Below are 46,901 nucleotides of genomic sequence, written 5' to 3'. Positions count from 1 at the left end.
GGATAAAACGCTCAATCTTTCCGAAGAGCAGAAAAAGGAAAACAAAAAAGCATTGAAAAAGGCGGAGGAAAGAATTTCTGAGTACATCAGGCGTCTCTATCGTATTGTTGCGGTTCCAGCGAAAGAAGGGTTCCGAGAGATAGACTTGGGCATTCCTACTTACGGGGAGTATAAGACTCTCTGTGAAGAAATTTACGGGAAACTCGTCTCCAACGGCGAGATACTCGAACGTATAGCTCCACTTGTCATAAAGGAAAAATATCTGGTGAACCGCGAGTACGTTTTCACGGAGCAACTATATCAATCCCTTTTCAGGACACCGGGAGAGCTGCGACCTGCGTCTAAGGATGTAATCGAAAGGAGCATCACCGAGGGGGTGAAACAGGGACTTTTCGGGTTGGGGGAACTCGCGGATGAGAAACCAGTGTGTCGTTTTTTCAAAGAGGTTGCAACGGTGGCCTTTACGGGCAAAGAAATTCTGATCCCCGAGAATCTGTGTAAACTGGAAAAGCCGAAAGATGAAGCAGAGGAACCCGAAGTGCGGGATGACCGCAAAAGTGAAGATACGTCAATAACGCCGGGAGAGTTAGGCACTCAAAAGGGTCGAGAGGAAATGAAAGAAATTCGCCTCAAATTTGAGGTTCCAAAGGGTAAGGTGTCTAACATCATGGGCATCATGAACTTACTCCAGAGTAAGTTCAACGCTCTGAGTTTGGAACTGCGGGCGAGTGATGGTAGTCTGAGTAAACAGGAATACGAGGATAAGGTTTTAGAGGCATTGAGACAATTGGGGATTAAAATAAAAGAGTGATGATGGAGAGAACTTTTTATTCACTCTAATTGGTGTATAGGAGAGCGTGTTTAAACAACGGCCGTTCCACATAAAGCGCTCAAGATGAGATTCCATAACTATGGTTCTGCGAGCATCGCTACTCCCGCATCGTGAAAATGCAATCCTTCCGTAAAAAACACAAAACGAAACTATCGGGCGTAGTGTTCGATCCCCCAAAGTTTGAGTGTTATGCCCCTCTTTGAGGGCCGATTGCCATCCCGTTAAGTTTGCTTCCCGGAGATTTGTATACTCATTGGGCAATACTTACATATCGGGGATCTCCATCTCAAGGAGGGCAGAACTCAACGATTTGCCGTGTAGGTCCAGGGATAGTGTACGGGTCACACCCCCACCCAGGGCGTTGTGCAGTACAAAATTAAGCACACCCAGATGCGGGATTGTGTAACGTATGACATCTCCCTTTACGATATCGGATAAAAATTCCTTAACCCTTTCAGCTGTTACATACTTTTCCAGAAGAGGATACATCGCCAGGTCATAGACAATTAAAGCTACATTGGCTGTGTCACCTTTGTCTCCCGTACGGGCGTGCGCAATTTGGCGTAGCTTCATAAAACCTCCTCGTAATTTATTGAGTAGTTCACCAGAGATCGAGGTATAAAGGTGGAAACGATAGCTAGCACTTCCCTTACATTTTTCCACGCTCCAGCCCCACCTGCGGGACCGTTTGTGTAGAGAGTCTCTACTTCATTGCCGATACGCACAGCGTCTTTGAAGGTCTTTGTCCTTGCGGCAACACGGACCCTCACTTCATAAGGATTATAACCGCTGGATATTTTGTTTCCGTGGAGCGAGTTTAAACCTATCAGTTCACTTTTTATTTCCTCGTACTGCACCCCTGTGATCTTTAGTCTTTCCAATACTATCTCTAATGCCAGCTGACCACGGGCCACTGCGCCGGGTCCACCGTAGCTTATCTGACCTTCACCGATATATCCATCAAGGTATCCAATAGAAACCTTAAGCATTTCTGGTCTTGGTTTCCCTTTACCTCCTGTAACCCGCACACAATCTTTCCCTATTTCCTCCAACTGAACTTCTGAGAAATCAGCTATAACATCAGGGGTAACGTATGCTGTGGGGTCATGAATTTCGTAAAACAACTGTTCTTTACAAGTGGCTAAGGTCACCAAACCACCCGATTCAGAAACCTTGGTAACGATAAAACTACCATCTTCATATACTTCAGCTAGGGGAAAACCGAGCCTCGCTAACGCCGGCACATCTTTATAGCCAGGATCGGCAAAGTATCCTCCTGTGATTTGACCCGCACATTCAAGGAGATGCCCCATAACAGTAGCTTGTCCTAGAAGATCCCAATCCGTCATATCCCATCCGAATGTGTGGATGGCCGGTGCAATAAACAGCGCCGGATCCGCCACCCGACCGGTAATTACCACATCGGCACCGTTTTTAAGCGCCTCAACGATGCATTCCGCCCCTAGATAGGCATTGGCAGAGATTATTGACTCCCTTAAATTTGAGGATAGCTCACCGGTTTCCTGAATGGGGAACTCTCCCTTACGTACTATGTCCAATACGTCATCTCCTGTAACGGCGGCAATCTTGAGGTTTCTTATATTCAGGCGTGTCGCTACTTCCTTGATTTTTTTTGCACCAGCTATAGGATTAGCCGCTCCCATATTGGTGATTATCCTCACATTATTCATTTTACAGATGGGAAGACAGGTCTCCATACGCTCCACAAGTAGAGGATCATATCCCCCTTGAGGGTCCCGCATCTTTGTCTGCTGGGCAATTGCTATCGTTCGCTCAGCGAGACACTCGAAAACAAGGTATTGGATGTCTCCTTTCTCCGCCAGCTCAACCGCTGGCTCTATACGGTCTCCCGAATACCCTGCACCTGATCCAATTCTCACCGCTTTCATAAAGACCTCCTATCAAAGGGGATATAGACCTAACAGTACGGAAACAATTGCCATCACTAATGTCGTTAAATAAGCGTAGATGAATGTAAACTTTTGGTGTTCTCCCAAGTCAACATTAGTCATACCCAGGAGCAAGAACGTCGATGGGGTAAGTGGACTTATAGGAAATCCTGTTGTCATTTGACCTATAATCGCTGCCTGTCCTACCTGGAGAACAGGGACACCTGCCGCTTTAGCTACCTCTGCTACAACGGGGAGAAAACCGAAGTAGAAAGAATCTGGGTCGAACAACAAACTCAGGGGCATAGACACAAGGGCCATAATGACAGGTATATGGGTTGCGAAACCTTGAGGTACAAACTGAACCGCCGACTTGGCCATAGCAGTAATCATGCCCGTTCCTTTCATAATGCCCATCAACGATCCCGCGGCCAGAAGAATACTTGCCATCATGAGTGCCGCCTTGGCATGGGCATCCACTCGCTGTCGCTGGATGCTTATGTTTGGATAATTAACGACAAGTGCCAGTGTAGCACCAACCATGAAAACCACCGCGGGAGAAACTTTGCCCCAAATCAACCCTGCAATCACAAAGCAGGTCAAAGCTATGTTGAACCAAAAAAGTTTCGGCCTTCTCAGAGCTTTTTCTTCCTCTGTCAATTCCCTTTTATATTCGATATCCGGCATCCCATTAACTTCAAAAGCTCCAAGACGCTTTGCCTCCCTTCTCCCCAGCCAAAAAGCAACCAACAGTACAAACAGGAGACCACACAGTTGAGCGGGTATCACGGGATTGTAGAGATCAGTGACAGAAACTTGCAGTGACGTAGCTGCCCTCAGGGTTGGGCCTCCCCACGGGACGATGTTCATAGTCCCTGCTCCAAGGGCAACAACGCATGCCAGGACCCTTTTGTCCATTTTGAGTTTCTCGTATAGAGGTATTAACGGTGGCAGGGTGATGAGAAAGGTAACCGCTCCCGATCCATCGAGGTGAACTAACATAGCCAGCAAGGCACTTCCAACAACTATTTTTGTAGGATTGTTTCCTACGATCCGCAAAATCCTTTCGATTATTGGATCGAACATGCCTGCGTCCGTTAAAACCCCAAAAAATATTATGGCGAAAATAAACATAGCCACAACTGGCGCAATATTTTGTATTCCTTGAACGATAAATTTACCCAGGGAAATTACGCCAAAACCACCTACGAGGGCACCAATGATTGGAACTGCAATAAGAGCCGCCAGTGGTGTTAGTCTTTTTGTAAGTATCACCGCCAAAAGAGCTATCATTGTTATAAGGCCGAGTAGTGCCATTTTGCTATTCCTCCTTATAGATTTCCCCCGACTGTACTGCGTCAGGTCGTTCTTTCGTCAGAGCAACGGCTGTGCCAAATAAAAACGACACCGGCGCCACCAAATTCGGGTATTACCCGGACGTTTGGTAAAGAGAAGTATTTGATTTTTTTGAGTAATTTTTTTGAGGCACTCAGGCCCGAGAGAAGTTCACATTCGATGAACGCTATCAGTTTCCGATTTTCTTAAAAAGAAAAGGGAAATGCTCCACCTTAAGTGGCAAAAATACTAATTGAAACAATGATTTTTAGTTTTCTAGAACAATGTGGTTTAAGTTTCCGAGAAAATGGAATTTAGCTTTTTTCTTTTTTTATACCGTAGGATTTGAGTTTGGCGTAGAGAGAGGACAGGGATATTCCCATTTCCTTGGCGATTTGTTTCTTTGCAGAGACTGACCATCCCAGACGATTGAGCTTATTTAGGATGATCTTTTTTTCCGTCTCCCTAACGGTCTGTTTTAAGGTCGATTCGTACAGTGGTAAAGATAGGTCGTGAAATCTCTTCGGAAGATGTTCAGGTCCAATGAAATCTGTATCTGCCATGTTCACAGTATATTCCACGGTGTTTATGAGTTCCCTAACGTTACCAGGCCAATGATACTTCTCGAATATCTCGTAAATTTTTGGTGACACCGTGTGGGATCGTCCCAGGCGTCTGGTACACTGGTGGAAGAAGTGTTCTGCCAGTGGTTTTATGTCCTCTTGACGAGACCTGAGTGGAGGTAGGTGCAGGTTAACGACATTTAGGCGGTAGTAGAGATCTTCTCGAAATTTCCCTTCTTTTACCATTTTTTCAAGATCTCGGTTGGTGGCAATGATTATACGGATATTCACTTCCACCTCTTCCGCCTCTCCTACCCTGCGAACCCTGCGTTCCTGAAGGACCCTGAGCAGTTTAGCCTGCACCTCTTTGCTTAGTTCTGCCACTTCATCAATGAAGACAGTTCCTCCGTCAGCAATCTCAAAGAAGCCAGCCTTGCCTCCCTTTCGTGCCCCTGTGAAGGCTCCGTCAGCATATCCAAACAGTTCACTTTCCACCAAAGAAGCGCTCAGGGATGCACAACTAAAAGCGATAAATGGTCCGGAAGAACGGTTACTTCCATTGTGTATGGCCTGGGCAAATAGCTCTTTGCCGGTGCCGCTCTCACCCGTTATGAGAACATCGCTATCACCTAATGCTATCCGTTTCGCGAGGCTTACTACCTTTTTCATTTCTTCGCTCACAGCAATTATGTCATCGAATGTGTATCTAGCCTGAAATACATGTCGGACAAATGAGTGAAGCTGGTTGGTCCTTTTTACAAATTTTTTAAGTTCGCTTGAGAGACGTCTGACTTCTGTAATATCCTTCAAAACGGAAACGCCGCCTACGATCTTGCCATCCCTATAAATTGGCGCCATGTCCACAACGTATTCTATTTCGCCCTCTCTACGGAAAACCCCTGCTCGAGGAATTCCTGTGCGTATAACATCTGGAAGGATAGCCCCAGGTCGTACCTCTCGTAAAGGTCTCCCAATTATTTGCTCCGGTTTCACCCCCGTAATTCGGGTGTATTCGGGATTAACGTAGCGGACGATTGTGTTTGCGTCGGCTATTAAAATACCATCGTAGATGGCATCGAGGATATCTATGAACCATGAAGAAATGATATTTTTAGAGGGACCCGTTTCATTTACATGGCTTAGCCACTCACCATGTAAGGGCAAAGACCCTCCAAATTCACGCTGAAAATTCTCCTCTTCCGATTCTCTCCCCTTTTTGTCATCCTCTTTCATTTATCAAATCCTTTATTGCCAGAGATTTATTTCCCATCTCATTGCCGAATGAGCCTCAAAAGAAAAACTGATTTCTACTCCTGACTGCGCAAAAAACTAAAGAAATACGCTTGATATGTCAAGCAACCTCACAAAAAAGCTTCTTCATCCGAGATCTATCTCCGAGTTAGATATAGCCAGTGGAGAAATCCGGCGTGGGTTTAGGGTAGAAAATGGCGCGGTTTACGGGATTTTGAAATCCCAAAACTTGCATCATTCTTCGCTTTGCTGATTTCGACTAAAGGTGTTTTCACTACCCTCGTCCGCCCCTATCCCTACCTGGTTTTCTGCCCGTGGAGATGACGGAGAAATCGCGGCTTATGCAATCAAGCAGCAGGATTAGAAAGGCGGAGAACTTCGTCCGCGGCTCTGACAAATGGGTAAGGGGAATAAAACCCTTTTTGATCGCTTTGTTATCCCTTCAGGCACGGCACAATGGGGCAGAGTTGCTACTGCTTATGGCTATTTCCCGGGTGATGGTAACGTTGCTGTTTTTGCCAATAGCACACTCCTGTGTTTAGGTCTGCTTGACAAACCGGACCGCTTCCGTGGCCGGAAAAAAGTTTTGAGGGGTGTGGTTATGTGGAAAAAGGTAATTATTTTGTTTTGTTTCGTTTTGTTAGTAGGTTGTGCCACCATTATGGGCAAGGGTGTCCCCGAACTACTTATCTTGTCCAGCAACCCCTCTCGGGCGAGTGTGTTGATCAAGGACGAGCAGGGGAGGACGGTATTTGAGGGGCTAACGCCTACTTCCGTGTCTTTACCGAAGAAAAAGGGGTATTTCCGGGGCAAGACCTACACCGTGACGATCAGCAAAGAGGGCTTCGCCGATTGCGTCATAAAGGTGGATACTACCCCAAGCGGCTGGTACATTGCCGGCAATCTCGTCTTTGGGGGGCTTATCGGCTGGTTGATCGTCGATCCCCTAACGGGGGCCATGTGGACGCTGGACACGGAGGCCATCAATGCTGATTTAACGGAGAGCAAAAAGACCTCCCAACTCGGCATCGCCCTCCTCCAGGACGTGCCCGAGGGTTACCGTGGACGTCTGGTGCCCCTTCGGCGGTGATGAAAGACACAAAGGGGCGGGGTGGTTTTTCCTCATACCGCCCCTTATCCATCCCTAAAACAACGTTTTTGGTCTTGAAGAGAGGAGAGCAGTGAAACGCCAATTTGCCGTGGGGCCGGTGGCTGTTGGGAAGTTCCCACCCCTAATGAAAGCTGCGCAAGCGGGAGGTTGCCTGGGCGGTAGCTTTCTTAAGTGCGTAGAACAGATGTGTTGCTGAGAGTCGGTTCGCAACATCCAGAGTAAAATTTTTTACATGTAATTTCTATGCTGTATGGATTCTATAAAGCCCACTGCCCCTTCGGATATTTCCGCTGCGTTAGCCTCATCCGTGTCGATATGCATGTCCATTCTGTATTCAGGGTGAACCCTAACAAGAACATCTCCGAAGATGAGTTCTCGTTCACCTTTGACGCGTACCATAACCACGTCCTTGTCTCTCAGTCCAAGTTTTAACGCCTCTTCCGGTGATAGATGTATATGGCGTCGGGCACATATGACGCCTTTATTGATTCGTATTGTGCCCCTTTCCCCCTCGATGACGATTCCCGGTGTCCCCTCGAGGTCTCCCGATTCCCTAATGGGGGCGTCGACACCCAATTTGAATTCCTCAGTACGGGAAATCTCTACCTGCGTTTCTTTACGGAAAGGTCCCAGTATCCTTACTTTATCAATGCGGCCTTTTGGTCCGATCAGGTTTACTGTTTCTTCTGCCGCGAACTGGCCGGGTTGTGAGAGTTCTGCTTTTGGTGTCAATTTCCGACCTTCACCAAAGAGAGATTCAAAATCCTCCTTTGATAAATGGACGTGATGGGCAGAGGTGCTGAGAGGTATCGGGGTAGTTCTGAACCTCTTTAGGTCCTCTACTGGTAATGCCCGCCCAAGGGCATGAATAGTCTCTCTGGCGATCATCCTTTCCTCGTCTGCGGGTATTACCAGTACTTTCACCCGGTTTTCATGAGGGGATATTGTAGCTATTTTCCCTCTGAGTGCCGATGTTTTCCGATTTTCTTCTTCAAGGATGTTTATACCCAATACATCCAATCCCTGGCATATTCTAGCCCTTATCTCCGGTGAGTTTTCCCCTATGCCACCTGTGAAAATTAGAACATCCAAACCACCGAGAGCCGCTGCGTAGGCTCCTATGTATTTCTTGACTCTGTAACAGAAGGCACTAACGGCGAGTTTGCATGCCATATTACCTTCTTCAGCCGCTGCGAGAATCTCCCGCATGTCGCTGCTAAGTTCCGTAATACCTTTAAGTCCGCTTTCCCGGTTTAATATCCTGTCAAGTTCTTCGTAATTAAGACCCTTATGACGCATGAGTTGAAGAAGGATTCCTGGATCCAGATCGCCCGATCTTGTGCCCATGATCAAGCCTTCCAAAGGGGTCATACCCATGCTTGTGTCCACGCTTCTTCCGTGGTCTATTGCGCATACAGAGGCTCCGTTTCCGAGATGACAGGAGATTATCTTGAGCTCCCCTACACGCTTTTTGAGGAAGGTGGCTGCACTAAGGGCTACGAAACGGTGGTTAGTGCCATGAAATCCATAGCGGCGTATGTCGTTTTCTTCACAGAGTTGAGCGGGGAGGGCGTAGATGGACGCATGGGCAGGCATATTTAGATGAAAGGCTGTATCAAAAACGGCCACTTGGGGCACATCGGTGAGAAGTGAAGTCATGATTTCTATACCTTTGAGATTGTACGGGTTGTGTAAGGGGGCAAGGGGTATAAAGGAGCGGATAGCTTCTTGCACTTCATTATCAATCACTACAGAATTGGAGAAGCGTTTCCCCCCGTGAACCACTCGATGACCAACTGCATTTATCTCCTTAATATCTTTCAGTATTTTTAGGGCTGGATCGGTGAGGGTGCCCAGCATAGCTCGAAATGCGTCTTCCATGTTGTTAATGGAGAATTTTTTCTCTTCCCATTTTTTATCTGGGGTTTTCAGATGGAAGTGAACGTCGCCTGTGCCTATTCGTTCTACCAGACCTTCAATTACGGCAGCCCCTATAAGGGTGTCGAAGAGGGTGAATTTTAGGGAAGAACTACCACAGTTTATGACGAGAATCTTCATGGGCTCACTGCATGAGGTGAAATTGAGGTCATACGGATCTTGACTTTCGCTGTGAGCTGCTTTCCTTAACTGACGTTCTGTTTCCAGCCTGGCATTCTCTATGTAACGCTTTGAGATGAGACCTGTAAGTTTCATCAGCATGGACGGATTTTTGGTGATAATCTGTGATATTGTCTCTCGTGGCACCTTAAGCACACTTACGTCGCTTTTGGTTATAATCGAGGCTATTGTTGGTTCCCCTGTTAGGATGGACATTTCTCCGAAAATGTCCCCAGACTTCAACGTGGCTATAGATTCTTCAGACCCGTCTTCCGTGGGCACCATTACCTCCGCCTCTCCAGAAGTAAGTATCCAGAGAAACCTATTCATTTCTCCAAATTTGATTATTCGGGAACCTTTGGGAAAGTGTAGTGATTGGGTGCTGTTTATTAAGGTGTTTATATCATCGGGTTTCAGGTCGGAAAATACGTAGATACTTTGGATGAATTTTTCTGTATCCATGTCCCCCCCTTTTTTTGGAACTGTGAGAAACTTATCACATTTTGTTGGTTGCGGTAATCTTTTTCTGCGATGAACGGAAACTTTTTAAAAATGGATTCCTTCCGTAAGAAAAAGGGCAATCCCCTTTCTGATGATCATCACACCGATGGCTGCAAGGAGGAGACTCGTGATCTTAGAGATAACTTTAGAACCTGTTTTGCCAAGGAAGCGGTGTATGTGGGGTGCGAGAGAGAAAACAACGCCGGCGATGAGTATATTGGCTGCAATAGCCAATGCTGTTATTAGTGCTGAGTGCTCGTTTACAAGGACCATGGAGGTGGTTAGTACGGCAGGTCCAGTTACGAGTGGGACACCTATAGGTACAGCACCTACACTTTCGGGATCAAATGGGAGATTTTTCTTTTCCTGTGTGAGCAAGTCTCTTATGGAAAGTATGAAGAGCACTACCCCCCCTGCAACCATAAAATCTGCCATGGTGATATTTAAAATCTGAAAGACTGCTGTACCAATGCCCAGAAATGTCAGTGCGACAACCAGAGCCGTAATCATTGACTGGTAGATGATTCTTTTAATCTGTTCGGTGCTTAAGCCTTCAGTTAGCTGTACGAAAATGGGCAGAATTCCAAAGGCATCTACTGCCACAAAAAGGGGGACGAAACAGAGCCAAAAGCTTTTCATATTCTCTCCCTTTTATAGAAGTTTACTTTTAATTTAATAGGTATCTATCATTTGGTCTACGTTCGGTAAATATATAAGTGGACAAGTAGGTAAAGAGTTGTTACAGGATGGTAAAAATTCAAAAAAGACGTAACTATGTGGAATTATCCCGTAGGAGATAAGATAAAAAAACCCCATTTCATTCTGGATAAGATAAGGCCAGGAATGTCCATCTTTTTGGGCACGGGGCTGGCAGAACCGCGAACGATAGTAAAATACCTTCTATCCTCTGATGCTCCCAATCTTCAGGATCTGGAACTTGTACAATTGGTCAGTTTAGGGGAAACGGTTTCCCTTTCGAAAAGGTATGCTAAAAAATTTCGACTGAAAACGTTTTTTTCTGGCTGGGTTGCCAGTGACGCTATTAAAAAAGGCCGGGCGGATTTAATACCGTCACGTTTTTCCCGTATCTCTTCCCTGTTTGCCACAGGAATTATTAGATTCGATGCGGCTTTTGTGCAGGTTACGCCTCCAGATGAGATGGGGTATGTTTCCCTAGGTGTGGGTGTGGATGTTGCGCGTCAGGCAATGGAAGTGGCGGATATTGTGGTGGGCGAGATAAATCTGGAAGCTCCATGGACCCTGGGTGATACCCTTGTCCACGTAAGTGAATTTGACTATCTAATTGAATCAGAAGACAGTCCCTATTACCTTGACCGCTGGCAGGTAGATGAAACATACTTGAAAATAGCCTCTTATGTTGCCTCAGTGGTTGAAGATGGGGCATGTATTTCCTTTGCCATTGGTCCCCTTTACGAAGCTCTAGGTAAAACCCTTATCTCCAAAAGGGACCTTGGGGTTCACTCACCTTTTTTTACAGATGCGTTAATGGATTTAATAAAAAGTGGGGCAGTGTCCAATAGGAAAAAGACGGTTTTCCGAGGGAAGTCTCTAACTTCATATGTCATAGGAACGAGGGAACTGGTGAAATGGTTGGATAGAAATCCACTTGTGGAGTTCCAACCCATGGATGTGGTTATGGATCCAAAAGCCATTAGTATGAACGACAACACCGTTGCCATTTTACCTGCCAGAAAAGTTGATCTTACAGGCAATATCGCCCTTCATATTGGAAAAGGAGATGTTACGGCTGGACCAGGAGTGGTTCAGGAACTATTCATGGGTGCTTCCCTGTCCAGGGGTGGAAAAACTGTCTTCGCCCTGCCAAGCAGGAACAGAAAAGGGGAAAGCAATATTGTTTTGACTGTAGATGGTTACCCCTATCAGTTTCACTGCAGAGAATCTTTGGATATGGTTTTAACGGAATATGGTATCGCTTATCTACGGGGACGATCTCTTAGAGAACGTGCGCAGGCTATAATAGATATCGCCCATCCGGATGACAGAATGAGCCTTATAGAGAAGGCTAAGGAAGCATGTTTGCTGTACCGTGATCAGATTTTTATCCCCGAATCGGGTTTTCTGTATCCCGAACGAATTTTCTGTGAGCGGGAGTTCAAAGACAATTTGAAGGTAAGATTCCGGGCTATTAAACCTTCCGATGAGGAAGAAATGAGAAGACTCTTTTACCGTTTTTCTGATCAAGCGGTTTACTATCGCTATTTTACCCGTATTAGGACAATGCCCCATGAGAAAATGCAGGAATACGTGAACGTTGATTACCGGCGCACCATGTCCATAGTTGGTGTTGTTGAAGAGGGAGGAGTAGAAAGGATAATTGCGGAGGCACGGTATGTGCGAAGCCAAGAAGAACCTTATGCTGATATAGCTGTGGTTGTGGATGAGCAGTACAGTGGGCGAGGTATTGCTACTTTTCTTCTTGGTCTTTTGGCTAAAACAGCTCGCGAAGAGGGTATTGCTGGTTTTACTGCGCACGTTCTGGTGGACAATAAACCAATTCTTAGGGTTATCGAAAAGTTGGGATTTCCAGTAAAGGCAGCCTTTCAGAGTGGTGTCTACCGACTTACCATACCGTTTGAGACAAACAATAAAAAAGGACTTTGATTTTAGGCAGTAGATGTTGACAGTCTTTTTATTTGAGGTTAATATTTTAAGAACGCGAGAGTGGCGGAACTGGAAGACGCACTGGACTTAGGATCCAGCGGGTAAAACCGTAAGGGTTCGAATCCCTTCTCTCGCACCATCCTTTCTAAAAGAAAGGTTACCATCCACTTGGGTGGATGGTTTTTTTTTGTTTTGCGTTTATATTAGAGGTAATAACCTTGACATCATTTATAATCGTTATTAGATAACTGCTGCATTTTTGATAACTGAGGAGGAGTAAACGTTAAATATGACAACCCATGCTGTCAAGATTGAGGATTTGAGTCCTGTTAAGAAGAGGTTGAGCTTTGAGATTCCTTGGGAGGAAACAAAACGGGAGATTGATGAAATTTACAGAAGGTTATCTCGGACGGCGAAAATAAAGGGATTTCGTCCGGGAAAGGTACCGAGATCCGTTTTGGAGGTGTACTATAAAGACTATGTGGAAAATGAAGCGGTGAGTAACCTGATAAACCGTTTTTACTTTGAGACCCTTGAGGAAAAGGACATACGTCCCCTTGGCGATCCGGAACTGGAAAAATCAGAATTGGAGGTAGAAAAAGGTTTTACCTTCACAGCCACAGTGGAGGTGGAACCTGTGATTGATCCTCAGGGGTACACAAACATTGAGGTAGAGGTGGAAGAGACCCCAGTGACGGATGATGATGTGGAACGGAGGATCCAGCAGCTTCAAGACATGTTCAGCACGATGGAGGATGTACCAGAAGATAGAGGTGTAAACAAAGGGGACTTTGCTGTGGTTGACTTTCAGGGTGCGGTGGAAGGAGAAGTATTAAACGAGTTAAGAGGAGAAGATTATATCTTCGAAGTGGGAGCAGGGAATCTTCCTCAGGAATTTGAAGAAGGTATTCTGGATTCGAGAAAAGGGGAGAGCAGAGAAATAAAGGTGAGGTTTCCTGAGGATCACGGTAATCCGAAGGTTGCGGGCCGAGAGGTTATTTTCAAAGTTACACTGAAAGGAATAAAGGTGAAGAAGCTGCCTTCACTTGATGAGGAATTTGTCAAAAACTTTGATAACATAAGTTCAATAGAGGAATTGCGCACTGAGGTTCGTAAATCACTGGAGTTGAACAGACAGAATGAGACGCGAGCACGCCTTAGGAAAAGTATCTTGGATAGACTACTTGAACAGAACTCTTTTGAGGTTCCTCAGGTGATGGTGGATAGGCAGATCATGGCCATGATGGCAAACAGCCATCGTTACATGACTATGCGGGGGATGGAGCCGAAGAGGGCGGCAGAGTTGATTGGAAAACACAGGGAAGAATATGAGGAGGAAGCGAGACGCATTGTAAGGACTTTTCTGCTCATGAAGGCTATCGCTGCAAAGGAGGGGATAACAGTTGATGAAGGGGAACTGGAGGAGAAACTCCGTCAATTTGCGGCTCAAAGGGGACAAATCTATGAGGAGAACAGGGAAAAATACCGTGATGAAGGTATAGAGGATATGATCCGTTATGATATTCTCGAAGAGAAGGTGTTTAACTTCTTAGAGGCTAACGCTCGTATAACAAAAACCTCCCCTGGGGAGACAAAAAGTGAGGAGGTGAAGTAGATGCATCTTGTACCCATTGTAATAGAACAGGACGGAAGGGGTGAGAGGGCTTACGATATATACTCACGCCTTCTAAAGGATAGGATAATATTTCTTGGTACAGCTATCGATGATAATGTGGCGAATCTCGTTATAGCGCAGATGCTTTACCTGGAGTCCGAGGACCCCGACAAGGAAATTTATTTCTACCTCAATACACCCGGTGGACAGGTTAGCTCCGGACTGGCCATATATGATACCATGCGGTACATTCGACCACCTGTCTGTACGTTCTGCATGGGTCAGGCAGCTAGTATGGGGGCTATTCTTCTCGCTGCGGGAACCAAGGGCAAACGCTTTGCCCTTCCCCATGCAAGGATTCTTATACATCAGCCCATAGGTGGTTTTTATGGACAGGCTACTGATGTTGACATTCAGGCTAGGGAGATATTAAGATTGAAAGATGAGTTGAATAGGATTCTATCAGAGCTCACTGGACAGCCTTTGGAGAGGATTCAAGCGGATACTGAAAGGGATTATTACATGAGTAGCGTGCAGGCAAAAGAATACGGATTAATCGATGAGATAATCACCAAGAGGCCATAGAGAGGTGAATATGGTGAGAAGAGGAAGGGATAATCAAAGTCCTGGTTTGTTATTCTGTTCGTTCTGCGGGAGAAGCCAGAACGAGGTTAACAAACTGGTTGCGGGGCCGAGTGCGTATATATGTGATGAGTGTATAGAACTCTGCCGTTGCATAATTGAGGAAGATGGAAATGTTCCCCACAAAGATGAGATTAGAAGGGGTATTCCGAAGCCTAAAGAGATAAAGAAATTCCTCGATGCTTATGTCATTGGTCAGGATAGAACCAAGAAGATACTTTCGGTTGCTGTTTATAATCATTACAAGCGGATCCTCAGCGGGACTACGCACAACAGGGATGGGGTGGAGATACAGAAGAGCAACATACTCCTCATAGGTCCCACAGGTTCCGGCAAGACTTTGCTTGCGAAAACGTTGGCTAAGATGTTGAACGTACCTTTCGCCATAGCTGATGCAACGGCCCTGACGGAAGCGGGTTACGTTGGTGAGGATGTGGAGAACATCATACTCTACCTCCTCCAAAATGCCGATTATGATGTGGAGAGAGCCCAGAAGGGTATTGTTTATATTGATGAGATTGACAAGATTGCAAGAAAATCTGGGAATCCCTCTATAACAAGGGATGTCTCTGGTGAAGGTGTACAACAGGCGCTTTTAAAGATCATTGAAGGGACGAGAGCGAATATCCCTCCGAAAGGGGGACGTAAACATCCTCAGCAGGAATTCATTCAGGTGGATACAACAAATATTCTCTTTATTTGTGGAGGTGCTTTTAACTCCTTAGAAGAGATAATAGCTAGGCGGATAAGTGGAAGTTCCATGGGATTTGGTGCTGAGATAAGGGGCAAACACAGCAAAAAAATAGGGGAGCTTCTTGCTCAGGTCCAGCCCGAGGACCTTTTAAAGTTCGGCATGATACCAGAATTTGTAGGCAGATTGCCCATCATTGCCACGCTGGATGAACTGGATGAAAATGATATGGTGAGGATTCTTGTTGAACCGAAGGATGCTATAATCAAACAGTACCAGAAGTTATTCGAAATGGAAAATGTGAAATTGAGATTCACCGATGGTGCTCTGAGAGCTATTGCTAAACTGGCAATCGAAAGAAAAACTGGGGCGAGAGGTTTGCGTTCCATTCTGGAGAATGTTATGCTGGATATCATGTATGAGCTTCCGTCCCGTCGGGATTTGAAGGAATGTATAATCAGTGAAGAGGTTGTTCTCAACGGTGAAAGTCCAATTTTGATATTTGAATCTAAGACTGAAACAGCATAAAATAAAAAAAGGTATAGGCGTGTTTTATGGGACAGAGTGAAAGGGTTACAAGATTACCACTGTTACCACTTCGAGATGTGGTGGTTTTTCCACACATGATTGTCCCCCTTTTTGTGGGGAGGGCGAAGTCAATTGCTGCATTGGAAGCGGCGATGAAGCAGGAAAAGGGGATTTTCTTAACGGCTCAAAAAAATGCTCAGCAAGATGATCCTAGAGAAGACGATATATATAGAGTTGGAACGGTAGGTTTAATAATTCAACTCCTTCGACTACCCGATGGTACTGTTAAAGTATTGGTGGAGGGCAAGAAAAGGGGTATAATTAGACATTATCTCGGTTCTGATGAGTATTTTTATGTGGAGATTGAAGAGGTTGATGAGAGGGCAAGTGACGACAAGGTAAAGACAGAAGCTCTTGTGCGAAGCCTTAAGGATTCTTTCGAGGAGTACGTTAAACTCAGCAAAAAAGTTCACGTGGAGATTGCGGGTACCGTCTCTGCTATCGATAATCCGTCAAAGCTCGCCGATGTTATCATTTCTCATCTTGGTGTGAAGTTGGAGGACAAACAGAGGGTTCTGGAGATTTTTGACCTCAACGAGCGACTCGAGGCGATTTTGGAATTGTTGATGGGTGAAATCGAGATTCTGCAGCTGGAGGAAAGGATCAAGCGGCGTGTAAAAAAGCAAATGGAGAAAACTCAGAAGGATTACTATCTGAATGAGCAGATTCGTGCCATTCAGAAGGAAATGGGCGAAAAGGATGAGTTTAGGAATGAAATAGAAGAGTTAGAGAGAAGGTTAAGTCAGAAGAAACTTTCAGAAGAAGCTTATAAGAAGGTAAAAGCTGAGATCAAAAAACTCCAAATGATGCCTCCCATGTCTGCAGAGGCAACTGTGGTTAGGAATTATATAGACTGGATACTAGATCTGCCCTGGGGTGAAAAGACTGAGAATAATTACACTTTAAAGGAATCGGAGGCGATTCTAGAAGAGGATCACTACGGACTCAAACAGGTTAAGGAAAGAATCTTGGAGTATCTCGCTGTTCAGCGACTCGTAAATAAGAACAAGGGATCTATTCTATGTTTAGTTGGTCCGCCAGGGGTGGGGAAAACCTCTATCGCGAGATCTGTGGCGAGAGCTACGAACAGAAAGTTTGTCCGTTTCTCCCTTGGAGGAGTTCGGGACGAAGCTGAAATAAGGGGTCACAGAAGAACTTACATAGGGGCTTTGCCGGGTAAGATAATACAGCTTATGAAGAAGGCAGGGACGAGTAATCCTGTAATGTGTCTCGATGAAGTGGATAAGTTGAGTTCTGATTTTAGAGGTGATCCCGCATCCGCACTTCTTGAGGTACTAGATCCCGAGCAGAATTACGCCTTTAACGATCATTACCTGGAAGTGGATTACGATCTGTCCGATGTGATGTTCATTACTACGGCCAATGTGTTGCAGACGATTCCTGCTCCTCTCCAGGATAGGATGGAGGTAATTCGTATTGCTGGGTATACTGAAGACGAAAAGATGCAAATAGCTAAGAGATTTCTCGTAGCCAAGGAGATGGAAGCAAATGGTCTTACAAAGGATCATATAAGCTTTACCGACGGGGCAATACTGAGGATCATTCGCCAGTACACCAGGGAAGCGGGGGTAAGGAACCTTCAAAGGGAAATTGCGTCCATCTGCCGTAAGGTTGCGCGGGAGATTGTAACAGATGGCGTGAAGAAGAGGATCAGGATAACATCCAAGTCAATTCCTAAATATCTTGGAGTACCCAAGTACCGTTATGGTGAGGCGGAAGGAAAGGACCAGATAGGTGTGGCTACAGGGCTCGCCTGGACGGAGGTTGGTGGTGAGCTCCTCGCCATCGAAGCAATGGTGATGAAAGGTGCGGGAAAGATGGTTATGACTGGTAAACTTGGGGATGTGATGCAGGAATCTGTTCAGGCCGCGTTCACCTACGTGCGGGCAAGGGCTGAAGAGTTTGGTCTGTCCAGTGATTTCTACAAAGATGTGGACATTCATGTTCACGTCCCGGAAGGTGCAATACCCAAAGATGGACCGTCGGCTGGTATTGCCATGGCCACGGCTATAGCTTCAGCATTGACGAAGAGGAAGGTGCGTGGCGATGTAGCTATGACAGGGGAAATAACCCTCCGGGGCAGAGTATTGCCAGTGGGAGGACTTAAAGAAAAGCTGTTAGCGGCTCACAGAGGGAATATTAAAACGGTGATAATTCCAAAAGAAAATGAGAAGGATCTCGCTGAAGTTCCGGAGAACATACTTAATTCATTGGAGATAGTCTTTGTGGAATCTGTCGATGAGGTTATAAATGTGGCATTATTGGAAGATAAGAAAGAGGCACGTATTGAGGAAGATAAAAAGGAAGATAAAGCGGATAATGAGGAAATGGATGGAGCTCTGCGCATCACACCAGCAATGCTTAACTCCTGACAGACACTCACCATGGCAGCGTCGTAGGGTGTGAATATGGATAGGCTGCTGCAAGTTTACAACACCTATTACAATAAGGTGATGGACTGGTATTCTGGCCTTACGTTTGTAGAGCAGTTTTTTGCACTATTTGCGCTTTTTGTGCTTCTCTTTGCTGTCGTTGCCCTGTTTATTGTTAAAAAGGTAAGCTCATAAGTAAGTGCTACTCGTGGCGAAGTGATTCGATGGGATTCAGTGTTGATGCTCTGTAAGCTGGGTAATAGCCAAAGAAGATACCTACCAAAGCGGCGAATCCCACAGCAAGAACAACGGATAGTGGTGAGATTAGTGTTTCCCACCCTGCAAAGGTCGAAATTAACCATGAAGCCAATACGCCAACGAATATGCCAATGACCCCACCAGCAAGGGATAGTGTGACGGCTTCAACGAGGAACTGAAATCTTATATCTCTGATTTTTGCACCTACGGCCATACGTATACCAATTTCTCGTGTGCGTTCAGTGACCGATACAAGCATGATGTTCATGATGCCTATGCCCCCTACAAGTAAAGATACAGAGGCTACTGCCCCAAGGAGAAGGGTCATGATACGAGCTGATTGTTCTGCGACCTGTAATAGTTGTGTCATGTTCCTTACAGAAAAATCTGGTTCGCTTCTCGGGCCGATCCGGTGACGTTGCTTTAAAAGGGCGTTTATTTCTTCTTCTGCTTTTTCCATATCATTGATGCTCTTCGCTTTAACAAGGATCTGGCGAACCATTCCAGGGAAATGCGTTCCAAAGATTATTTTTTGCGCGGTTGTAATGGGAATGTACACCACGTCATCCTGGTCTTGTCCCATGAGTGATTGACCCTTTGGTTCAAGCACACCGATTACAGTAAAAGGAAAATTCTTAATGCGGATGGTTTTTCCCACAGGGTCCACTTCTCCAAATAGATTTTCTACAACTGTCTGACCGAGAAGACATACTTTACTTGCACTTCTTATTTCCTGTTCACTGAACGAGCGTCCAGATGTGAGCTTTGCATCACGAATGGTCAATATGTGGATGCCCACACCGTGAACGACAGTTGACCAGTTATTGTTGGCGTACACAACCTGGGCGACACCGTTCAGTACGGGTGAGACCGCTTCCACAGATGAACACTCTCTTTCAATAGCTTCTGCATCTCCTATGTTCAATGTCATCTGGGTTCCCATACCCAATCGCAACCCCCCTGATGTAGCAGCTCCGGGTAATACCACAAGGAGATTGCTCCCCACGCTTGAAATCTGGTGGGATATTTTTCTGCTCGCACCCTGACCTACGGCCACCATGGCAATTACTGCACCCACACCTATAATAATGCCGAGGACGGTAAGAAGAGAGCGGGTTTTGTTAACCCAAAGAGCTTGCAGGGCTATCTGGACTGTTGTGACAAGGTCAATCATGGATATTTCTCCTGTTCGGTGCGTCGTCCACGACCTGACCGTCAAGAAATCTAATTATACGTTTACTGAAAGAAGCGGTGGGAGGATCATGTGTAACAACAACGACCGTTACCCCCGATTCTTCATTGAGTTTTACAAAGAGTTCCATAATTTCTCTACTGGTTTTTGTATCGAGGTTACCTGTTGGTTCATCCGCTAGTATTATGGGTGCTTCACCCACAAGGGCTCTGGCGATAGCCACCCGCTGTTGCTGTCCTATGGATAGTTGATGAGGATAATGATACTCTTTACCTTTAAGGCCTACCGCGTGAAGGGCGGAGATGGCTTTCTCCTTTCTTGTTTTTGCGTCAACCTTTCTATATATTAAGGGCAATTCCACGTTTTCCACAGCCTTTGCCCTGGGTAGGAGGTTAAATCCTTGGAAAACAAAACCGATTTTCCGGTTACGGATTTCAGCTAGGTCGTCTTTATTTAATTTGCTTATCTCTTTGCCATCCAAAAGATAACGTCCCGATGTGGCCTGGTCCAGGCACCCAATGACATTCATGAATGTAGATTTTCCTGACCCGGATGGTCCCATTATGGCCACAAACTCACCTGTATTTATTTTGATAGAAACCCCATCAAGGGCTTTTATTGTATTTCCTCCAAGGTCATAGTACTTTCTTAAATCATACGTTTCAATGATGGAGGACATACTGTCACCTAATGAAGCGTGGTTGCACGGCTGAATCTTTCTTTTTTACGAGAACGTCCACTATAACTTCATCACCTTCTTTAAGTTCTCCCGACAGGACTTCTGTATAGTTCATGTCGCTGATGCCTGTTTTAACAGCTACCCGTTTCGGACCACTGGGAGTTAAGATCCACACTCCTGTTCTCTTTTCACTTTCGTAGTTAGTTTTTCTCAATTTTTTTCTAATTTCATCGGGCATGCGAAACCTAAGAGCTGTATTTGGGACTTTGGGAACATTTTTCTTAGCATTTGTGATAATAGATACATTGGCTGTCATGCCAGGTTTAAGCTTAAGGTCACTGTTTTCCACTCGCGCTATAACTTCGTAGGTAACAACGTTCTGGACATTTATTGGAGCATTCCGAACTTCGTGGACTTTACCTTCGAATACGTGATCTGGGTATGCATCAACTGTGAACTGGACGGGTTGTCCGGTTTTCACTCTCCCAATATCCGCTTCTGCTACACTAGCAACCACCTGCATCTTTGTTAGATCCTGAGCAATACTGAAGAGGGTAGGGGTCTGTAGACTGGCAGTTACCGTTTGTCCTACATCCACATTTCTGGAAATCACTATCCCGTCCACTGGAGACCGTATCTGAGTGTAGCGAAGGTTGGTCTCGGCCGTTTTAAGGGAAGCCTTGGCTTGCTCGTATTGAGCTTTTGCTGCCTTTACCTGAGCTTCTGCTGTTTCTAGATTTGTCATGGCGGTATCGAGTTCGCTTCTTGATATAAAGTTTTTCTCTATCAGCTTTTCATACCGGGAAAGTGTCCTTTGTGCGTCCCTAGCTTGGGCCTCCGCTTTCTCTAGGTTGGCCTTTGCGAGAAGTAAGTTTGCCCGAGCCTGCTCAACTTGGGCTTCATAAAGAGCCGGATCTATTCTAGCTAAGAGCTGGCCTTTTTTGACTTTGCTGTTATAGTCCACGTGGAGCTCCTTTATCATTCCAGAAAGCTGGGCTCCGACAATAACAGTGGTTACCGCGTCAACTTTTCCTGTAGCTGTAATGACAGACTGGATATCGCCTCTCGCAACTTTTTCAGTGCGGAATAACCGAGGGTTTGCATTGTTGCATCTGTAAAAAAATAGAATGGTTCCTAAAAGTAGTAAGACGGTGGAGGTAAGGTAAAATATACGTTTTCGGGTTATACGTGTGCCCATCTTCATTTTCCCATTGCTTTTTCTAAGGCTGCTATCTCTGATTTAAGGTCGTAAAAGGCAGACCAGTAGTTTAACTTTGCATTGCTGGCCGCTGCGATGGCGTCTGCCACCTCTATAGAGTTTCCTAGTCCTGCATTGTATCGGCCTATAACCAATTCACGGTTTTCTTCTGCTTGCTGTATGGCAATTCTTGCATTTTCGATGCGCCCTAGCGCTTCGTTTATGTTCAAGTAAGCCTGGCGAACTTCTAGGTAAATACTCTGTCGAAGGTTTTCCGCATTTGCTCTGGCAACTTCGAGATTCGCCAGAGATTCTTGAATTTCGTACGTCGTGGAAAATCCACTGAATAAGGGTATGTTTAGACTGGCCGCCACGGACCAGCCCTCATCAATGGGGAACTGTTGCCCACCATAACCGATGCTTGCAGTACCTGTTATAGTGGGAAGGTATCCTGTTTTAGCCAATGTAATTGCTTGCCTGTTTGCTTCTACTCTGGCCAGTTGAGCCTTTAAATCGGGCCGGTTTTCGTATGCAGTTTTCAGTGCTTCTTCGAACGAGATAACTTCTGCTGTATAGTTTGTGTCGTCCTCTACTGTGTACTCTGGTGCATCCGGACAACCTATGGCTGAATTCAAAGAGGCTATGGCTAGTTTAAGGGTGTTCTCAGCTTTGAGAAGATTCAGGCGTGCATTGCTAAGGTCAACTTCGGCCTTTGTGACATCTATTTTGGGCCGCATTCCGACCTCGAATAACTTGCGGGCCTGTTCCAGATGTTGTTGGAATTGATTTACTGTTTCTACTGCAACGCTTCGCTGGTGGCTTGCTTTGAGGAGATTGTAATATGCCTGACGAACACCAAGGATGATTTTTTTCTTTGTTGCTTCAAGTTCAAAATTTGCCGCCTTTGCATTCATTTTTTGAATTTCAATTTGCGTCCCTGTTCTCTTGAAATCGTATATGTTTTGGCTCACATTGATAGAGGTGGTGTAGTTATTGTAGACGTCACCAGTTGTGGCTGGAATTTTCCCTTTCGGGGTATGATAAGGATCAATGCGTTGAACCGAATTTGACCAGTTTAATTGCGGATAGAGGTTAGATTTTGCCAGATCTATTCTGGTTTCAGCGGCAACAGTGTTGTTTGAAGCAGCAACTAAAGTGGGATGTTTTCTAAGTGCAATTTCAATTAGACGGGAAAGAGCTAACTTTTCGCCATACCTTATCTCCGGTAAAACCTCTGTGTGTCCCGGTAATGCAAGTGTGTGAACGAGTAATGTTGCTATTAAGATTCTTAACACCGTTTTGTACATTTTCAGGTAATTTTTTGCAAAAAAAAAGCCAAAAGGATTTTTGTCTTGCTGTATCGGTGTTTTAGAAGAAAAGAAAGCAAATTCCTCAAATATAATCGTATACAGACTAACCAGTTCGGCAGGTCTGATAGATAATTTTTATACACTTGAAGGTGATTACACAAAACCCCATTCCGTTCCTTTGGGGGTATCCTTTAATGTGATACCCTTCTCGAGTAGTTTTTGGCGGATCTCATCTGCTTTAACCCAATCCTTTTTCAGTCTTGCTTGATGACGTTCTTCCAGCAGTTTTTCGATCTCGTTCAGATCGATGTTTCGATGTTTTGCTTCTCTCTCCCGATCTTTCCTAAAGTAATCGTCAGGATCCTCATTGAAGATACCAAAGATCTGCCCCAGTTCCTGGAATAAACTCTGGCATCTCTTGAGCACATTCCTTTGAGATGCTGTGCAGGGTTTTGAAACTTTTCCTATGTAACTGTTAACGCTTCGTGCGGTGTCGAACAAGAAACCAAGTGCTCGGGCGGTGTTGAAGTCATCGTCCATAGCTTCTATGAAGGATTCACGTATATGGTCTAGTTTTTCTAGGAGATTACGGTCCTCTTCTGTGAGTTCCAGTTGAGATTCTTCTTCATATGTATCTTCGGAAAGGGCATCTTTTATGGATTTCAAAGTATTGTAGAGTCTTTCCATCCCCATGCGGGCTTCTGACAGTGCTTCAGGGGAAAAATCAATGGGGCTGCGGTAGTGACTCGATATAATGAATAATCGTAACACCTCAGGATGATAGCGTTCGAGTATGTCGCGAATTGTCACGATATTACCGAGGGATTTTGACATCTTTTCACTTTTCACCCGGACAAAACCGTTGTGAACCCAATATCGAGCGAGCGGTTTTCCCGTTGCACCTTCTGACTGGGCAATCTCATTCTCATGATGGGGAAAGATGAGGTCCTCGCCGCCTCCGTGTATGTCGAATGTCTCGCCAAGAAAACGCTGACTCATTACGGAGCACTCTATATGCCAACCGGGACGTCCCCTTCCCCAAGGACTCTCCCAACTTGGTTCACCTTCTTTGCTCGCTTTCCAGAGGGCAAAATCGAGGGGATTCTTTTTCCTTACATTTACTTCTACCCTGGCCCCGGCCATCATCTCCTCGAGACTTCTCCCTGAGAGCTTACCGTAGCAGGGGAAATTATCGACGGCAAAGTACACATCACCATCCACCACATAGGCGAGGTTTTTATCCAGTAATTTCTTGATAAGTTCAATCATGCCGTCTATGTTTTCTGTGGCCCTTGGTGAAACTGTGGGTTTCATCACGCCTAGGGCCTCCATATCCCTGTCGTGTTCGGCTATGAATTTCTCTGTGATCTCGCCAATGGATGTTCCTAAGGTTTGTGCTTTTTCTATGATTTTGTCATCCACGTCGGTGAAATTCTTCACGTATTTTACATCATAACCCCTGTAACGAAAGTACCGGGTGATCACGTCAAAGACAACTGCTGAGCGGGCATGGCCTATGTGGCAATAATCGTAAGCCGTAATTCCACATGTATAGATGCCCACTTTGCCAGGGGTCAATGGTTTGAATTCTTCTTTACTCCGTGATAGCGTGTTGTAGATTTTTATGGCCATAATTCCTCCTCTGCCTTATCTCACGGATAAAGAGGCATAACTCTAAGCCCACTATCCTCTTCAAAACCGCACATTATGTTCATATTTTGGATGGCTTGGCCAGAGGCTCCCTTTATCAAGTTATCGATGACCGAAATTATTATAACCCTGTTTGTTCTGGTATCGACGGTGATACCAATGTCACAGAAATTGGAACCGCGAACGGAAGAAATAGCAGGTAGTTTTCCCTTCTCATAAACGCGTATGAATTTTTCATTTTTATAGAATTCTCTGTACAGATTGACAATCTCATCGGTGCTCCAGAACTCTTTTAGGTTTGCGTACATGGTACTCAATATACCTCGGGACAGAGGCAATAGATGAGGGGTAAAATTGACTTCCACATCTGTACCTGCGAGTCTGCTCAGTTCCTGCTCGATTTCTGGTGTATGCCGGTGGCTAGCCACTTTGTAAGCACGGAAATCTTCATCGACCTCGCAGAAAAGAGAAGTTACGGTTGGTTCTCGTCCTGCTCCACTGACACCGGATTTAGAATCTATGATTATTCCTTTGGTTTCGATTAACCGATGAGCAACTAAGGGAGCCAATCCCAGGATAATGCTGGTAGGGTAGCATCCAGGATTGGCCACTAATTGAGCTTCTCGGATGTGAATCCTATAGATTTCTGGGATTCCGTAAACTGCCTGGGATAAGAGGTGGGGAGTCTTGTGGGGTTCATACCAGTGTTCGTATGTTTCTCTGTTGCGTAGGCGAAAGTCAGCGCTTAAATCCACTACCCTGCACCCCGCCTTCAGAAAGGTCTCCGCAACTGTCATGGAAACAGCATGGGGTAGGGCAAGAAACACGATGTCGCATCGGGAAGCCACTGATTCAGGGGGGGCGTTTTCAAAATGGAGGGTAGTAACCCCTGTGAAAATGGGGAACACATGGGAAACAGGATAATCTGCATAGCGTCTAGATGTTACAGCAGTAACCTCAACGTGGGGATGGTAAAGTAATAACCTCAATAACTCCTGTCCTGTATAGCCAGAAGCTCCATAAATGGCAACCTTTACCATATATCCTCAGTACAATAAGGGAAAGATCTGAAAAGTTAGCGCTTGGAGTACTGGTACCGCTTCCTTGCTCCAGGCTGACCGTATTTTTTTCTTTCCTTCACCCGGGGGTCTCGAGTTAAAAACCCTTCTTTTTTTAGGATACTTCTCAATTCACTGTCGTATTCAACCAGCGCCTTCGCTATGCCATGTCTTATCGCTTCAGCCTGACCGGAAATACCTCCACCGCGAACATTGATATAGAAATCGAATTTTCCTGTCTGCCCCACGAGCTCCAGTGGTTGCTGGATAATGTATTTTAAGGTTTCTCTAGGGAAATATTCATCTAACGAACGTTTGTTTATTATCCAGTTACCCATACCCTTTTTCATGTAAACCCGGGCAATTGCCGTTTTTCTCTTTCCTGTGGCATAATATCTTTTTTCTACCGCAACCATTTTGCTCGCCTTACCTAGATGTTAAGTACTTTTGGGCATTGTGCTGCGTGTGGGTGAGCACCACCCCTGTAAACCTTGAGTTTCCTTAGCATAGCTCTGCCAAGAGGGTTTTTGGGAAGCATTCCCTTTACTGCTAATCTCACCACTTCTTCTGGTTTCTTTTCCAACATTATCCACGCTGGTGTTGATTTAAGTCCCCCTGGATAACGGGAATGATGGTAATAGATTTTGTCTTTATTTTTCTTACCCGTGAGCACTATTTTATCGGCATTTATCACAATGACAAAATCCCCTGTGTCCACGTGGGGGGTATAAATCGGTTTATGTTTACCACGCAGGATTGCAGCGATCTTGCTTGCCAGTCTTCCCAGTACCTTGCCCTGGGCATCTACAACGTACCAGTTTTTTTCAACCTCTCCCTTTTTCGCAAAAATTGTGGTTTTTTTCATAGTTACCACCGGTTATTCAAAAAATCGATTTGCGACCCTATGAAATTTCTTTTTATTTGTCAAGAAAAAGTTGTTCACTCAATATTCAGCTACAGTCACTCTATCTCTCCCTTCCCGTTTCGCTTTTTCAAGGGCAAGCCGTACGGACTGTATCAGGTCTTGTGCTGTTTCACCATGTTCCGGGAAAGCGGCTACGCCAATGGAAAGGGTTATTCTCTTCAAATGCCTACTGTGTTCGTATTCTGCCCTGTCTTTTAACATTTCCCTTATGTTTTCCGCCCTTCTTTTCGTAGATTCCAAAGATACGCCGGGTAGTATAACAATAAACTCATCTGCTCCCCACCGACAGGCTATATCTTCATCCCTTTTTACGATGTTGAGAAGTGCAGCTAAATCTTTGATTATTCGCTCTCCCTCTTCAAAACCATAATTACGATTTATTCTTCCCAAGTGGTCGATGTCGATAAACATCATACCCACAGGTTTTTCCTGTCTTTTAGCTTTTCTAAGTTCCAATTCTAGTGTAGGTTCCACATGCCGACGATTAACTAGACCTGTCAGAGGATCTTTGGTTGAGATCAGAGTTATGTCTTCCCGTAATTTTAAATTCATCAGGGCGAGACGAATCTGTTGTGCTGTTATCAGGCAGAGTTGCTCAAACGTTTCAATTCCCCTATTCGAATAATTGGGTGGTGGGTTGCTCCTAAAGTGAAGGAGACCTATAAATTCTCCATGGACATTCATGGGAAGGCACATAGACATCCGTCCGTCGTTTTCACCGGAGCAGTGACCACATGGTATTTCTTTAAGTGATCCGGCAACGAGGTGAGGTCTGCTCCTTCGGATTGCCAGGCAATCAGATGTCGTAAAAATGGTGCTGTGTGGTGTATAGCCCCAACTTACTACCAATTCTAGCAGGGATTTTAAAGCGTTAAATCTATAAAAAGCACCGGCTTCGAAGAGTCGAGACAATTCTCTGCCCATGACTTCATACGCCTCTTTCAGTGTAAAAGAAGCGCATAGCATATCTGTCGTTTTAACAAGACTCTTGATTTTGTTTTTTGAAAGGGCCATTGTAGTACCCAGCAATTATCTTCTGGAATGACTCGGGCACTGTGATACCCAGCGATTCCATTTTTGAGTAAAAATCTTTTAGGCTTTCAGAAGTTTCGAGTGAGTTTATAAATATTTCCAGGTAGGCGTTTCCAGATCCCTCAATTTCACCCTTGAACATACCATCCCGCTCAAGATGATCCTCAATCTGTTCTACTTGACCTTTTTTGATGGTGGTCCCAAATGTGTGATATGCTGCGAATAACAGAAGAGAGTGATCTTCGTAATCTCTTTTTTGTATAGCGTTTTTCACTTCATTGAGATCGATTACATCCACAAGGTACACATCTCTTATAATGGATGTTTCTTCGTAGATTTTCTTTTTGATTTCGCTTGGATCTTTACTTCCAGAAAAGTAAAAGACTACGCCTGACTTTGCGAAGGGGCGTACTTCGCCTAAGAATTCTACACCAATACTAACATCAAAATGGTGTTCTAAGTTGGAAACTTTTGACAGAAGGGGGAGTAACAAATTGTCGTTTTCCTGCGAATTCTTAAAAAAGTGGTTCATGTTTTTGATAAGACGCTGACGAATAGTAGGTACACTTGATTCCTTCGGGCTTATTGGGATTCTACGCAGAAATTCGCCGAAGTGTTCTCTGTTTAATACCTTTCTTTGCCAGCAGGAACCTTCTTTTCTTAAGTTTACCATGTCTACGGTATTTTTGTTTTCCAGTTTCGCCAGGGTTATATTGGAGAGACCATGTTCATCCACTGTGATTTTAAAAAAAACCCCTCCTTCCAACAATTTGCCACCGGAGACAATTGTTCCGAAATTGGAAGGGTTAAGAAAAACGGTACCTCTGTGTTCTTCAAAGCCCCAGTGTTCGTGTATGTGGCCGCTTAGACATAGAAGGACACTGTTTTCTTCACAGAAACGGAGAAGTTCTAACGAGCCACTTTCACCCCCAAATGTTCTGAAATCAAGTATACCGAATGGGGGTTTATGAGTAACCACTATATCGGGTTTAATTTCATTGAAGAAACGTAGCATTTCACTTTTACCCTGATCGCCTCTGTACTTTACTATGTACTGGGAGGGAATACCCGGTGTGTAAGTATCTGCACCACCATAACCAGCTATTCTAAAATGACCTACTTGATACCAGTGTCGGTGCAAATCTCTCGTATGGAGGGATGTATACTGTAAATCCATGTCGTGGTTTCCCGGAAGGCACAGAACCAAATTTTCTTTTTTCATTCTTAGGACGCTTTCCAGGACTTTGTACTTCTGATGAGCAGCGCGACGACCACGGATAGTCAGCTCTTCAAGGGTTTGAATAATTTTCCAATCTTTGTCGGATATGTCTTTCCGATCGATGAGGATTTCTTTTAAATTCTCTCTTCTGATATTGCGTAATCCTAAACGTTGTCTGAGTTTGTATGTTAACTGCTCGCACTGTCTGTACCTGATTGTAGCTTCCTCTGTGAAGAAGGGACGATCGAGAAGATCTCCAGAAACTATGTATAGGTCTGCATCACTACAGTTAAGTAGGTTTCTCACACTGTCGAAGTCGTCATGAATGTCAGAAAGATAAACAATCTCCATCAGTTACCCCCCTAACTTAATTTAAGTTTACCATATGTATGTTCAAATAGGCTACTTTTTTAAGATTCAGTGATTTCGCATAATTGCCAATGAACAAAGCACTTGACACAGAATTGATTTTTGTTTTTAAACGCATAAACGTACATTGGGGAGTAGGGGGTTCCTTCCTTAGCAAGCGGGTATTCTGTCATGATCGAAAAAAGCATCCGTGTTCTCCTAGTTGAGGACAGTGATGATGATGTTTTCTTAATCATCTCTCAGCTAAAGAGAGGTGGTTATGCACCGGAGGTTAAAGTTGTTAGAACCCTGCCGGAATTCCAAGACGCGCTAAAGTACAAGTGGGACCTTATACTTTGTGATTTTACGCTTCAGGATTTTGATGGACTTCAGGCCTTGAAAGTGTACAGAGAAGCGGGAATCGACATTCCATTTATCGTGGTGTCCGGGAGGATAGATGAGGAAACAGCAGTCAAAGCGATGAGGTGGGGAGCTCATGACTATGTCATGAAGGATAGAATGGTGCGCCTTCTTCCAGTTATAGAGAGAGAGATGAGGGAAGCCCGGGTTAGGGCGGAAAAGAAGATAGAAGCGGAAAAATTCATATCCCAGGCCAAACAGGACTGGGAAAATATATTCCAGTCTATAGGACACCCCACAATAGTTCTTAACCCTGAATTTAGGATAACAGCAGCGAATAGGGAAGCAGTGTTATTGGCGGGGGAAACGTTGAGTCCTCTTTTGGGGAAGTTGTGCTACGAGGTTTTTCATAGGAGTACCCATCCACCTGAGAATTGTCCCGTTCGGAGGTATTTCGCTTTGGGTGATGTGGAAGAAACGAAAATTAGAACTCCTACGGGTGTTTATCTTTTAAAAATAACTCCTATTGTAAAAGATGGTAAAGTCCACAGTTTTATTCACGTGGCCACAGACATGACCAGGCGTGAGCAGGCTGAAAAAATGCAGGCCTTACTTTTCGAAGCAATAGGGCAGTGTGAAGAGGGAGTCTGCATAACAGACTGCGATGCACGTATCCTTTATGTTAACAATTATTTGGAAAAGGTTACGGGCTATAAAAAAGATGAAGTTTTGGGACAGTATGTGGGAATTTTATGTAATTTCAAAGAACCACCTATATTTCAGGAGTTGCAGCGTGTTTTGGAGAAAGGCGAAACGTGGAGTGTAAGATCAACATCCTACAACAAGGCTGGCATGCCATACGAAGCAGCTGTTACAGTTTCACCTGTTTTTGATGAAGAGGGCAAGGTTACCAATTATGTGTTGGTAATGAGGGATATAACTCAGACTGTGCTTGCCGAAAGGCAGATCGAGCAGGCCAAGAAGTTGGATGCCCTTGCTACTTTGGCAGGTGGTTTAGCCCATGAGTTCAACAACATTCTGATGACGATTCAGGGTCATGCCTCACTGATGCTTATGGGAACAGACAAACGCCATCCCAATTATGAGAGGCTCATGTCCATAGTAAATGTTGTTCAAAGAGGAGCAACATTGACAGCTCAACTTGTAGGAATGGCAGGGGTGGGTAAGTATGAATTAAAGCCTGTGAATATGAACGACATTTTAAAGGCTAAGTTGCACACTTTCTCTAAGGAGCGGAAGGGTATCCAGGTGTTTGAGAAGTATGAACTAGATCCATGGTTGGTCGAGGTGGATCGGGCACAGATGGAGCTAGTTGTTGACTGTCTGTTAAATAATGCGGTTTGGGCAATGCCCACGGGGGGTAGACTGTACGTGGAAACAAAAAATGTGAGCGTTGATAGTACATTAGGAAAGTCACATGGTGTTGGGCCTGGTGATTATTTTCTCGTTACCGTGAGAGATACAGGTATTGGAATGGATGAAAAGACTCAGGAAAGGATATTTGACCCTTTTTATTCAATTAAAAACTTTAGCCAATCGAAGGGTTTGGGACTTTCAGTAGTCTACGGGGTGGTGAAAGCTCATGGGGGTAACATAACTGTCAAAAGCAAGCCAGGTGAGGGTTCCACCTTTTCTATCTTTCTGCCAGCGTTGGTGGATGAAAAAATGAACGGGCGAGATGTGGCAAGAGAACAAAGTGGGGAGAGTAAAACTATACTTGTGGTGGATGATGAGCTAACGGTGGTGGAAGTCACAAGAGAGATGCTTTCGGGAATGGGATACAAGGTGATCACGGCTACGAATGGTGAGGAAGCCATAAAGATTTACAGAGAGAGTATGGGAAAGATAGACCTTGTGCTTCTGGATATCATAATGCCCGGTATGAACGGTGAAAAGGTTTTGGAAAGTCTCCTAGAGATTGATCCCCGGTGCTGCGTTTTACTTACAAGTGGTTACAGCTTTGACGAGACGGCAAGAAAGCTTCTGAACAGAGGAGCACGCCTGTTTCTTCAGAAACCTTACCGTTTTGAAGATCTCAAAGAGAAGGTAAAAATGGTACTTGCGGAGAGTAAGCATTAGAGGTGTGTAGCATGGGTAAGAGAAGGTTCGTGGATCTTAGTATAGCCATTGAGGGAAATCTGCCCAGTGACCCCCCCATGATGATTCCTAAAATAGATTACATAGATCACGAAGTGGGGGCCAATCAGATGGTCGATTTTTTCCCGGGTATCAGTAAAGATTTGTTGCCCTGTGGGCTTGGTTGGTCATTGGAATTTATCTATCTTACGACCCACAGTGGGACCCATCTCGATGCGCCTTATCATTATCACCCAACACAGGATGGAGGTAAAAGGGCTCTTACAGTTGATGAAATTCCTTTAGAGTGGTGTATGTCCGATGGTGTCCTTCTCGATTTCCGTCACAAAGGTGATGGGGAAAGAATTACCGCTGCAGATGTGGAAGATGAACTTCGGAGAATAGGGTACAGTTTGAAGCCTCTCGATATTGTTTTGATCTGGACAGGAGCGGATGCCGCCTGGGGAACACCGGAATACTTGGTGAAAGGTGCGGGTATGACAAGAGAAAGTACGCTTTATCTTACAGAAAAAGGCATTAGAGTTGTGGGCATCGATGCATGGAGCTGGGACCGTCCACTACCTTTTCTGGCAAGAGAATTTCAACAAACAAGGGATCCAAGGGTAATCTGGGAGGCACACTTTGCGGGAATTGAGATTGGTTACTGCCACATGGAAAAAATGGCTAACTTTGGTTCCATTGGAAAACCGTACGGTTTTACTGTGATCTGCTTTCCTGTTAAAATCAAGGGAGCTTCTGCGGGTTGGTGTAGGCCCGTAGCTGTTGTTGAGGAGTAGTGTGGAAGGAAAATTTTTCCTCCGATTGATGTAAAAAAGTTAACCCCGGCCTAAAATTCCTGTAATTACTGCATTTTTCAATATTCAGATGACTGGCATAACCTTTGCTCTCAGTGAACTGTAACAATCACTGAGGGTCTACATGAAAGTTGCTTTTAATGCTTCAAAGATAGCTTGGAAATCAAATAAGAATTGTCAAACTTCTTCTTCAGTGTCCCGGCTGGGTTACTCTTTTAGGGATAGGTTGGCGGGAAGGAATGATACACCTGATTTTTTAAATGAATTTCTAAAGCTGAAAGAGAATGTAAATCTAGGGAAATCTTTACCCGGTTGGACGGATGTGCCGGAGAAATTAGAGATAGATCTCGTACATGATGGTACAAAAGTTACAAAAAGTTTCATTTCAGCTTTTCGGGACGAGAAAGTAGCGAGAGGCGGTCTGAATTTTCAAAAAGACTATGATATTTTCGCTGGGACGTGTCCATTTCTTACACCCATAAAGGAGGAAAATCCTGTTCTGACTTGCGGCAAAGGTGTTGAGAGTAATGAAGGACAGGTTCTAACTCCGTTTATTTTAGGGAGAGTCCTGCCGGAGAACCGTTACTATAAGGACAAAGGGGTAGTGTCTAACAATTCGGCTTTAGTGGGTTTTAGTCTACATGAACAGATACATAACCGTATCGGGAAGGGAGAAACCTTTAGACTACCTCCAAAGGTAAATGACGTTTCGCCTGTTGTGGAAGAGGGAAGACCTAGAATCCCGTTGGCTATGGATCGTTCAGCGAATAAGGACAGGACTAGAGTGGATTTGGCTTTAGTTTCGTCTTTTGTGGAGGATGTTGTCGCAGATATAGATCTGCAATTTGTTCCTGTTCAACAGGGAAACGCCGGGGAGAATCGTCAGTCAATCGCTAAAGGAGTTACTGTTTGTAACCGCACTGATCTTGTTGAAGAAAATGTTTTCTGTGTGAATCTCACTACGCATAAGATTGTGAAGAGTAATGGGGAAGAAAGAGAGAGGTCAGGAGGATTAATCATAAGAAATGATGGCGATATCATCTTTTCTCGAAGGGAGAATGTACCTTTTCCCAAGATTAATACAAGGATGGATCTTTTAAAGGAAGGTATCCTGAATGAAAATGAAAGATCTCTTACACATGATGAATTTTCAATTGATCCTGCCATACGGTTCTTTATTCTGGATGAACATGTTCCCGAATACACAGAAAATCCAGTTCGTAATGTAAGGGGCGAGTTAAGACCGGTTGTGAAAGATTCTTTAAAAAATGGGATCACTTGTGAGAGGCAAGTAACATTCAATGCTGAAACCAGTGGGACTTTGAAGACAGATTATGGACAGGGAGGTAGATCATTTATCGAAAACTTCAATGATTCCAATTCATTACCTCATATGAAGCGGGATGATCAGATGATGGGCATGTTTGCTACTGCTGATCGAACCTCTGATATTCCCTCGCAAGAAATGGAGAGATCGAACACGACCGCAGATAATCGTAAAGGGGCTCTTTGCGATGAAAACCGTTCATTTTTTGGTGCAATGGAGAACATTTCGAGGAACGCCGTGTTGGAGAGTGTCTCTCAAAGGGCTAGTGCGAACCCCGGTACATTTTCAAACTTTGTCATGGATCAAGTGGTAGAGGGTGTATTTACTGCATCGAGAGAAGGTGGGCGGATGAGGATAAGTTTGCAACCGGAAACTTTAGGAAAGGTGGAAATGGATCTTTATGTAAGTGAGGATAGGGTTAAATTGTTGGTTGTGGTTGAGAATGAGATCGTGAAGCATCTTATCAAAAGTGGGATGGAGGACCTACGAAGCTCTCTCCAGCAACAGGGGTTGCAGATAGCTTCCGTAGACGTCATTCTTCACCCGTTTTCGGATCAGCAGGATGGCAGTTCGTTCAATGGTTTTGGTAATTGGTCAGAGAGTAGTGCTTGGAGGAGGGAGGGAAACACGGGTGCTCAGGATTTTCTAAGTGATGACCGTCATTTTGAATGCCATGAACTCTCAGCAGAAGGTGAGACCAACGATGAAAAGATAGGGCAAAGAAATATAAGCATTTTTGCATAATGGATGGAGGTTTCCATGGGCGATGTGAATGGAATCAGTAAAATTTTGGAGGTGTATGGAAAATCTAATACAACCACCGCGACAAAGACCACCTCGAAAAGTATGGGAAAGGATGATTTTCTTAAGATGCTTGTGGCCCAGCTTAAGTATCAGGATCCTCTGAATCCGATGGACGGCACGGAATTCGCGGCTCAGCTTGCTCAGTTTTCCAGTTTAGAGCAGCTTTGCAATTTGAGTGAAGGGATAAATAATTTGGGTGTTCTTCAGCTGAATCAGGCTAATATGCAGGCTGTGCAACTCATTGGTAAAGAGATCACAGCATCGGGGGGTAATTCTTTTGAGGCTCTGGGACAGCCTGTGGAACTATCCTATGAACTTTCGGGGGATGCCGCAACGCTGGAGGTGTTAATCTACGGAAGTAGTGGTGAACTTCTGGATAGGATTCAGTCAGGTATGCAGAAAGCAGGTCTCAACACATTAACGTGGAGTAACAGAGGTGGTTACAAAGGCAGGTGTACTTTTCAAGTTGTGGCCACATCTTCAGATGGTAAAAGTGTAGATGCTGAACCATTGATTACTGGAAAGGTTTCAGCCGTTAGTTTTAGAAATCAATCGGTGTTTTTGAAAGTGGACGGTAAAGAGGTTGCCTTTACCGATGTGAAACAGATCAAGGTAATTTAGTAGAACCTTCGGGGAGGTATGTAATTATGGCTAACGCACTTTGGATAGGGACAACAGGTCTTGCTGCTTGCAGCAAGCAACTGGACGTAATTGGCAACAACCTGGCCAATGCTAATACAATAGGGTTCAAAGCAAGTGAAACCACATTTGCTAGTATGCTGAGCCAGAGTCTTGCCGGGGGCTCTGGCAGTATGCAAGTTGGTCAGGGTGTGGGAGTAACCGCTATTACCACTCAGTTTTCCCAGGGGTCCTTTGAATCTACAGGGAATGCCACCGATGTTGCTATTGACGGTTCGGGATTCTTTATTGTCAAAGACCCCAAAGCCGATCTCGTTTACTATACGAGGGCAGGTTCCTTTTATATAAACAAGGAGGGTGATCTTTGCGATGTAAGTGGTTATCTTGTGCAGGGGCATATGATAAGTGCGGATGGTAAAGAGTCTACGGATTTAACGAAGATAAATCTCACGGGACGCAAATCAAAACCTCACGAAACGACGAAATTTAAGCTGGGCATTAATCTCAACGTGGAAACTGATCCTTCGGATGCGGTTAATTACTTTAACTCTACGCAGACTATCTACGATTCTATGGGTTCCAAACACAACTTGGCTCTAACCTTTACTCATTCTGTGGAAACACCACGTCTCTGGAGTATATCTGCTAAGGTAGACAATGGTAATACAGTTGTACCGGATCATGCATGGCTTGAATTTGATGATACGGGGACGTTGATTACCAATACGAGAAGACAGATTTTGGCTAGTGAAAGAGTATGCACGGATTCAGATAATACTAAGGCAATAAAAAAGACGACAGCGCTTGTAGGAACTAGTTTTTACAATGGCGAGGATATGGTTACTTTTGAAGAAAATGATGAGATTAAAATTACCGGAGATGATGATGAAATCACTTATAAAGTAGGTAAGTACGATACTGTTCAGACTCTACTTAACAAGATTAAAGAGGCTTATAAAAGTCATGACGTGGAAGTTAATCTTTTGGACGGGAGAATAATAGTGATCGATCAGGCCACAGGAGAAAGTGATTTGACACTATCCCTTTCCGGAGCAAAGGCGAATATTTTTGGTAAAATTAATACGGACAACCCCTATGGCCAGCGAGGTATTAGTGGCATCACCAAAGAGGACATAAAATTCGATTTTTCAGCGCAGAACAAATCCATCGGTGTTGAGGGCGTGATTACCTGGGACATTTCGAGTGCGGACGCCCCGGAGATCACCTGTTACGCTCTTGATTCGCGGGTGAATTATGTCAGTAATGATGGGTATCCTGCTGGTTTGCTGAACGCTCTTGATATAAACAAAAATGGAATAATCATGGGATTCTTCACGAACGGACAGCAGCAAGAACTGGCAAGGATAATGATTGCTGCTTTTACAAATCCCGGTGGTTTATTTAAAGTTGGTAGTTACTTCGTCGAGACTGCGGAATCTGGTACGGCAAATATTGGTATTCCTTCTGAAGGAGGGCTCGGCAATATACAATCCCGTTCACTGGAAACATCCAATACGGACATTGCTAGGGAATTTATAAAGATGATAGCAGCTCAGAGGGCTTATCAAGCGAATGCAAGGATAATAACCTCTGCCGACCAGATGCTTCAGGAACTGATGAACATTAAGAGATAAAAGAGAGGTGATGGGCGGTGATGGTTGCGTTAAAATAACCATCACCGCTTGTTATTTTCTCATTGGTCTATTATATTCTTTGTTGACTATTGCTGAAAGTTTGGAAATGAGCACAAATTCTATTCCCCCTTATCATTACCCAAGTATTAAAAGCGTTTCGTATGCCAATGTTTATCAGCGTAAAGACGTAAGTTATCCGGAGCAACGAGTTGAGGTTGAATGTGATGATATCGTAGATGTGTCGACTGTGAACAACTCGAATAACAAAGAAGTGCCACACGTGTTAAAACCATCTGAAAAGAGTTTTACACCCCGCTTATCAAAGAGGTGCGTCAAAGGATCTATCATAGATATCTGGGCATAAGATATTTTGTCAAATTGCTGACGCCCACGTTAGTCTAAAATCGCATTCAAATTGTTAGTGTCTGTGTGTTCCTAAGAAAAATCACTTCTATTACGGTTAGTTATCTGTTTCAGTATCTATGGTATACAACTTGCTTTTGGAGATTAAACATCGAGGTAAAGTAGAAGGCCGTTTCTTTCATGTTGTTTCGTTATCTCTGGTGTTAGTTAATTTTTGTTTAGTTTTGTTGATTTTATATCGTGGTGGAGTGGCTGATTTAGAAACGTAGTACAGAAGATTTGTTTTACTCTCATAATTATGGAGGATGGTAATGGCTAGGGAAGTAATGGATGATTCAGTAGATAAGGAACAGCAAAAAAAAATGAAGACGAAACCCCCTTTTGTAAAATGGGTAATTATTGGTTTGGGTGTGCTGCTCCTTATAGGTGGTGTAGCGAGTGCGGCGTACTTCTACATCAACGTTTACTTACAGCCGAAGAAAGCTGCAGTTCAGCCGGTTATCGGAACAGTTTGGCCTATGGAGCCCTTCATTGTTAATCTTCAAGATACAAACGGGGATCGTTATCTCAAGTTGGTTCTGCAGCTTGAAGTTTCTGATCCAGAGGGTGTTAAGGAATTGAACCTGCTAAAACCTAAACTGAGGGATAACATTTTGGATCTTCTATCTGCAAAAACGTATCGTGAACTAATGGATGTAACAGGCAAGCAGAGATTAAAAGAGGAAATCACACTGCGTATTAACAGCTTTCTTACAACGACCAAAGTCTCCAGGGTTTATTTTACAGAGTTTATAGTTCAATGAACAAAAAAATCAAGCCCGGTTGCTTCGATGAGTAAGATACTTACGCAGGAAGAGGTTGACGCCCTACTTAGAGGGATAACGGATGGTGAAATTGAAACCGAGGTGGAAATCCCTGAGCAATCAGGGGTTATACCCTACGACCTTACGAGTCAAGACAGGATCATCCGTGGGCGAATGCCTACTTTGGAGATGGTTAATGATAAATTTGCCCGCCAATTTAGAACTACTTTATCTTCGTTATTGAGAAAGGTGGCGAGTGTTGGGACCATATCCATCGAGGTAATGAAATTTGGTGAATTCCTAAAAACCTTACCAGTTCCCACAAGTCTTCATCTATTCCGTATGGAGCCTTTCAGGGCAACGGGCTTGTTTGTTGTGGAAGCTAAGCTTATCTTTATGTTGATTGATATTCTTTTTGGTGGGGACGGAAGGAACACCTACCGTGTGGAGGGCAGGGAATTCACGGCGATAGAAAATAACATCATTAGGCGGGTTGTAATCAGTGCCCTATCCGATATGGAAAAGACATGGAAAAACTTGGCGGATGTTTCATTCACCTACCAGCACTCCGAAATGAATCCTCAGTTTGCCCAAATAGCCTCTCGCACGGATCTAGTAATAGTTATCAATTTTGAAATAGAGGTTGAGTATTCAACCGGGATCATGACTCTGTGTATTCCGTACGCTGCACTGGAACCGATAAAGGAGAAACTTCATTCCGGGCTTCAAAGTGAGCATCTTGAAGTTGATAACAGCATAATGGAGCGCTTCAAGAAGCACCTCATGCGTACGGAGGTGGAGTTGATCGTCGAGCTGGGCTCCACTCAGATTAATGCTGGAGATGTAGTACAACTTCAAAAAGGCGATGTAATACAGCTTGATCAATCCGCCTCAGATCCTCTCGTGATATATGTGGAAGGTGTAAAAAAATTTTTAGGATTTGCGGGTGTCTACAAAGGAAATCAGGCCGTTTGCATAAAGCAGATTATTTCAACAGAAGAGGTGTGAACGATGGACCAAAGTGAAATCGATGCCCTTTTAAGGGAGATGGAACAGGAGGATAAAAAAAAGAAAGAAGATGCGTTAACGTGGGATGATGTTCAGGAAGAGCTCAATCAGTCGAAAACTACCTCACAAGTGGAAGTTAAACCCGTAGTTTTTGAAGAGATGGCAAAGGATGAAACAGTTAAGGGGAACCTGGATCTGAAATTCATACTAGATATTCCCTTAAATTTGACTGTGGAGCTGGGCCGCACGAGGATTCTGATAAGTGAACTCCTCCAGTTAGGTCAAGGGTCAGTTATTGAACTTACAAAGCTAGCGGGGGAACCAATGGATATCTATGTTAACAACCGCCTAATAGCACGGGGAGAAGTGGTTGTTGTCAATGAAAAGTTTGGTGTCCGATTGACAGACATAATTTCTCCCACGGAGCGTGTCACAAAGCTGGGGTGAGAGTGGACTATGGATTCTTACTACATCATTTCTTTTTTAAAGATGCTGTTTGCCCTTTCCCTCGTTCTGGGAATTATGCTTGGTGCGGTTTACCTGTTGAGGAAGTTGGGCAAGCAGGGACAAATGGGGTTTGCGCCTGGAGGGAGTATAAATGTTATTACAGTGAGGTATCTGGATCCTAAGACGGCAATTATGGTCGTTGACGTTTTCAACAGAATATATGTTTTGGGAGTGTCGGGTAATAACATTACATTGATTGACGAGATTACCGATAGCGAGACAATTTCTAAATTGAAACAGGCGAAGAATTACGAAACCCAGTATGCATCTAAAACCCCAAAACTCAGTTCTTTCAGCTTTCAGTTGTGGATTAGTGATCTGAGAAGAAGGTTAGTTGGTCAATGATGATCTGTTCGATAAGAAAATATACTTTTTCTGTTTCCCTGATGTGCGTTATTCTTCTGTTTACTTTAACGCAGGGATATGCCGAACCGCTGCCAATTCCCAATGTGAGTTTGAGTATTGGTGGAGCGGTGGATTCGCCCTCAAGAGCATTAACAGCGCTGCAGCTTATATTTGTACTTACCGTTCTTTCGCTTGCGCCAGCCATTTTGCTTCTGTTAACCTCATTTACGCGAATAGTGGTGGTTCTTTCACTTTTGCGTCATGCCCTTGGAACCCAGCAGATACCCCCCAATCAAATCATTATTGGGCTTTCCCTCTTTCTCACCCTTTTTATTATGACCCCTGTCTGGAACCAGGTTTATAATGATGCGTTACGGCCCTATTTTAATGAAGAGATAACGGGCCAGGAGGCAATGAGCAAAGCAACACCACCTATCAAATCCTTTATGCTGAAACAGACGAGGGAAAAGGATCTGGCTCTATTCGTGCGCATTGCTCAGGAGAAAAGACCATCTAAGCCAGAAGATTTACCTTTAAACGTTATAATACCTGCATTTGTTATAAGTGAGCTCAAAACAGCTTTTCAGATAGGTTTTCTCATATACCTTCCTTTCTTCATCATTGATATGTTTGTTGCTAGCATTCTTCTATCCATGGGTATGATGATGCTGCCACCTATCATGCTCAGCCTGCCTTTCAAGCTTTTACTTTTTGTCCTCGTTGACGGTTGGAACCTCGTCGTGGGATCGCTTGTTAGTAGTTTTCATTAGTCGCTGAAGGGAGAGTTAGATGAGTTCAGATTTAGTGATTGGTATCATGGCAGAGACAATAAGAATAACACTTTTCGCTGCAGCACCTGTACTTATAGTGGGACTCGTTGTGGGTGTTTTTATCAGTTTGCTCCAGGCCGTAACACAGGTTCAAGAAGTAACACTAGTTTTCGTGCCTAAGATTGTAGCTTGTATGATAGCTCTCGTTGCAGCACTACCGTGGATATTGGAACTAATAATCACATTCACAACGAGACTCTTTCAAAACATACCAATGTACATACGTTGATTGGTTAAATGGCATTTTCTGTCTAGGTAAGAACAGAATATGAACTTTCCGTTATTCTCGCAGGAACAAATTGGCCTTTTTGTGCTTGTTTTTTTTAGGACGACCTTTATTCTAATGGCGATTCCCATTTTCGGAGATCGTGCTGTTCCCTTTCGTGTTAAAGCGGCAACGAGTTTTTTGATCGCTGTTGTCATTTTTCCCACATTGTCGGTTAAATTGCCACCCTCTTATTTTTCCAACATAGTGAATGTTACCATAGGTCTGGCTACCGAAATTATAATTGGTTTAATCTTAGGATTTACAGCGAGATGTTTGTTTGGAGCCATTCAATCTGCAGGGGAAATTATAGGAGTTCAGATTGGTTTCAATATGTCTAATATCTTAGATCCCCTGAGCAATGTGCAGATTACTGTGGTCTCAGAGTTCCTGTATCTTATGGGTGCTTTTGTGTTTCTAATAGTTGATGCTCATCACATTTTTCTGTTTGGGCTTGCGGAAAGTTTTCGTTACATACCCTTCTTTGGTTTGGATCTATCCCCTCTTCTTCTTAACAATTTACTTTTATATACAAAAAATGTCCTGGTTGTTGCTGTGAAACTGAGTGCACCGGTTCTTTCTGTGATGGTGCTGATAAATATATCACTGGCAGTTATCGCGAGGACAGTACCTCAAATAAATGTATTTATTGTTGGTTATCCCCTCCACGTTGTTTCTGCTTTGCTAGTTTTGGGACTAAGTGCCTCTGTTTTTGTTGATTTCGTCTCCCATTTATTTTCGAAGCTGGATTATGAAATCTTAAACCTACTCAAGATTATGTAAATAATTTGACGCAATGTCATGAAACGGATAGGGTGTCATGCCTGAACGAGATCAGGGACAGGAACGAACTGAAAAGGCAACACCAAAGCGAAGAGAAGAAGCTCATAAGAAGGGACAAGTTTCACGAAGCAGGGAACTTTCCTCAGTTGCTATTCTGGGTGCTGCGCTTGTTTATTTTTACTTTCAAGCTCAAGAGGTAACGCGAAAACTTATGAAGTTGACAGTCAGACTTTTAACGGACTCAACTCGTACGGAGATAAACGTCCAGAATGTAACTTCTCTTTTTATGGATTTGTCGTATCAGTTTATTGTCCTGGTATTTCCCATTCTTGCTGTTGTGGTTCTGGTGGCACTCATTGTGAACCTTATCCAGGTGGGCTTCTTGTTTTCCCCTGTGCTTCTCATACCAGATCTTTCCAAAATCAACCCCTTAAGGGGAATAAGACAGCTTTTTGGGTTTAGATCATTGATTGAACTCGCTAAAGGGTCTTTGAAAATTGTGGTAATTGCTCTCGTTGCTTATCTCACAATCCGTTCTGAGATGGGAAATTTTCTACCTTTGATGAATAAGGGTGTCTGGCAAATTACGCGTTTCATTGGAGAAAATGCCTATCGCATTCTTGGTAATGTGTGCTTTCTGCTCGTTGTTCTGGCGATCCTGGATTACTCCTATCAAAGGTGGGAGTTTGAGAAAAATCTGATGATGACAAAGCAAGAGGTAAGGGAGGAGTATAAACAGACAGAAGGAGATCCTCATGTCAAGAGCAGGATAAAGCGTATGCAACTTGAGATAACGCGGCGAAGGATGATGGCAGCTGTGCCGAAAGCGGATGTCGTCATAACGAATCCTACGCATGTGGCCGTAGCCTTGAAGTATGATCCTGAAATGACACTTGCTCCTGTAGTGGTTGCGAAAGGGGCAGGCTACTTGGCGGAACGAATCAAAGAGATTGCCAAGGAGTATGATGTTCCCATTGTTGAAGATAGAGTTGTGGCACAGGTATTGTATAGACTGGTGGACGTTGGTGAAGTCATTCCGGAGAATCTTTATAAGGCTGTAGCAGAAATACTGGCTTACGTTTATCGTTTGAAGAATAGGACGCTGTAATTATGGCAAATATTTACACTAACAGTGAAAATCTTTTATCAGATATTTTCCGGAGTAGCAGTTTTGCACTGGCTTTGGGGGTTGTCGGTATTCTGACGGTTATGATTGTTCCAATACCTCCCCTCGTTCTCGATCTTCTTCTGTCTACGAACATTGCGGTGTCCATAGCTATTCTTCTAATGACCATGTCGGTGTTGAAACCTCTTGATTTCTCTGTTTTTCCTTCTATTCTCCTCATTGCAACTCTGGCAAGACTTTCCCTTAATGTGGCTTCTACTCGACTCATCTTGTTGAACGGTAATCAGGGAACGGATGCTGCAGGTCAAGTTATAAAGGCTTTTGGAACGTTTGTGGTTGGAGGCAATTACGTTATCGGTTTTATAGTTTTCGCTGTTCTTGTTCTCATAAACTTTGTTGTCATAACGAAAGGCGCCACTCGAATCGCCGAGGTTGCAGCTAGGTTCACCCTCGATTCTATGCCTGGTAAACAGATGAGTATTGATGCTGACCTTAATGCGGGGTTAATTAACGAGGAAGAGGCAAGAAAACGTAGACGGGACATTGAGCTGGAGGCCAACTTCTATGGTGCTATGGACGGTGCGAGTAAATTTGTGCGGGGTGATGCAATAGCGGGTATTATAATTGTTCTGGTGAATATTGTCGGTGGTCTTATCATTGGTGTACTCCAAAAAGGCATGACCATTGCGGATGCTGCTCATACATACACAATCCTGACCATTGGAGATGGTTTGGTCACTCAGATTCCGGCTCTCATCATTTCAACTTCAGCTGGTATTCTAGTGACTCGCAGTTCGGCGGCAGCGGAGCTCAGTAACGAAATAAAGGATCAGATTTTTTCCAACCCGAAGATATTCGCTCTATCCGCATTTTTTGTATTTATTTTTGCTTTAGTTCCCGGTATGCCAAAAGTGGCGTTTATAGCAGTGGCGATGCTTGCTGCTACTATTGCGTATACCCTAACGTCAAGGAAACCAGCGGAAGAGATCAAGCAGGAATCGGCACCATCTCCTGTTGAAACAGCTTTAGATGCCCTCTCACCACCTGATCCTTTGGGTCTGGAGGTCGGTTATGGTTTGATTTATTTGGTGGATACCGCCCAGGGTGGTGAACTACTGGGGAGAATAAAGGCTTTGAGAAGACAGCTTGCACAGGAACTCGGTTTTGTTATCCCCGCCATTCATATAAGGGATGATCTTCAGTTAAACCCAAATGAATACGCCATATACCTTAAAGGTACAGAAGTTGCGCGTGGTGAGCTAATGCCAGGATATTTCTTGGCTATAGTTCCTGAGGGTTTTAAGGAAAAGACAGTGCCGGGTGTTCCAACGAGAGAACCAGCATTTGGTCTTCCGGCCTTCTGGGTACCGGAAAGGGAAAAAGAACGTGCTCAATCTATGGGGGCGGTAGTTGTTGATCCAGCAACGGTTCTCATTACTCATCTGAGTGAGGTGATAAAAAACAATATTGAAGAGCTCGTGACACGAAAAGAAGTGTATTCCTTGTTGGATAATCTTTCTCGGACATATGGAAAGGTTGTTGACGATCTTGTGCCGAACGTTGTCCCATTAAACATCCTCCAGAAGGTTCTACAACGGCTTCTTAAAGAAAGAGTACCTATCCGTGATCTTATGACGATCATAGAAATTTTGGCCGATTATGTTCCTTTGACAAAAAATATCGATATCCTAACAGGATATGTAAGGCAGGGGCTTTCAAGGTTTATAACAAGGCAGCACATGGATTCTGAAGGTAACGTAAATGTAGTTATGCTTTCACCGGACTTGGAGGAAGTCATCCAGCAGTCCATACAACATACCGAATATGAGTCATTTGTTAATTTAGATCCCAAGATAGTGAACCGAATTATGCAACAGCTGAAAGATGTGGCTGCAGTTTTTATGTCCAAAGGGCAACATCCTGTGTTGCTGTGTTCACCTCACATACGGGGGCAATTTAGGAAACTTCTAGAGCGGTTTTATCCCAACTTTGTAGTTTTAGCTCACAACGAGATCTCAAGGGAAGCAAACGTGAATTCTTTCGGTTTGGTGGAGTTGTAGAATGAAGGTCAAGCGGTACGAAGTGACGAGCATTCAGGAAGCACTTAACATGATAAAAAAGGAGCTTGGGCCTGAGGCTATCATTATCTCTACTAAAACGTTAAAGGGCACCAATCCTCGGATTATAGAAGTAATTGCAGCCGTGGATTATGAGAAAGATTCAAAAATTGCCATGCCCGATAATGGGTACTTAGAAGTCACCGACAAAAAGAAATTTGCAAGACGTCTTGATGGTTTGGAAGACGATATAACGGAGTTGAAAGAGGCACTTTTCCGTTTAGAAAACAGATGGGACGTTCGCAGGGATCTACATGATCTCCGTGATAGGATTGATGCACTGTTCGAGTTTTTTAATGTAATGCACCCTTTTTACGATAATGATCTGTTGGGAAGCGTTTTCCGTGTTTTGTTGAGAAATGGTATTTCAAAACCGCAGGCTATTCGGATTATTTGTCAGGCCCAAAGTGATCCTTCATTCAGTGGAGCAAAAAATATGGACGATATATTGCGTATCGTAGAACGAGTGGTCGAAGGTGTAGTTGTAAAAGAACCGGTTAAGAAAACAGAAAGGATAAAGGTTTTTGTTGGGCCACCTGGTGTGGGTAAGACAACGACAGTGCCAAGCTTGCTGCACGCTTTCACATTGACGAAGGAAAGAAAACAGCACTGATCTCAACGGATACCTATCGAATAGCTGCTGGGGAACAACTAAAGATTTATGCGAAGATTTTAGGCGTGCCTATCCGTATAGTTGAGGATGTAAAGGGGTTAAAAAAGTCTCTTGAAGACTTTGCAGATAAAGATGTGATTCTGGTGGATACCGCGGGGAGACCATCCCATGATTCTTCATATCTGAATCGCCTTCGCGAGATGTTAAAGGCGTGTAACTCTGTAAACGTGTATCTCCTTCTGAGTGCTACCTCGGATAGGGAACACCTCATGAGAGTATCGAGTAATTTTAGTCTGCTGGATTACGATCACCTAATATTTACCAAAGTGGATGAGTGTCAGCGTTTCGGTTCTCTTTTGGATGTTATTGAGAGAGTAAGAAAACCTATTGAGTACATAACAAACGGCCAGAACGTACCTCAGGATATCCACAGGGTGTCTTCGGAGTTTGTTGCCCGATTGATTACCCGAAATCACATTCACTGAAGGAGTTAGCTACTGTGGACCAGTCAACATCATTTAGGAACGTAGTAGACGGTAAAGGCGAGCATAAGAAAAAAAGGACGGAGATTAGAAGGAAACCTATAAGAGTAATCGCCATTACGAGTGGAAAAGGAGGAGTGGGAAAGACCAATATTACTGCAAATCTTGCATATGTTCTTGATCGGTTAAACCGTAAAGTAATGATACTTGATGCGGATATGGGACTTGCCAATATTGATATAATTTTAGGTTTGACGCCTAAATACAATCTTTTCCACCTCCTAAGAGGGGAGAAAACCATCGAGGAAATTCTTATCCGGGGACCAGGTAGACTGATGATACTGCCCGCCTCATCAGGTATCGCAGAGATGGCTGATTTGTCCAGTGGCTATAAACTTGCCCTGATCGATGAGTTGAATGCTATGCGTGAGCGCCCTGATTTTCTACTTATCGATACGGCTGCGGGTATATCAGGTAATGTTACATATTTTAACATGACAGCAAAAGAGATTATAGTTGTTGCAACTCCTGAACCCGCCTCGCTTACTGATGCCTACGCACTTATGAAAGTTATGTATCAAAACTACTCAAGGAAGAAGTTCAGGATTATTATAAACATGGTTAGGAACGTTGCGGAAGCCAAAGACGTCTTCAAACGCTTACAGAAAGTAACCGATCATTTTCTCAGCGTTCATGTGGATTTTCTTGGGTATATAGTTGTTGACGATAACTTCAAAGAAGCTGTTAAGAGACAGAAAGCACTTGTGGAAATCTTTCCCCATTCGCCGGCAAGCAGGTGTTTGCAGGAGATTGCTGAAAAAATATGTACTGAGACGGTGGAGTATGATGACGAAGGGCTTCTCTCCTTCTTCAATGAAGCTTTTGTAGGACATGAGTATCGATAAACAGACGAGGGAAAAACTCATACTTCAGTATGCACCT

General features: G+C 44.2%; 42 protein-coding genes and 1 tRNA gene (1 of these 43 only partly in view). 27 read left to right on the top strand and 16 right to left on the bottom strand.

Translation table 11 applies throughout. The annotated features are described in order from the left end of the window. On the top strand, positions 1-811 hold an 811-nt coding region (locus N2317_06370), incomplete at its 5' end, for a hypothetical protein (protein ID MCX7817116.1). A gap of 285 nt (positions 812-1,096) precedes the next feature. On the opposite strand, the gene N2317_06365 is transcribed toward N2317_06370, so the two are convergent. From N2317_06365 to N2317_06350, 4 genes are all read right to left on the bottom strand, one after another. After that, positions 1,097-1,405: a hypothetical protein gene (locus N2317_06365; protein MCX7817115.1), complete on the bottom strand. Its 309-nt coding sequence runs from the start codon at positions 1,403-1,405 to the stop codon at positions 1,097-1,099. Next, positions 1,402-2,742 carry a DUF1446 domain-containing protein gene (locus tag N2317_06360; protein MCX7817114.1) on the bottom strand — a complete coding sequence of 447 codons (1,341 nt, stop codon included), beginning with the start codon at positions 2,740-2,742 and terminating at the stop codon, positions 1,402-1,404. The genes N2317_06365 and N2317_06360 overlap by 4 nt, the downstream gene beginning before the upstream one ends. A gap of 12 nt (positions 2,743-2,754) precedes the next feature. Then, positions 2,755-4,059 (bottom strand): citrate:proton symporter, encoded by a 1,305-nt coding sequence (locus tag N2317_06355; GenBank protein MCX7817113.1) that lies wholly within the window; start codon positions 4,057-4,059, stop codon positions 2,755-2,757. A gap of 332 nt (positions 4,060-4,391) precedes the next feature. Then, on the bottom strand, positions 4,392-5,873 hold the full coding sequence (locus N2317_06350) for a sigma 54-interacting transcriptional regulator (GenBank protein ID MCX7817112.1): 1,482 nt from the start codon (positions 5,871-5,873) through the stop codon (positions 4,392-4,394). Positions 5,874-6,288: 415 nt separating this feature from the next. Between N2317_06350 and N2317_06345 the strand changes: the two genes are divergently transcribed. Beyond that, complete coding sequence (locus N2317_06345) at positions 6,289-6,981, top strand: hypothetical protein (protein ID MCX7817111.1); 693 nt, start codon at positions 6,289-6,291, stop codon at positions 6,979-6,981. A gap of 249 nt (positions 6,982-7,230) precedes the next feature. Here N2317_06345 and N2317_06340 read toward each other — a convergent pair whose 3' ends face one another. Together N2317_06340 and N2317_06335 are read right to left on the bottom strand one after the other, a co-directional pair. Further along, a complete protein-coding gene (locus tag N2317_06340; GenBank protein ID MCX7817110.1) occupies positions 7,231-9,561 on the bottom strand; it encodes an acetate/propionate family kinase in 2,331 nt (776 codons plus the stop codon). An 84-nt stretch (positions 9,562-9,645) separates the two neighbouring features. Continuing rightward, positions 9,646-10,239 (bottom strand): MarC family protein, encoded by a 594-nt coding sequence (locus tag N2317_06335; GenBank protein MCX7817109.1) that lies wholly within the window; start codon positions 10,237-10,239, stop codon positions 9,646-9,648. A gap of 135 nt (positions 10,240-10,374) precedes the next feature. Between N2317_06335 and N2317_06330 the strand changes: the two genes are divergently transcribed. From N2317_06330 to N2317_06300, 7 genes are all read left to right on the top strand, one after another. Next, a complete protein-coding gene (locus tag N2317_06330; protein ID MCX7817108.1) occupies positions 10,375-12,243 on the top strand; it encodes a GNAT family N-acetyltransferase in 1,869 nt (622 codons plus the stop codon). A gap of 54 nt (positions 12,244-12,297) precedes the next feature. Further along, positions 12,298-12,382: transfer RNA gene (locus N2317_06325), tRNA-Leu, on the top strand. A gap of 150 nt (positions 12,383-12,532) precedes the next feature. After that, the gene (gene tig, locus N2317_06320; protein ID MCX7817107.1) at positions 12,533-13,858 is read left to right on the top strand and encodes a trigger factor; all 1,326 of its coding nucleotides are present in this window, start codon (positions 12,533-12,535) and stop codon (positions 13,856-13,858) included. Next, the gene (clpP, locus tag N2317_06315; protein MCX7817106.1) at positions 13,859-14,443 is read left to right on the top strand and encodes an ATP-dependent Clp endopeptidase proteolytic subunit ClpP; all 585 of its coding nucleotides are present in this window, start codon (positions 13,859-13,861) and stop codon (positions 14,441-14,443) included. It begins immediately after the preceding gene. A gap of 10 nt (positions 14,444-14,453) precedes the next feature. After that, positions 14,454-15,719 carry an ATP-dependent Clp protease ATP-binding subunit ClpX gene (gene clpX / locus N2317_06310; protein ID MCX7817105.1) on the top strand — a complete coding sequence of 422 codons (1,266 nt, stop codon included), beginning with the start codon at positions 14,454-14,456 and terminating at the stop codon, positions 15,717-15,719. Between the two features lie 26 nt (positions 15,720-15,745). Beyond that, positions 15,746-18,172, top strand: coding sequence for an endopeptidase La (gene lon / locus N2317_06305; protein MCX7817104.1), 2,427 nt, complete (start codon positions 15,746-15,748; stop codon positions 18,170-18,172). A gap of 36 nt (positions 18,173-18,208) precedes the next feature. After that, a complete protein-coding gene (locus tag N2317_06300) occupies positions 18,209-18,367 on the top strand; it encodes a hypothetical protein (GenBank protein MCX7817103.1) in 159 nt (52 codons plus the stop codon). A gap of 7 nt (positions 18,368-18,374) precedes the next feature. Here the strand turns inward: N2317_06300 and N2317_06295 are convergent, their stop codons facing one another. The 10 genes from N2317_06295 to N2317_06250 all read right to left on the bottom strand — a co-directional run bounded on the left by N2317_06295 (position 18,375) and on the right by N2317_06250 (position 29,044). Then, the gene (locus tag N2317_06295) at positions 18,375-19,604 is read right to left on the bottom strand and encodes an ABC transporter permease (protein MCX7817102.1); all 1,230 of its coding nucleotides are present in this window, start codon (positions 19,602-19,604) and stop codon (positions 18,375-18,377) included. Next, entirely contained in the window at positions 19,597-20,292 is a 696-nt protein-coding gene (locus N2317_06290; protein MCX7817101.1) for an ABC transporter ATP-binding protein, read from the bottom strand. Before N2317_06290 ends, N2317_06295 begins: the two co-directional genes overlap by 8 nt. Before the next feature lie 13 nt (positions 20,293-20,305). Next, complete coding sequence (locus tag N2317_06285) at positions 20,306-21,499, bottom strand: efflux RND transporter periplasmic adaptor subunit (GenBank protein ID MCX7817100.1); 1,194 nt, start codon at positions 21,497-21,499, stop codon at positions 20,306-20,308. A 2-nt stretch (positions 21,500-21,501) separates the two neighbouring features. Beyond that, positions 21,502-22,794, bottom strand: a complete 1,293-nt coding sequence (locus tag N2317_06280; protein ID MCX7817099.1) for a TolC family protein — start codon at positions 22,792-22,794, stop codon at positions 21,502-21,504. Positions 22,795-22,962: 168 nt separating this feature from the next. Next, positions 22,963-24,441 (bottom strand): cysteine--tRNA ligase, encoded by a 1,479-nt coding sequence (gene cysS, locus N2317_06275; protein MCX7817098.1) that lies wholly within the window; start codon positions 24,439-24,441, stop codon positions 22,963-22,965. 20 nt (positions 24,442-24,461) lie between these two features. Beyond that, complete coding sequence (gene argC, locus N2317_06270; protein ID MCX7817097.1) at positions 24,462-25,499, bottom strand: N-acetyl-gamma-glutamyl-phosphate reductase; 1,038 nt, start codon at positions 25,497-25,499, stop codon at positions 24,462-24,464. 35 nt (positions 25,500-25,534) lie between these two features. Continuing rightward, entirely contained in the window at positions 25,535-25,933 is a 399-nt protein-coding gene (rpsI, locus tag N2317_06265) for a 30S ribosomal protein S9 (protein ID MCX7817096.1), read from the bottom strand. Between the two features lie 14 nt (positions 25,934-25,947). Further along, on the bottom strand, positions 25,948-26,382 hold the full coding sequence (rplM, locus tag N2317_06260) for a 50S ribosomal protein L13 (protein ID MCX7817095.1): 435 nt from the start codon (positions 26,380-26,382) through the stop codon (positions 25,948-25,950). Positions 26,383-26,460: 78 nt separating this feature from the next. Next, positions 26,461-27,456, bottom strand: a complete 996-nt coding sequence (locus N2317_06255; protein ID MCX7817094.1) for a diguanylate cyclase — start codon at positions 27,454-27,456, stop codon at positions 26,461-26,463. Continuing rightward, positions 27,419-29,044, bottom strand: a complete 1,626-nt coding sequence (locus N2317_06250) for a metallophosphoesterase (protein MCX7817093.1) — start codon at positions 29,042-29,044, stop codon at positions 27,419-27,421. The genes N2317_06255 and N2317_06250 overlap by 38 nt, the downstream gene beginning before the upstream one ends. Before the next feature lie 189 nt (positions 29,045-29,233). On the opposite strand from N2317_06250, the gene N2317_06245 reads away from it, so the two are divergent. From N2317_06245 to N2317_06160, 18 genes are all read left to right on the top strand, one after another. Further along, positions 29,234-31,501 carry a response regulator gene (locus N2317_06245; protein ID MCX7817092.1) on the top strand — a complete coding sequence of 756 codons (2,268 nt, stop codon included), beginning with the start codon at positions 29,234-29,236 and terminating at the stop codon, positions 31,499-31,501. Between the two features lie 11 nt (positions 31,502-31,512). Then, positions 31,513-32,295 (top strand): cyclase family protein, encoded by a 783-nt coding sequence (locus tag N2317_06240; GenBank protein MCX7817091.1) that lies wholly within the window; start codon positions 31,513-31,515, stop codon positions 32,293-32,295. 142 nt (positions 32,296-32,437) lie between these two features. After that, complete coding sequence (locus N2317_06235) at positions 32,438-34,384, top strand: flagellar hook-length control protein FliK (protein ID MCX7817090.1); 1,947 nt, start codon at positions 32,438-32,440, stop codon at positions 34,382-34,384. Between the two features lie 15 nt (positions 34,385-34,399). Then, a complete protein-coding gene (locus N2317_06230) occupies positions 34,400-35,065 on the top strand; it encodes a flagellar hook assembly protein FlgD (protein ID MCX7817089.1) in 666 nt (221 codons plus the stop codon). Between the two features lie 26 nt (positions 35,066-35,091). After that, a complete protein-coding gene (locus N2317_06225) occupies positions 35,092-36,717 on the top strand; it encodes a flagellar hook protein FlgE (protein ID MCX7817088.1) in 1,626 nt (541 codons plus the stop codon). A gap of 674 nt (positions 36,718-37,391) precedes the next feature. Further along, the gene (locus N2317_06220) at positions 37,392-37,883 is read left to right on the top strand and encodes a flagellar basal body-associated FliL family protein (GenBank protein MCX7817087.1); all 492 of its coding nucleotides are present in this window, start codon (positions 37,392-37,394) and stop codon (positions 37,881-37,883) included. 27 nt (positions 37,884-37,910) lie between these two features. Next, complete coding sequence (gene fliM / locus N2317_06215; protein MCX7817086.1) at positions 37,911-38,891, top strand: flagellar motor switch protein FliM; 981 nt, start codon at positions 37,911-37,913, stop codon at positions 38,889-38,891. A gap of 39 nt (positions 38,892-38,930) precedes the next feature. Then, on the top strand, positions 38,931-39,338 hold the full coding sequence (gene fliN, locus N2317_06210) for a flagellar motor switch protein FliN (protein MCX7817085.1): 408 nt from the start codon (positions 38,931-38,933) through the stop codon (positions 39,336-39,338). A 9-nt stretch (positions 39,339-39,347) separates the two neighbouring features. Then, positions 39,348-39,743 carry a flagellar biosynthetic protein FliO gene (gene fliO / locus N2317_06205; protein ID MCX7817084.1) on the top strand — a complete coding sequence of 132 codons (396 nt, stop codon included), beginning with the start codon at positions 39,348-39,350 and terminating at the stop codon, positions 39,741-39,743. Next, a complete protein-coding gene (gene fliP, locus N2317_06200; protein ID MCX7817083.1) occupies positions 39,740-40,513 on the top strand; it encodes a flagellar type III secretion system pore protein FliP in 774 nt (257 codons plus the stop codon). The genes fliO and fliP overlap by 4 nt, the downstream gene beginning before the upstream one ends. Positions 40,514-40,532: 19 nt before the next feature. After that, entirely contained in the window at positions 40,533-40,802 is a 270-nt protein-coding gene (fliQ, locus tag N2317_06195; GenBank protein MCX7817082.1) for a flagellar biosynthesis protein FliQ, read from the top strand. Positions 40,803-40,841: 39 nt separating this feature from the next. Beyond that, on the top strand, positions 40,842-41,621 hold the full coding sequence (gene fliR, locus N2317_06190) for a flagellar biosynthetic protein FliR (GenBank protein MCX7817081.1): 780 nt from the start codon (positions 40,842-40,844) through the stop codon (positions 41,619-41,621). A 37-nt stretch (positions 41,622-41,658) separates the two neighbouring features. Further along, positions 41,659-42,729 carry a flagellar biosynthesis protein FlhB gene (gene flhB, locus N2317_06185; protein MCX7817080.1) on the top strand — a complete coding sequence of 357 codons (1,071 nt, stop codon included), beginning with the start codon at positions 41,659-41,661 and terminating at the stop codon, positions 42,727-42,729. A 2-nt stretch (positions 42,730-42,731) separates the two neighbouring features. Then, positions 42,732-44,807: a flagellar biosynthesis protein FlhA gene (gene flhA / locus N2317_06180; protein ID MCX7817079.1), complete on the top strand. Its 2,076-nt coding sequence runs from the start codon at positions 42,732-42,734 to the stop codon at positions 44,805-44,807. 1 nt (position 44,808) lies between these two features. Continuing rightward, positions 44,809-45,477 carry a hypothetical protein gene (locus N2317_06175; GenBank protein ID MCX7817078.1) on the top strand — a complete coding sequence of 223 codons (669 nt, stop codon included), beginning with the start codon at positions 44,809-44,811 and terminating at the stop codon, positions 45,475-45,477. After that, positions 45,477-45,962: a hypothetical protein gene (locus N2317_06170; protein MCX7817077.1), complete on the top strand. Its 486-nt coding sequence runs from the start codon at positions 45,477-45,479 to the stop codon at positions 45,960-45,962. Before N2317_06175 ends, N2317_06170 begins: the two co-directional genes overlap by 1 nt. A 14-nt stretch (positions 45,963-45,976) precedes the next feature. Then, positions 45,977-46,864: a MinD/ParA family protein gene (locus tag N2317_06165; GenBank protein MCX7817076.1), complete on the top strand. Its 888-nt coding sequence runs from the start codon at positions 45,977-45,979 to the stop codon at positions 46,862-46,864. Continuing rightward, positions 46,851-46,901 carry the beginning of a FliA/WhiG family RNA polymerase sigma factor gene (locus tag N2317_06160; GenBank protein ID MCX7817075.1) on the top strand. It continues 681 nt past the right edge of the window, so 51 of the gene's 732 nt are visible here — the first part of the coding sequence; its start codon is at positions 46,851-46,853; the stop codon falls past the right edge of the window. Before N2317_06165 ends, N2317_06160 begins: the two co-directional genes overlap by 14 nt.

It is taken from the genome of Syntrophales bacterium (assembly GCA_026417625.1).
Taxonomy (GTDB): domain Bacteria; phylum Desulfobacterota; class Syntrophia; order Syntrophales; family UBA8958; genus JAOACW01.
This window is presented reverse-complemented; position numbering and strand designations above follow the sequence as displayed.

Excerpts from the sequence above, each read along its gene's own strand:
- N2317_06340 (MCX7817110.1), bottom strand. The coding sequence starts at position 9,561 with ATGGATACAGAAAAATTCATCCAAAGTATCTACGTATTTTCCGACCTG.
- N2317_06365 (MCX7817115.1), bottom strand. The coding sequence starts at position 1,405 with ATGAAGCTACGCCAAATTGCGCACGCCCGTACGGGAGACAAAGGTGAC.
- N2317_06360 (MCX7817114.1), bottom strand. The coding sequence starts at position 2,742 with ATGAAAGCGGTGAGAATTGGATCAGGTGCAGGGTATTCGGGAGACCGT.
- tig (MCX7817107.1), top strand. The coding sequence starts at position 12,533 with ATGACAACCCATGCTGTCAAGATTGAGGATTTGAGTCCTGTTAAGAAG.
- N2317_06230 (MCX7817089.1), top strand. The coding sequence starts at position 34,400 with ATGGGCGATGTGAATGGAATCAGTAAAATTTTGGAGGTGTATGGAAAA.
- N2317_06250 (MCX7817093.1), bottom strand. The coding sequence starts at position 29,044 with ATGGAGATTGTTTATCTTTCTGACATTCATGACGACTTCGACAGTGTG.
- N2317_06345 (MCX7817111.1), top strand. The coding sequence starts at position 6,289 with ATGGGTAAGGGGAATAAAACCCTTTTTGATCGCTTTGTTATCCCTTCA.
- clpP (MCX7817106.1), top strand. The coding sequence starts at position 13,859 with ATGCATCTTGTACCCATTGTAATAGAACAGGACGGAAGGGGTGAGAGG.
- N2317_06285 (MCX7817100.1), bottom strand. The coding sequence starts at position 21,499 with ATGGGCACACGTATAACCCGAAAACGTATATTTTACCTTACCTCCACC.
- fliM (MCX7817086.1), top strand. The coding sequence starts at position 37,911 with ATGAGTAAGATACTTACGCAGGAAGAGGTTGACGCCCTACTTAGAGGG.
- N2317_06335 (MCX7817109.1), bottom strand. The coding sequence starts at position 10,239 with ATGAAAAGCTTTTGGCTCTGTTTCGTCCCCCTTTTTGTGGCAGTAGAT.
- N2317_06235 (MCX7817090.1), top strand. The coding sequence starts at position 32,438 with ATGAAAGTTGCTTTTAATGCTTCAAAGATAGCTTGGAAATCAAATAAG.
- N2317_06300 (MCX7817103.1), top strand. The coding sequence starts at position 18,209 with ATGGATAGGCTGCTGCAAGTTTACAACACCTATTACAATAAGGTGATG.
- flhA (MCX7817079.1), top strand. The coding sequence starts at position 42,732 with ATGGCAAATATTTACACTAACAGTGAAAATCTTTTATCAGATATTTTC.
- rplM (MCX7817095.1), bottom strand. The coding sequence starts at position 26,382 with ATGAAAAAAACCACAATTTTTGCGAAAAAGGGAGAGGTTGAAAAAAAC.
- rpsI (MCX7817096.1), bottom strand. The coding sequence starts at position 25,933 with ATGGTTGCGGTAGAAAAAAGATATTATGCCACAGGAAAGAGAAAAACG.
- fliR (MCX7817081.1), top strand. The coding sequence starts at position 40,842 with ATGAACTTTCCGTTATTCTCGCAGGAACAAATTGGCCTTTTTGTGCTT.
- cysS (MCX7817098.1), bottom strand. The coding sequence starts at position 24,441 with ATGGCCATAAAAATCTACAACACGCTATCACGGAGTAAAGAAGAATTC.
- N2317_06350 (MCX7817112.1), bottom strand. The coding sequence starts at position 5,873 with ATGAAAGAGGATGACAAAAAGGGGAGAGAATCGGAAGAGGAGAATTTT.
- N2317_06255 (MCX7817094.1), bottom strand. The coding sequence starts at position 27,456 with ATGGCCCTTTCAAAAAACAAAATCAAGAGTCTTGTTAAAACGACAGAT.
- argC (MCX7817097.1), bottom strand. The coding sequence starts at position 25,499 with ATGGTAAAGGTTGCCATTTATGGAGCTTCTGGCTATACAGGACAGGAG.
- N2317_06330 (MCX7817108.1), top strand. The coding sequence starts at position 10,375 with ATGTGGAATTATCCCGTAGGAGATAAGATAAAAAAACCCCATTTCATT.
- fliQ (MCX7817082.1), top strand. The coding sequence starts at position 40,533 with ATGAGTTCAGATTTAGTGATTGGTATCATGGCAGAGACAATAAGAATA.
- N2317_06175 (MCX7817078.1), top strand. The coding sequence starts at position 44,809 with ATGAAGGTCAAGCGGTACGAAGTGACGAGCATTCAGGAAGCACTTAAC.
- N2317_06245 (MCX7817092.1), top strand. The coding sequence starts at position 29,234 with ATGATCGAAAAAAGCATCCGTGTTCTCCTAGTTGAGGACAGTGATGAT.
- lon (MCX7817104.1), top strand. The coding sequence starts at position 15,746 with ATGGGACAGAGTGAAAGGGTTACAAGATTACCACTGTTACCACTTCGA.
- N2317_06295 (MCX7817102.1), bottom strand. The coding sequence starts at position 19,604 with ATGATTGACCTTGTCACAACAGTCCAGATAGCCCTGCAAGCTCTTTGG.
- N2317_06225 (MCX7817088.1), top strand. The coding sequence starts at position 35,092 with ATGGCTAACGCACTTTGGATAGGGACAACAGGTCTTGCTGCTTGCAGC.
- flhB (MCX7817080.1), top strand. The coding sequence starts at position 41,659 with ATGCCTGAACGAGATCAGGGACAGGAACGAACTGAAAAGGCAACACCA.
- N2317_06220 (MCX7817087.1), top strand. The coding sequence starts at position 37,392 with ATGGCTAGGGAAGTAATGGATGATTCAGTAGATAAGGAACAGCAAAAA.
- clpX (MCX7817105.1), top strand. The coding sequence starts at position 14,454 with ATGGTGAGAAGAGGAAGGGATAATCAAAGTCCTGGTTTGTTATTCTGT.
- fliN (MCX7817085.1), top strand. The coding sequence starts at position 38,931 with ATGGAACAGGAGGATAAAAAAAAGAAAGAAGATGCGTTAACGTGGGAT.
- fliO (MCX7817084.1), top strand. The coding sequence starts at position 39,348 with ATGGATTCTTACTACATCATTTCTTTTTTAAAGATGCTGTTTGCCCTT.
- N2317_06240 (MCX7817091.1), top strand. The coding sequence starts at position 31,513 with ATGGGTAAGAGAAGGTTCGTGGATCTTAGTATAGCCATTGAGGGAAAT.
- fliP (MCX7817083.1), top strand. The coding sequence starts at position 39,740 with ATGATGATCTGTTCGATAAGAAAATATACTTTTTCTGTTTCCCTGATG.
- N2317_06355 (MCX7817113.1), bottom strand. The coding sequence starts at position 4,059 with ATGGCACTACTCGGCCTTATAACAATGATAGCTCTTTTGGCGGTGATA.